The 57,671-nt window shown below is 72.3% G+C and carries 45 protein-coding genes (1 of these 45 running past the window's edge); 25 read left to right on the top strand and 20 right to left on the bottom strand.

Features of this window, described 5'->3' with window-relative positions; translation table 11 throughout:
- The 4 genes from ACFVYA_RS24805 to ACFVYA_RS24790 form a co-directional block, all read right to left on the bottom strand.
- Nucleotides 1-1,263: the 5' portion of a class I SAM-dependent methyltransferase gene (locus ACFVYA_RS24805; protein ID WP_387048273.1), read on the bottom strand. It extends 33 nt beyond the left edge of the window; 1,263 of the gene's 1,296 nt are visible here — the first part of the coding sequence; its start codon is at nucleotides 1,261-1,263; its stop codon lies off the left edge, out of view.
- The gene (locus tag ACFVYA_RS24800) at nucleotides 1,245-2,651 is read right to left on the bottom strand and encodes an FAD-binding oxidoreductase (RefSeq protein WP_387048271.1); all 1,407 of its coding nucleotides are present in this window, start codon (nucleotides 2,649-2,651) and stop codon (nucleotides 1,245-1,247) included. The genes ACFVYA_RS24805 and ACFVYA_RS24800 overlap by 19 nt, the downstream gene beginning before the upstream one ends.
- A 100-nt stretch (nucleotides 2,652-2,751) precedes the next feature.
- The gene (locus ACFVYA_RS24795; RefSeq protein WP_387048270.1) at nucleotides 2,752-3,291 is read right to left on the bottom strand and encodes a DivIVA domain-containing protein; all 540 of its coding nucleotides are present in this window, start codon (nucleotides 3,289-3,291) and stop codon (nucleotides 2,752-2,754) included.
- Nucleotides 3,288-3,725: a DUF6292 family protein gene (locus tag ACFVYA_RS24790; RefSeq protein WP_285991579.1), complete on the bottom strand. Its 438-nt coding sequence runs from the start codon at nucleotides 3,723-3,725 to the stop codon at nucleotides 3,288-3,290. Before ACFVYA_RS24790 ends, ACFVYA_RS24795 begins: the two co-directional genes overlap by 4 nt.
- A 187-nt stretch (nucleotides 3,726-3,912) precedes the next feature.
- Between ACFVYA_RS24790 and ACFVYA_RS24785 the strand changes: the two genes are divergently transcribed.
- A complete protein-coding gene (locus ACFVYA_RS24785; protein WP_387048267.1) occupies nucleotides 3,913-4,353 on the top strand; it encodes a DUF6292 family protein in 441 nt (146 codons plus the stop codon).
- A gap of 16 nt (nucleotides 4,354-4,369) precedes the next feature.
- Nucleotides 4,370-6,292 carry a S9 family peptidase gene (locus tag ACFVYA_RS24780; RefSeq protein WP_387048266.1) on the top strand — a complete coding sequence of 641 codons (1,923 nt, stop codon included), beginning with the start codon at nucleotides 4,370-4,372 and terminating at the stop codon, nucleotides 6,290-6,292.
- Here ACFVYA_RS24780 and hpaD read toward each other — a convergent pair.
- From hpaD to ACFVYA_RS24760, 4 genes are read right to left on the bottom strand one after another with little or no spacing between them, the layout of a single operon-like run.
- Nucleotides 6,275-7,318: a 3,4-dihydroxyphenylacetate 2,3-dioxygenase gene (gene hpaD, locus ACFVYA_RS24775; RefSeq protein ID WP_387048265.1), complete on the bottom strand. Its 1,044-nt coding sequence runs from the start codon at nucleotides 7,316-7,318 to the stop codon at nucleotides 6,275-6,277. The two genes, ACFVYA_RS24780 and hpaD, sit on opposite strands and share 18 nt — an antisense overlap.
- A complete protein-coding gene (hpaE, locus tag ACFVYA_RS24770) occupies nucleotides 7,315-8,823 on the bottom strand; it encodes a 5-carboxymethyl-2-hydroxymuconate semialdehyde dehydrogenase (RefSeq protein ID WP_387048263.1) in 1,509 nt (502 codons plus the stop codon). The genes hpaD and hpaE overlap by 4 nt, the downstream gene beginning before the upstream one ends.
- The gene (dapA, locus tag ACFVYA_RS24765; protein WP_387048262.1) at nucleotides 8,820-9,767 is read right to left on the bottom strand and encodes a 4-hydroxy-tetrahydrodipicolinate synthase; all 948 of its coding nucleotides are present in this window, start codon (nucleotides 9,765-9,767) and stop codon (nucleotides 8,820-8,822) included. The genes hpaE and dapA overlap by 4 nt, the downstream gene beginning before the upstream one ends.
- 17 nt (nucleotides 9,768-9,784) lie before the next feature.
- Nucleotides 9,785-11,206, bottom strand: a complete 1,422-nt coding sequence (locus ACFVYA_RS24760) for a fumarylacetoacetate hydrolase family protein (RefSeq protein ID WP_387048260.1) — start codon at nucleotides 11,204-11,206, stop codon at nucleotides 9,785-9,787.
- A 91-nt stretch (nucleotides 11,207-11,297) separates the two neighbouring features.
- On the opposite strand from ACFVYA_RS24760, the gene ACFVYA_RS24755 reads away from it, so the two are divergent.
- The 5 genes from ACFVYA_RS24755 (at nucleotide 11,298) to ACFVYA_RS24735 (ending at nucleotide 20,046) form a co-directional block, all read left to right on the top strand.
- Entirely contained in the window at nucleotides 11,298-12,269 is a 972-nt protein-coding gene (locus ACFVYA_RS24755) for a magnesium transporter CorA family protein (protein WP_387048258.1), read from the top strand.
- Between the two features lie 326 nt (nucleotides 12,270-12,595).
- Nucleotides 12,596-16,864, top strand: a complete 4,269-nt coding sequence (locus tag ACFVYA_RS24750; protein ID WP_387048293.1) for a HAMP domain-containing protein — start codon at nucleotides 12,596-12,598, stop codon at nucleotides 16,862-16,864.
- Nucleotides 16,861-19,275: a SpoIIE family protein phosphatase gene (locus ACFVYA_RS24745; RefSeq protein ID WP_387048257.1), complete on the top strand. Its 2,415-nt coding sequence runs from the start codon at nucleotides 16,861-16,863 to the stop codon at nucleotides 19,273-19,275. Before ACFVYA_RS24750 ends, ACFVYA_RS24745 begins: the two co-directional genes overlap by 4 nt.
- A 193-nt stretch (nucleotides 19,276-19,468) precedes the next feature.
- Nucleotides 19,469-19,657 carry a hypothetical protein gene (locus ACFVYA_RS24740; protein ID WP_387048256.1) on the top strand — a complete coding sequence of 63 codons (189 nt, stop codon included), beginning with the start codon at nucleotides 19,469-19,471 and terminating at the stop codon, nucleotides 19,655-19,657.
- The gene (locus tag ACFVYA_RS24735; RefSeq protein WP_387048254.1) at nucleotides 19,651-20,046 is read left to right on the top strand and encodes a phosphotransferase family protein; all 396 of its coding nucleotides are present in this window, start codon (nucleotides 19,651-19,653) and stop codon (nucleotides 20,044-20,046) included. Before ACFVYA_RS24740 ends, ACFVYA_RS24735 begins: the two co-directional genes overlap by 7 nt.
- Here the strand turns inward: ACFVYA_RS24735 and ACFVYA_RS24730 are convergent.
- Together ACFVYA_RS24730 and ACFVYA_RS24725 are read right to left on the bottom strand one after the other, a co-directional pair.
- Complete coding sequence (locus ACFVYA_RS24730; RefSeq protein WP_387048252.1) at nucleotides 20,036-21,133, bottom strand: calcium:proton antiporter; 1,098 nt, start codon at nucleotides 21,131-21,133, stop codon at nucleotides 20,036-20,038. The two genes, ACFVYA_RS24735 and ACFVYA_RS24730, sit on opposite strands and share 11 nt — an antisense overlap.
- Nucleotides 21,134-21,184: 51 nt before the next feature.
- Nucleotides 21,185-22,087, bottom strand: a complete 903-nt coding sequence (locus ACFVYA_RS24725; protein WP_387048250.1) for a LysR family transcriptional regulator — start codon at nucleotides 22,085-22,087, stop codon at nucleotides 21,185-21,187.
- Nucleotides 22,088-22,157: 70 nt separating this feature from the next.
- On the opposite strand from ACFVYA_RS24725, the gene ACFVYA_RS24720 reads away from it, so the two are divergent.
- From ACFVYA_RS24720 to ACFVYA_RS24710, 3 genes are all read left to right on the top strand, one after another.
- The gene (locus tag ACFVYA_RS24720) at nucleotides 22,158-23,891 is read left to right on the top strand and encodes a pyruvate dehydrogenase (RefSeq protein ID WP_285991591.1); all 1,734 of its coding nucleotides are present in this window, start codon (nucleotides 22,158-22,160) and stop codon (nucleotides 23,889-23,891) included.
- Between the two features lie 856 nt (nucleotides 23,892-24,747).
- Entirely contained in the window at nucleotides 24,748-25,332 is a 585-nt protein-coding gene (locus ACFVYA_RS24715; protein WP_387048248.1) for a hypothetical protein, read from the top strand.
- Between the two features lie 94 nt (nucleotides 25,333-25,426).
- Entirely contained in the window at nucleotides 25,427-26,095 is a 669-nt protein-coding gene (locus tag ACFVYA_RS24710; protein WP_387048246.1) for an HNH endonuclease family protein, read from the top strand.
- Here the strand turns inward: ACFVYA_RS24710 and ACFVYA_RS24705 are convergent.
- Nucleotides 26,092-26,844, bottom strand: coding sequence for a fructosamine kinase family protein (locus ACFVYA_RS24705; RefSeq protein WP_387048244.1), 753 nt, complete (start codon nucleotides 26,842-26,844; stop codon nucleotides 26,092-26,094). The two genes, ACFVYA_RS24710 and ACFVYA_RS24705, sit on opposite strands and share 4 nt — an antisense overlap.
- 54 nt (nucleotides 26,845-26,898) lie before the next feature.
- Here ACFVYA_RS24705 and ACFVYA_RS24700 point away from each other — a divergent pair, with 54 nt between their 5' ends.
- On the top strand, nucleotides 26,899-27,255 hold the full coding sequence (locus ACFVYA_RS24700; RefSeq protein WP_387048243.1) for an MmcQ/YjbR family DNA-binding protein: 357 nt from the start codon (nucleotides 26,899-26,901) through the stop codon (nucleotides 27,253-27,255).
- Here ACFVYA_RS24700 and ACFVYA_RS24695 read toward each other — a convergent pair.
- Nucleotides 27,180-28,043: a GNAT family N-acetyltransferase gene (locus ACFVYA_RS24695; RefSeq protein WP_387048241.1), complete on the bottom strand. Its 864-nt coding sequence runs from the start codon at nucleotides 28,041-28,043 to the stop codon at nucleotides 27,180-27,182. The two genes, ACFVYA_RS24700 and ACFVYA_RS24695, sit on opposite strands and share 76 nt — an antisense overlap.
- Before the next feature lie 43 nt (nucleotides 28,044-28,086).
- Nucleotides 28,087-30,159, bottom strand: coding sequence for a putative Ig domain-containing protein (locus ACFVYA_RS24690; RefSeq protein WP_387048292.1), 2,073 nt, complete (start codon nucleotides 30,157-30,159; stop codon nucleotides 28,087-28,089).
- Nucleotides 30,160-30,367: 208 nt separating this feature from the next.
- On the opposite strand from ACFVYA_RS24690, the gene ACFVYA_RS24685 reads away from it, so the two are divergent.
- Complete coding sequence (locus ACFVYA_RS24685) at nucleotides 30,368-31,573, top strand: phospholipase D-like domain-containing protein (protein WP_387048239.1); 1,206 nt, start codon at nucleotides 30,368-30,370, stop codon at nucleotides 31,571-31,573.
- Between the two features lie 3 nt (nucleotides 31,574-31,576).
- Here the strand turns inward: ACFVYA_RS24685 and ACFVYA_RS24680 are convergent, their stop codons facing one another.
- Entirely contained in the window at nucleotides 31,577-34,549 is a 2,973-nt protein-coding gene (locus tag ACFVYA_RS24680) for a BTAD domain-containing putative transcriptional regulator (protein WP_387048237.1), read from the bottom strand.
- Between the two features lie 426 nt (nucleotides 34,550-34,975).
- Between ACFVYA_RS24680 and ACFVYA_RS24675 the strand changes: the two genes are divergently transcribed.
- Complete coding sequence (locus tag ACFVYA_RS24675; protein WP_285991599.1) at nucleotides 34,976-35,338, top strand: DUF488 domain-containing protein; 363 nt, start codon at nucleotides 34,976-34,978, stop codon at nucleotides 35,336-35,338.
- Nucleotides 35,339-35,433: 95 nt separating this feature from the next.
- Here the strand turns inward: ACFVYA_RS24675 and ACFVYA_RS24670 are convergent, their stop codons facing one another.
- Nucleotides 35,434-37,770, bottom strand: a complete 2,337-nt coding sequence (locus ACFVYA_RS24670) for a glycoside hydrolase family 2 protein (RefSeq protein ID WP_387048235.1) — start codon at nucleotides 37,768-37,770, stop codon at nucleotides 35,434-35,436.
- 76 nt (nucleotides 37,771-37,846) lie between these two features.
- Nucleotides 37,847-38,893, bottom strand: coding sequence for a LacI family DNA-binding transcriptional regulator (locus ACFVYA_RS24665; protein ID WP_387048233.1), 1,047 nt, complete (start codon nucleotides 38,891-38,893; stop codon nucleotides 37,847-37,849).
- A gap of 162 nt (nucleotides 38,894-39,055) precedes the next feature.
- Between ACFVYA_RS24665 and ACFVYA_RS24660 the strand changes: the two genes are divergently transcribed.
- From ACFVYA_RS24660 to ACFVYA_RS24620, 9 genes are all read left to right on the top strand, one after another.
- A complete protein-coding gene (locus ACFVYA_RS24660; protein ID WP_387048231.1) occupies nucleotides 39,056-40,573 on the top strand; it encodes a sugar ABC transporter ATP-binding protein in 1,518 nt (505 codons plus the stop codon).
- Nucleotides 40,570-41,610 carry an ABC transporter permease gene (locus ACFVYA_RS24655; RefSeq protein ID WP_387048229.1) on the top strand — a complete coding sequence of 347 codons (1,041 nt, stop codon included), beginning with the start codon at nucleotides 40,570-40,572 and terminating at the stop codon, nucleotides 41,608-41,610. Before ACFVYA_RS24660 ends, ACFVYA_RS24655 begins: the two co-directional genes overlap by 4 nt.
- The gene (locus ACFVYA_RS24650; RefSeq protein WP_285991604.1) at nucleotides 41,603-42,610 is read left to right on the top strand and encodes an ABC transporter permease; all 1,008 of its coding nucleotides are present in this window, start codon (nucleotides 41,603-41,605) and stop codon (nucleotides 42,608-42,610) included. The genes ACFVYA_RS24655 and ACFVYA_RS24650 overlap by 8 nt, the downstream gene beginning before the upstream one ends.
- Before the next feature lie 5 nt (nucleotides 42,611-42,615).
- Entirely contained in the window at nucleotides 42,616-43,677 is a 1,062-nt protein-coding gene (rhaS, locus tag ACFVYA_RS24645) for a rhamnose ABC transporter substrate-binding protein (RefSeq protein WP_387048228.1), read from the top strand.
- A gap of 71 nt (nucleotides 43,678-43,748) precedes the next feature.
- Nucleotides 43,749-44,093 (top strand): L-rhamnose mutarotase, encoded by a 345-nt coding sequence (locus ACFVYA_RS24640; RefSeq protein ID WP_387048226.1) that lies wholly within the window; start codon nucleotides 43,749-43,751, stop codon nucleotides 44,091-44,093.
- Nucleotides 44,090-45,265 (top strand): L-rhamnose isomerase, encoded by a 1,176-nt coding sequence (gene rhaI / locus ACFVYA_RS24635; RefSeq protein WP_387048224.1) that lies wholly within the window; start codon nucleotides 44,090-44,092, stop codon nucleotides 45,263-45,265. Before ACFVYA_RS24640 ends, rhaI begins: the two co-directional genes overlap by 4 nt.
- A 2-nt stretch (nucleotides 45,266-45,267) precedes the next feature.
- On the top strand, nucleotides 45,268-47,286 hold the full coding sequence (locus ACFVYA_RS24630; protein WP_387048223.1) for a bifunctional aldolase/short-chain dehydrogenase: 2,019 nt from the start codon (nucleotides 45,268-45,270) through the stop codon (nucleotides 47,284-47,286).
- 10 nt (nucleotides 47,287-47,296) lie between these two features.
- Nucleotides 47,297-48,718, top strand: coding sequence for an arabinose isomerase (locus ACFVYA_RS24625; RefSeq protein WP_387048221.1), 1,422 nt, complete (start codon nucleotides 47,297-47,299; stop codon nucleotides 48,716-48,718).
- Nucleotides 48,719-48,723: 5 nt separating this feature from the next.
- The gene (locus ACFVYA_RS24620) at nucleotides 48,724-50,124 is read left to right on the top strand and encodes a rhamnulokinase family protein (RefSeq protein WP_387048290.1); all 1,401 of its coding nucleotides are present in this window, start codon (nucleotides 48,724-48,726) and stop codon (nucleotides 50,122-50,124) included.
- Nucleotides 50,125-50,187: 63 nt separating this feature from the next.
- Here ACFVYA_RS24620 and ACFVYA_RS24615 read toward each other — a convergent pair whose 3' ends face one another.
- Genes ACFVYA_RS24615 through ACFVYA_RS24600 form a run of 4 tightly spaced genes read right to left on the bottom strand, consistent with a single transcriptional unit; the run spans nucleotide 50,188 to nucleotide 52,623 of the window.
- Nucleotides 50,188-50,523, bottom strand: coding sequence for a hypothetical protein (locus ACFVYA_RS24615; RefSeq protein ID WP_285991610.1), 336 nt, complete (start codon nucleotides 50,521-50,523; stop codon nucleotides 50,188-50,190).
- Nucleotides 50,524-50,556: 33 nt separating this feature from the next.
- The gene (locus ACFVYA_RS24610; RefSeq protein ID WP_285991611.1) at nucleotides 50,557-51,165 is read right to left on the bottom strand and encodes a response regulator; all 609 of its coding nucleotides are present in this window, start codon (nucleotides 51,163-51,165) and stop codon (nucleotides 50,557-50,559) included.
- Nucleotides 51,162-52,229, bottom strand: a complete 1,068-nt coding sequence (locus tag ACFVYA_RS24605; protein WP_387048218.1) for a sensor histidine kinase — start codon at nucleotides 52,227-52,229, stop codon at nucleotides 51,162-51,164. Before ACFVYA_RS24605 ends, ACFVYA_RS24610 begins: the two co-directional genes overlap by 4 nt.
- Nucleotides 52,230-52,239: 10 nt before the next feature.
- Nucleotides 52,240-52,623, bottom strand: coding sequence for a hypothetical protein (locus tag ACFVYA_RS24600; RefSeq protein WP_387048217.1), 384 nt, complete (start codon nucleotides 52,621-52,623; stop codon nucleotides 52,240-52,242).
- Between the two features lie 129 nt (nucleotides 52,624-52,752).
- Here ACFVYA_RS24600 and ACFVYA_RS24595 point away from each other — a divergent pair, with 129 nt between their 5' ends.
- From ACFVYA_RS24595 to ACFVYA_RS24585, 3 genes are all read left to right on the top strand, one after another.
- Nucleotides 52,753-53,784 carry a LacI family DNA-binding transcriptional regulator gene (locus ACFVYA_RS24595; protein ID WP_387048215.1) on the top strand — a complete coding sequence of 344 codons (1,032 nt, stop codon included), beginning with the start codon at nucleotides 52,753-52,755 and terminating at the stop codon, nucleotides 53,782-53,784.
- A 17-nt stretch (nucleotides 53,785-53,801) separates the two neighbouring features.
- Nucleotides 53,802-54,290, top strand: coding sequence for a DinB family protein (locus ACFVYA_RS24590; protein WP_387048213.1), 489 nt, complete (start codon nucleotides 53,802-53,804; stop codon nucleotides 54,288-54,290).
- 111 nt (nucleotides 54,291-54,401) lie between these two features.
- Nucleotides 54,402-57,626, top strand: coding sequence for a TIM-barrel domain-containing protein (locus tag ACFVYA_RS24585; RefSeq protein ID WP_387048212.1), 3,225 nt, complete (start codon nucleotides 54,402-54,404; stop codon nucleotides 57,624-57,626).
- The last annotated feature ends 45 nt before the right edge of the window (nucleotides 57,627-57,671 follow it).

Genomic DNA, 57,671 nt, shown 5'->3' with positions numbered 1-57,671 from the left:
CATCCCGCCCTCGCTGTCGGTCCGGACGCCCAGGATGTGGTGCAGTTCGATCTCGCGCCGTTCGAAGGCCAACCGGCAGGCCGCGAGGTAGAGCGCCCACACCCGGGTTCGCCCGGCACCGGCCTCGGCGACGGCTTCGTCCCAGTGCTCGTCGAGGTTGGCGCACCACCCGGCCAGCGTCGTCGCGTAGTGCTCGCGGAAGTTCTCCGAGTGCCGCACCTCCAGCCCGGCGTCGTGCATGGCGGTCATGAGCTCGCCCGGCGCCTCCAGCTCGCCGTCCGGGAAGACGTAGCGGTCGATGAAGCCCCGCGACCGGTGGGCGACGCTGGTGTCCGGGTTGGTGATGCAGTGGTTGAGCAGGCGCCCGTGCGGCTTGAGCTTGCCGGCCAGGAAGCGGAAGTACCCCGGCACGTTGCGCGCGCCGATGTGCTCCGTCAGGCCGATCGACGAGATCGCGTCGAACCCGGTTTCGGTGACGTCCCGGTAGTCGAGGTGCCGGATCTCGGCGCGGTCGGCGATCCCGAGCGCGACGATGTTCTTCTGCCCCCACTGGGCCTGCTCGCGGGAGAGGGTGACGCCGATGGCCTCGACGCCGTAGTGGCGGACGGCGTGCGCGACCATGCCGCCCCAGCCGCAGCCGACGTCGAGCAGCCGCATCCCCGGCTTGAGGCCGAGCTTCCGGCAGACCAGGTCGAACTTGTTCGCCTGCGCCTCCTCCAGCGTGGCGCCCTCGTGCGGGAACACCGCGCACGTGTAGGCCATCGACGGGCCGAGGACCAGCTCGTAGAACCGGTTGGACACGTCGTAGTGGCTGGCGATGGCCTCGCTGTCGCGCACCTTCGAGTGCCGCAGCGCCGTCATCCCGCGCCGGAACCGGCTCGGGTGCTCCTCGGCGGGCGGCTTGACCACCCGCAGGTGACGGGGGCCGAGCTTGCGCAGCAGCCACAGCCGGTCGGCCGGGGTGAGCTGGTCGACCTGCGTGGCCAGCGCGCGCAGCGCCGTGTAGAGGTCGCCCTTGACGTCGAGCGCGCCGGCGACGTACGCGCGGGCGAGGCCGAGGTCACCGGGGGACGACATCAGGTAGTCCAGCGCCAGCGGTGAGCGCACTTCGATGCCCACCGGCGCGTCGGCCGGGCCGCTGCGGCTGCCGTCGTAGGCGGTGATCGACACCTCGGCGCGCGGCCCGAGCAGCCGCTCGAAGACGGCGCCGACGGTGATGTTTTCCTGGGTCACGTTCGTTCCTTTCACCGGCGGCGGACGCATTTTTCGTAGAGGCCGAGCAACCGCTCACGCGGGTCGTAGGCGCGCTTGAGCTCCCGGTAGGCGTCGCCGTTGTAGAGCCGCCAGAACTCATCTTCGGTGTAGAAGCTGTCCGAGTACAGCGACTTGTGGCCGCCGAGCCGGGTGACCTCGGCTTCGACCATCCGGTTGTGCACGCCGTCGCGCTCGCCGGGGTCGAGGGGCACCGACGACCAGAACCCGAAGTTGACGTACAGCTCTTCGGGGTCCAGTTCGTACAGCGGCCAGCGGACCCCGCCGGGCCGCTGGCGCAGCGGGCAGATCCAGACCGGGCTGATCGGGATCTCCCGCTCGAAGAACTCGAGGAACTCCGCGGCCCGGCCGAGCGGGACCTCGATGTCCTGCACGATCGTTTCCTCCGGCGGCAGCCGCCGGAGTTTCAGCAGCCGCTCGGCGATCCGGAACCGGCGGTCGAGCGCCACGGCCTTCCAGTACACCGAGGACCGCAGGAACCGGCGGCCGAGCAGCAGCCGCGGCAGCCGGTGCTGGACGCCGAACGCCCGCGAGCACCAGAACCAGTCGGTGTCCCAGCGCCAGAGGTAGTCCCGGATGGTGAGATGGTCGGTCTCCCGGCGCTGGATCGAGCGGTAGTAGATGTCCAGCCAGGTGTAGTCGCTCGTCGCGGGCGCGGTGTCGGTGAACGTCCCGAGCGTCAGGTACAGCTCGTCCGGGCCGAAGACCGTGCCGTCGACGAAATCGACGTGCTCGCCCTCGTGTTCGCTCTTCGCGCAGATCTCGCCCAGCGCCTCGAAGAACTTCCCGCGGTCGTGGTGGCGGACGTGCCGCAGCCGCACGAACGGCTTCACCGGCTCCAGGAGGATCCGCAGCCGCAGGGCGTAGCCGAGGGTGCCGTAGGAGTTGGGGAAGCCGTGGAAGAGGTCGCGGTGCTCGTTGTCCGGCGTGGCGACGACGATCCGGCCGTCCCCGGTGAGCACCTCGAGCTCCAGCACCGATTCGTGCGGCATGCCGTTGCGGAACGACGAAGACTCGATGCCGAGCCCGGTCACCGCGCCGCCGAGGGTGATCGTCTTCAGCTGCGGCACGACCAGCGGCATCAGGCCGTGCGGCAGCGTGGCGTCGACGAGCTGCTCGTAGGTGACCATGCCCTCGACGTCGGCGGTGCGGTTGTCCGGGTCGACGCGCAGGACGTGGCTGAACCCGGAGACGTCGAGCCCGGGGTGGTTCGCCGCGGTGCGGGAGCGGAAGAGGTTCGACGTCCGTTTGGCCAGGCGGATCGTGGTTTCGCCGCTGATCGCGCTGAGCTGCTGTCTCAGGGCGTCGACGCGGGCTTCGTGCTCGGGGAAAGCCGGGCCCGGACGGGCCTCGGGCACCCCGGCCTGATCGATGGTCACGCCCTTGATCCTGCCTCACCGCGGGCCCGGGTGGCTCATCGAGCGCCGGAATGCCGCAATCCCGTCTCGCGAATCGGGAAAACGAGTCGACCGCGGGGCGTCAGGCGACGGCGCGCAGCGGCGTTTGCTCGTCGAGGAGCGCTTCCGCGTCGGCGAGGAACGCGTCGATCTGCCGCAGCCGGTCGGCGGTGCGCCGCTCGATCGCGGCCAGCCGGCCGGCCCGGCGCCGGGCGTCGTCGACGATCCGGTAAGCCTGCGCGCGGGCGTCCGCGGTGCGCCGGTCCGCGGCCTCTTCCGCGTCGCGGACGATCGCGGCGGCGCGCTCCCGGGCCGTCGTGACGATCCCGTCGGCTTCGGCGTGCGCCAGGCCGAGCAGGTGCCGGACGCGGTCGCCGACCGCGGCCGGATCGGCGGGCGTACGGCACAGCCGGTCGGCGCGGGCGGTCAGCTCGGCGTGGTCGGCCCGGGCCCGTTCGAGCTGCCGCGCGAGGTGCCCGGCCTCGGCGACGGCCGCGTCGCGATCGACGGTGAGCAGGCGGATTTCGGCGAGGAGCTCGTCGATCCGCTCGTCGACCTGCTCGCGGTCGTAGCCGCGGAACGTCAGCGCGAAGCTCTCGGGCAGGGGCAGGGGCGCCGTCATCGGGCCACGGCCGGCCGGCGCAGCAGCGCGGCGAGCGCGGCGGCGTCGCCCGCGGTCCGGAGGTGCACCGGGTCGGGCCGTCCCACGGTGTGGTCGTCTTCGTGCAGGGCGGTGACGAACCGCGCGACCCGGCGCGGCGGCGGGGCGACGGTGGGGCCGCCCAGGTAGCGCAGGACGATCAGGTCCTCGCCGGAATGCGTCTCGATGGCCGCGGCCCAGCCGCGTTCCTCGTCCCACAGCAGGGCGACGTCACGGTCGGGGTAGTGCGGCAGCCGGGTGTCGAGGGCGACGTAGGCCGAAACCGGGCTGTCGTGGTCAAGGGTGCAGGACTCGAGGCCGATGCCGAGCTCGCTGGTGACGTCGCGGAGGTAGCCGAGCAGCGCGGGGACGGCGGGGTGCTGGTAACCGGTCGGGAGTTCGATCGATGCGGTCACGGGGGTGGATCGCCTTTCTCTTCGGGTACTCCGGTTCTAACATGTCATCGAAACGATGACAAGGGAATTGTCGCCGGATAGACGACGTCCGGCGTCCGGTTCGCCGGGATTGAGCAGCGTGAGGCCGGGGTACCCGATCGGGTGACCGCGGAGGATCCCGCGGCGGGACGGGGAAAGCGAGGCGGCGTTGAGCATTCTGATCGACTTCGGGCGCGACACGGAGTTCTCGTTCGAGCGGGGGTTGCGGGGCTACGTGGGGGCGGTGGCCCGGGCCGTGGGCGTGGGCTGGGAGTCCTGCACGCTCGACGCGGGAACGCCCGCGGCGGCCTACATCGCCCTCGACTGGCGGTTGTCCCGCTTCCCCGGCCACGACCTGGCCCTGGTCTGGGACGAGGTGCACGGCTGGGCGGCGGCCATCGAAGACGCCACCGGCGAGGCCGCGACCGTCCTGGCCTACCTGGGGGGCGAAGTCCTCCCGGACCCCCGAGCAGTGGTGCGCTTCCTGGCGGCGGTCCGCGCGGACGACCCGGACGCGGGCACGCTGGAGGCCCCGGTCCTGCGTGAGGCGGGTGACCACGAGCGGTTGCTGGCGATGGTGCCGGAGGGGAAACCCGCCGCCCGCGGGTGATGGCACACTGGGGATCATGGGGGAGTTGACGGCAGAGGCCGTGGTCGACCGGCTGGTACCGCGGACACCGCGCTTGTCACCGGACGGCCGGTGGGTGGCGTTCGTGAGCGCCCCGGTGGGCCGGCCGGGGAAGCATCCGGAGAGCGGGCTGTGGCTCGGCCCCGCGGACGGCAGTGAGCCGCCTCGGGAGCTTGTCACCGGCGCGGCGGAGGACGAGGAGCCGCGTTGGTCGCCGGATTCCGGGTCGGTGTACTTCCTCTCGGACCGCGCCGACCGCGGAACGGCGCAGCTGCACCGGGTCGGCAGGGAAGGCGGCGCGCCGGAGCAGCTGACGGACTGGCGTGCGGGAATCAGTGCCTTCGAGCTGATGCCGGACGGCGGCTCGGTGGTGTTCCTCGCGCCGGAGGAGAAGGCCACGGCGCCGGATCCACGGGTCCGGATCGTCCGTCCCGCGAGCAGCGGCTCAGTTCCGGCGAATACCGGCACCACCACCACCACCGCTACTGCGGCCCCGACCACCGCCCCACCTTCCCGGCCCACCTGGGACACCGTCGACCGGCCCGATCGGCTCTGGCTGCTCGACCCGTCGACCGGCGCCGTCCGCGCGCTCGGCGACTTCGGCTCGCGGCACGTCGTCGAAGCCGCCGCGCGGCCGGATGGCCGCGCCCTGGCCGTGCTCACCTGGTCCGCCGCCGATCGCGAGCCCGGCATGTACGAACCCGCTCTGCACCTGCTCGACCCGGCCACCGGTGCGCGGCAGGAGCTGGGCGTCCCGGCGCGGGAATCCTCGTCGCTCACCTGGTGGCGCGACGAAACCGGGTGGCACCTGGCCTACCTCGGCATCACCCCGCCCGGCCTGATCGGTGGCACCGCGGTCTTCGCTGCCGGCGACCACCGGAACCTCACCGCCGGGATGAGCGTCTGCCCGGTCGAACTGGGCGAATCCGGCGACGGCTCACTGCTGGCCCTGTTCGCCGAAGGTCTCGACACCACGATCCGGCGCCTCGACCCCGCCTCCGGCACCTTCACCGAGCTCTGCCGCGTGACCGGCGGCCTCCAGCACCTGAGTGCGGGCGGAGGCCGGATCGCCGTCGTCGGGAGCACCGCCACCGAGCCCGAGGCCGTCCACTGCGGACCGCCCGTCGGCCCGCTCACCCGTCTCGGTGAACCGCAGCTGCGCGGGATCGCTTGGGGCACCCAGGAACGCCTGTCCTACCGCGCCGACGACGGCTGGGAACTCGACGGCCTCTTGATCCTCCCGCCCGGCCGGACCCGCGCCGACGGACCGTTCCCGCTCGTGACCATCGTCCACGGCGGCCCGTACGACCGCTACGCCGACCAGTTCCAGGTCGGCTGGTTCCGGTGCGGCCAGTGGCTGGCCGCGGCCGGGTTCGCGGTGTTCCTCCCGAACCCGCGCGGCGGCCTCGGCCACGGTCACGCCTTCGCCGCGAGCGTCGCCGGGGACGTCGGCGGCGCGGAGTTCACCGACCTCCTCACCGGCATCGACCTCCTCGTCGAAGAAGGCGTCGCCGACGGAGACCGGCTCGGGATCAGCGGCGGGAGCCACGGCGGGTTCATGGCCGCCTGGGCCGTCGCGAACACGGATCGCTTCAAGGCGGCCGTCGTCGTCGCCGGCGTGATCGACTGGCCCCTGCTCGCCGCGACCGGTGAGTACGGCCGGTACGACCTCGCCCTCGGTGGCCGGGAAAACAGCCCGATCACCCACGCGGACCGGATCGCCACCCCGGTCCTGATCATCCACGGCGAAGACGACACGAACGTCCCGCTCTCGCAGGCCGAACTCCTGCACCACGCCCTGGGCGACCGCGAGCACGAATTCGTCGTGTACCCGCGGGAGGGCCATTCGTTCCGCGAACGCGGCCACCAGCTCGACCTCCTGCACCGCACCCGCGCGTGGTTCTCACACCTGCTCGCCTAGCTTGAGCTCCGCCTGCCCGGTACCGAAGGAGAACCCGTCGGCGCCGACGGTGACGCCGGCTTCGCGCGGCTCGGCTCGTTCGACGACCGGCTGGACCGCGCCGTCGAGGTCGAGCACCGGTGACGCGTCGGTGTACCAGCTCGGCACCACCGGGTTGCCCCACCAGTCGCGGCGCTGGGTGTCGTGGACGTCCCAGGTGAGCACCGGGTTGTCCGGGTCGCCGGTGTAGTAGTCGTGCGTGTAGACCTCGATGCGGTGCCCGTCGGGGTCGCGGACGTACAGGTAGAACGCGTTCGACACGCCGTGCCGGCCCGGTCCGCGCTCGATCACCTCCGGCTTGCGCAGCGCGCCGAGGTGGTCGCAGATGTGCAGGATCTGGTGCCGCTCGTGCGAGGCGAACGCGAGGTGGTGCAGCCGTGGGCCGTCGCCGCCGGTCAGGGCCACGTCGTGGACCGTCGGCTTGCGGAACATCCAGACCGCGTACACCGTCCCCGCCGCGTCCCGGATGTCCTCCGAGACGCGGAACCCCAGGCCTTCGTAGTACTCCCGGGCCGCCGGGACGTCCGGGGTGTCCAGGTTGAAGTGGTCCAACCGCGACAGCGCGCCGGCGCCGTGGACGTCGTAGCGCTGGGTGAACCGCTCGACGTGCTCGGCCTCGTGGAAGAACTCCACCGGGAAGCCCAGCGGGTCGAGCACCCGCACGGCCTCGCCGATCCCGCGTGTCGCGCCCGCCGGACGGCGTTCCACCCGCACGCCCAGCTCCCGGTGGTACGCCTCGGCCAGGTCGAGGTCGGCGGGACTCCGCACCCGGTAGGCCAGCACGCCGAGCGCCGGAGTCGATCCCTTCCGCAGCACCAGCGAGTGGTGCAGGTACTCCTCGAACGCCCGGAGGTACAACGCGCCGGCGTCTTCGTGGGTGACGACGAGCCCGAGCACGTCGACGTAGAACGCCCGCGACGCGGTCAGGTCGGTGACGACGAGCTCGGCGTAGGCGCACCGGAGGACGTCCGGCGGGGTGGCGGTCATGACTGTCCTTTCCGGACGGTGCCGAAGCGGGGCGGGTGCACCGGCCCGAGCGAGACGTGGACGGCCTGCTGGTGCGTGTAGAAGTCGAGCGACCGGTAGCCGCCTTCGTGACCGAGGCCGGACGCCTTGACCCCGCCGAAGGGGGTGCGCAGGTCGCGGACGTTGTGCGAGTTCAGCCAGACCATGCCGGCCTCGATCGACTGCGCGAAGGTGTGCGCCCGCCGCAGATCGGTCGTCCACAGGTAGGCGGCCAGCCCGTACTCGACGTCGTTCGCCAGGCTCAGCGCTTCGGCTTCGGTGTCGAACGGGGTGAGCGCGACGACCGGCCCGAAGATCTCCTCCTGGAAGATCCGGGCGGTGGGGGGAACATCGGCGAACACCGTCGGCGCCACGAAGTTCCCGCTGTCCGAACCGGACGGGCGGCCGCCGCCGGCGAGCAGGCGGCCTTCGGTCTTGCCCAGCTCGACGTACCGCATCACCTTGGCGTGGTGCTCGGGGTGCACGAGCGCACCGACCTCGGTGGCCGGGTCGTGCGGGTCGCCGACGACGATGTTCGCCGCGCGTGCCGCGTACCGCGCGCAGAACTCGTCGTAGACCGGCCGCTCGATCAGGATCCGGCTGCCGGCGGTGCACCGTTCGCCGTTGAGCGAGAACACGCCGAAGAGCGTCGAGTCGATGGCGGCGTCGAGGTCGGCGTCGGCGAAGACGATCGCCGGGGACTTGCCGCCCAGTTCCATCGACATGCCCTTGAGGTGCGCGGCGCAGTTGCGGTAAATCGCCCGGCCGGTCGTGGTCTCGCCGGTGAACGAGATCAGCGGGACGTGCGGGTGCTTGACCAGTGCGTCGCCCGCTTCCTCGCCGAAGCCGTTGACCAGGTTGAACACCCCCGGCGGGAGCCCGGCACCGGCGAAGATCCCGGCCCACAGGCTCGCCGACAGCGGGGTGAACTCGGCCGGCTTGAGCACCACCGTGCACCCCGAAGCCAACGCCGGCGCGAGCTTCCAGCTCTCCAGCATGAACGGCGTGTTCCACGGCGTGATCAGCCCGGCGACGCCGATCGGCTTGCGGTGGACGTAGTTCACCTGCCGGCCGGGCACCTGGTAGGTGTCGTCGACCTGCGCGACGACGAGGTCGGCGAAGAACCGGAAGTTCTCGGCCGCGCGCCGCGCCTGCCCGAGCGCCTGGGTGATCGGCAGGCCGGTGTCGAAGGTCTCCAGCTCGGCCAGCCGCGCGTCCTGGGCCTCGACGGCGTCGGCGATCTTGTTCAGTACCTGCGCCCGGGCCCGCGGCAGCATCCGCGGCCACGGTCCCTCGGTGAACGCCTGGCGAGCGGCCGCGACCGCGCGATCGACGTCCTCGGCCTGACCTGCCGCGGCGGTCGCATAGGGCGTGTTCGAAACCGGGTCGAGCACGTCGAACGTCCGGCCCGAAACGCTGCCGACGAGCTCGCCGCCGATGTAGTGCTTCAGCTCGCCCGGCAGCCCGGCCGGGACGTGGCGGGTCATCGCTTGCCCGCCACGGTGAAGCCATCGGCCGGCGAGAGGTACTTCGCGCCTTCGGCCATCAGCTCGGTGATGCGCGCGATCCCGCGCCCGGTCGGCGAGATCAGCGGCGGTCGCACGTGCCCGGACGCGATGAGCCCGCGCTGTTCGAGGAGCCACTTCGCGGGCGCCGGGTTGGTCTCGACGAACAGCAGGTCGACCAGGGGGTGCAGGCCGTAGTGGAGCTCCCGCGCCCGTTCGTGGTCGCCGGACTGCCAGGCCGTGTACATCTCGGCGCACGCGGCCGGCGCGATGTTCGCCGTCGCGCTGACGAACCCGGCGCCGCCCAGGGCCAGCAGCGGCAGGCCGAGCAGCTCGATCCCGGACCAGACCAGCAGTTCCCGGCCGCACAGGTGCAGCACCCGGGAGAAGTGCTCGAAGTCCTTCGTCGTCTCCTTGATCCCGACGAAGTTGTCGCACGAGCGGAACAGCCGCGCGACGGTCTCCGGCGCGAGGTCGACCGCGGTCCGGCTCGGCACGTTGTAGGCGACGATCGGCAGGTCCGGGTACTCCCGGCAGACCGTCCGGTACCAGACGAACAGCGCGTCCTGGGTCGGTCGCGCGTAGTACGGCGTGATGACGAGCGCGGCGTCGATCCCGGCGTCCCGCGCCAGCGCCGTCAGCTCCAGGGTCTCGTCGAGCTTCGCCGAGCCGGTGCCGGGGAGGAACGGGACGCGGTCGCCGACCTCCGCGGCCACCGTGCGGATGGCCTCCGCCCGCTCGGCGATCGTCTGCGAGCCGGGTTCGCCGGTGGAACCACCGATCGAGATGCCGTGCGTGCCCGAGGCGAGCTGCCAGCGCACGAGGTTCGCCAGACCGTCGTGGTCGACGGCGCCCTCGGCGGTGAACGGCGTCACCAGCGGCGCGATCGACCCGCGGACGGCCCGGGGGTCGGAGCGGAATCGCATGGGTCTTCCTTCCTGCGTCAGGGGCGGCGGCAGGCGAGCCAGGCGGCGTACCGCCCGCGCCAGTGCTCGTCCATCGGGTAGAGCCCTTCGACGCGCTCGCCCGCGGCGATCTGCTCGGCGATGAACGTCTCCTGCCGCTCCTGCTCGACCGCGGCGTCGACGACCTCTTCGACCAGGTGCGGCGGGATGACGAGCACGCCGTCGCCGTCACCGGCGATCACGTCACCGGGGCACACCGCCGCCCCGCCGCAGGCGATCGCGACGTCGACGTCCCACGGCACGTGCCGCCGGCCGAGCACCGCCGGGTGCGGCCCGGCGTGGTAGGTCGGAATGTCCAAACCGGACACCGCGGCCAGGTCGCGGACCCCGCCGTCGGTGACGATCCCGGCCGCGCCGCGCACCTGCGCCCGCAGCGCGAGGAGGTCGCCGACCGTGCCGGTGCCGCGTTCGCCGCGGGCCTCCACGACGAGGACGTCGCCGGGGCCGAGCGCGTCGATCGCGCGCTTCTGCGCGTTGTAGCCGCCACCACGGGACTCGAACAGGTCTTCGCGGTAGGGCAGGAACCGCAACGTCCGCGCGCGGCCGGTCAGCCGGGTGCCCGGCCGGGTCGAGGTCAGGCCGTCGATCGACACCGCGTCGTACCCGCGTTTGCGCAGCTGGGCCGACAGCGTCGCGGTGCCGACGGACTCGATCCGGTCCGTCAGGGACGCGGTCAGTTCGAACGCCGGTGCGGTTGTCCCGTAGGCGTCCGCGCGCTGCTTCTCGTCGACCCGGGGGAGCGCACCGTACGGTCCGAACGGGACGGTCCCACCGGCGATCGTGGTCACCAGCCGGCCGGTGGTGTGCCCGTCCGTGTCGACCTCGACCTCGACGACGTCGCCGGGCACGACGACCGACGCGCCCGCGGGCGTACCGGTCAGGACGACGTCGCCGGGTTCGAGGGTGATCAGCTGCGAGAGGTCGGCGACCAGCCGCCCGAAGCCGAAGAGCAGGCCGCTGGTGGAGTCTTCCTGGACCAGTTCGCCGTTGACCCAGGTGCGCAGGCGCAGGGCGGTCGGATCGAGGCCGGCGGCCGGCAGGACCGCCGGGCCGAGCGGGGTGAAGCCGTCGCCGCCCTTGGATCGCAGGTTACTGCCCTTGTCGGCGTAGCGGAGGTCGTGGACGCCGAAGTCGTTGGCCGCGGTGACGCCTCCGACGTGCGCCCAGCCGTCTTCGGGGGCGACGCGGCGGGCGGTGCGGCCGATGACCAGCGCGATCTCGCCTTCGAAGCCCAGCAGCTCGGTGCCCGCCGGCCGCTCGAGCACGGCGCCGCTCACCGCGACGGACGTCGGCGGCTTGAGGAAGTACGACGGCTGCTCCGGCACCCGGCCGCGCTGGGCGGCGCGGGAGCGGTAGTTGAGGTGGAGCGCGATGATCTTGCCGGGCCGCTCGAGAACCATATCGCAAATAATATATGATTCGTGCCGCAGGGGAAGGCCTTGCCGGTCGCGGCCTCGTGTGAGCCGTCACCGCGCCGGGTAACCGTGAAGGATGACCAGAACCCGGGTGTACCGCGACGGCGTGCTGCAGAAGGAAGACTTCCCCGTCGAGGACGTGTCGGAGTTCCTGGCCGAGCCGGGCACCGCGGTGTGGGTCGACCTCTGCGCGCCGACCGAAGCGGATCTGGCCCGGCTCGCCGAAGAACTCGGCCTGCACCGGCTCGCCGTCGAGGACGCGGTTTCCGAACACCAGCGGCCCAAGCTCGACCGCTACGACGGCCACGCCTTTTTGTCCGCTTACGCGGTGCGGTTCGACGCCGGCACCGGCCGGGTCGCCACCGCCGAGCTCGGCGCGTTCGTCACCCCGCGGGCGCTGGTGACCGTGCGCAAGGACGACGGCTTCGACATCGAGCCGGTCGTGCGGCGCTGGGACCAGGGAGCGGAACTGGCGAAGTCCGGCGTGTCCTTCCTGCTGCACGGGCTGCTCGACCACGTCGTCGACGGGCAGTACGAAGCCGTGCAGGCGCTCGACGACGAGGTCGAAGCCCTGGAGGACCTGGTCTTCGCCGACCGCCCGGACTCTTCGGAACTGCAGCGCCGCTCGTTCCGGCTGCGCAAGAGCCTCACCGCGCTCCGTCGCGTGGTGCTGCCGATGCGCGAGGTGATCAGCTCCCTGATGCGGCCGGACCTGCGGCTGGCCGACGAGCTGACCCGCCCGTACTTCGAGGACGTCCACGACCACGCCCGCCAGGCGGCCGAGCAGACCGAAGCGCTGCGGGAGCTGATCGCGACGGTCCGGGAGACCCAGCTGAACCTGCAGGGCAACCGGCTGAACCTGATCATGAAGAAGGTCACCGGCTGGGCCGCGGTGATCGCGGTGCCCACCGCGGTGACCGGGTTCTACGGCCAGAACGTGCCGTACCCGGGCAATGGCGAGCCGAGCGGGTTCTGGGCCTCGACGATCGTCTTGCTGGTGCTTTCGGTGGGGTTGTACGCGTTGTTCAAGAAGAAGGACTGGCTGTGAGGCGCGTGTCCGCGACTCCACAGTGGAGTGTCCATACCGGACGATGAATCCGGGCGCGGCGAAGCTCGGCAGCAGCGCCGGGACGCGTGCCGCCGAACTACGGAACGGCGTTCAGCCGAACGGGTCAATGCGGCCGGATGGCCTGGGAGAGAAGGAAAGGCTTCGAGCACCGCCTGGGAAGCGCGCGTGAACACGGGCGCGGCTGGTTGCTCAACCGTTGCCCATCAGCTTAGTGCAGCTGCACTATGCTGAGCCATCCGGTGTGCACAGCGGACGGCGCCGTGGGCGCCGGCGAACGAAGAAACGGGTGACGGATGAGCGGGGCAATGGTCGACGGTGTGCGCCCAGGGGCGGACGCCTCGGGCGTGGGCGAGGCCGGGGAGCAGGAGCTGCGCCGCCTCCTGGCCGGCCTGACCGCCGTCCGCGACGGCGACTTCGGCATCCGGCTGCCGGGCGGGGCCGACGGCCTGCTCGGCGAGATCGCCACGGTGTTCAACGGCATGGCCGACCAGCTCTCGCTGTTCACCTCCGAAGTCACCCGCGTCGCGCGGGAGGTCGGCAGCGAGGGGCAGCTGGGCGGGCAGGCGAAGGTCCCCGGCGTGTCCGGCACCTGGAAGGACCTCACCGACTCGGTGAACGCCATGGCCGGCAACCTGACCACCCAGGTCCGTGACATCGCCCAGGTGGCGACCGCGGTCGCGAAGGGCGACCTGTCGCAGAAGATCGACGTCGACGCCCGCGGTGAGATCCTCGAGCTGAAGGACACCGTCAACACGATGGTGGACCAGCTGTCGTCGTTCGCCGACGAGGTCACCCGCGTCGCCCGCGAGGTGGGCAGCGAAGGCCGCCTCGGCGGCCAGGCCCAGGTACCCGGCGTCGGCGGCGTCTGGCGGGACCTCACCGATTCGGTGAACTTCATGGCGGGCAACCTGACCGACCAGGTCCGCAACATCGCCCAGGTGACGACGGCGGTCGCGAAGGGCGATCTCTCGCAGAAGATCACCGTCGACGCCCGCGGCGAAATCCTCGAACTGAAGAACACGATCAACACAATGGTCGACCAGCTGTCGTCCTTCGCGGACGAGGTCACCCGCGTCGCGCGGGAGGTGGGCACCGAGGGCCGGCTGGGTGGCCAGGCCGACGTCAAGGGCGTCTCGGGCACCTGGCACGACCTCACCGAGTCGGTCAACGTCATGGCCGACAACCTCACCGCGCAGGTCCGCTCGATCGCCCAGGTCACCACCGCGGTCGCCCGCGGCGACCTGTCCCAGAAGATCCGCGTCGACGCCCGCGGCGAGATCCTCGAGCTGAAGGACACCATCAACACGATGGTGGATCAGCTGTCCGCGTTCGCGGACGAGGTCACCCGGGTGGCGCGTGAGGTGGGCACCGAGGGCAACCTCGGCGGCCAGGCCACCGTCCGCGGCGTGTCCGGGACCTGGAAGAACCTCACCGACAACGTCAACGTCATGGCGTCCAACCTCACCGGCCAGGTCCGCTCGATCGCGCAGGTCGCCACGGCCGTCGCCCGCGGCGACCTGTCGGGCAAGATCACCGTGGAGGCCAAGGGCGAGGTCGCGGCGCTGGCCGACGTCATCAACACAATGGTCGACACGCTGTCGGCGTTCGCGGACGAGGTCACCCGCGTGGCCCGCGAGGTGGGCACCGAGGGCATGCTGGGCGGCCAGGCCCGGGTCCCGAACGTCGCCGGCACGTGGAAGGACCTCACCGACAACGTCAACTCGATGGCGAACAACCTCACCGGCCAGGTCCGCAACATCGCCCAGGTGACCACCGCCGTCGCGCAGGGCGACCTGACCCGCAAGATCGACGTCGACGCCCGCGGCGAGATCCTCGAGCTCAAGACCACGATCAACACGATGGTCGACCAGCTCTCGGCGTTCGCCGCGGAGGTCACCCGGGTCGCGCGCGAGGTCGGCAGCGAGGGCCGCCTCGGCGGCCAGGCCGAGGTCGAAGGCGTGTCGGGCACGTGGAAGCGGCTGACGGAGAACGTCAACGAGCTGGCCGGGAACCTCACCCGCCAGGTCCGCGCGATCGCCGAGGTCACCAGCGCGGTCGCCGAGGGCGACCTGACCCGCTCGATCACCGTCGACGCCTCCGGTGAGGTCGCCGAGCTGAAGGACAACATCAACTCGATGGTGGAGTCGCTGCGCGAGACCACGCGGGCGAACCAGGAGCAGGACTGGCTCAAGTCCAACCTGGCCACGATCACCGGGCTGATGCAGGGCCGCCGCGACCTCGCCGTCGTCGCGGCCGCGGTGATGGACGAGCTCGTCCCGCTGGTCAACGCCCAGTACGGGGCCTTCTACCTGGCCGACGACACCGCCGAGGTCCCGGAACTGCGGTTGGTGGGCGCGTACGGCCACCCGGATGACGGGGATGGCCCGGCGGCCCGGTTCCGCGTCGGTCAGTCGCTGGTCGGCCAGGCCGCCCGCAGCCGCCGCGCGATCGCCGTCGACGACGTGCCGCCCGGCTACGCCACCATCTCCTCCGGCCTCGGCAGCACCACGCCGGCCAGCCTGATCGTGCTGCCGATCGTGGTCGAGGACCAGGTGCTCGGCGTGATCGAGCTGGCGTCGGTGCACGGCTTCACGCCGGTGCACCGGGCGTTCCTCGAGCTCCTGATGGAGCAGATCGGCGTCAACGTCAACAACATCGTCGCCAACGCCCGCACCGACGAGCTGCTCGGCGAGTCGCAGCGGCTGACCGCGGAACTGCAGGCCCGCTCGGAGGAACTGCAGGCGCGGCAGGAGGAACTCCAGTCCTCCAACGCCGAGCTGGAGGAGAAGGCGGCGCTGCTGGTCACGCAGAACCGCGACATCGAGACGAAAAACCTGGAGATCGAGCAGGCCCGCCAGGAGCTGGAGGCCCGCGCCCAGCAGCTGACGCTGGCGTCGAAGTACAAGTCCGAGTTCCTGGCCAACATGAGCCACGAGCTGCGCACCCCGCTCAACAGCCTGCTCATCCTCGCGCAGCTGCTCGCGCAGAACCCGACCCGCAACCTCACCGCCAAGCAGGTCGAGTACGCGGGCATCATCCACTCCGCGGGTTCGGACCTGCTGCAGCTGATCAACGACATCCTCGACCTGTCGAAGGTCGAGGCCGGGAAGATGGACGTCACCCCGGAGCAGGTGTCGCTGCGCCAGCTCATCGACTACGTCGAGGCGACCTTCCGGCCGATGACCTCGCAGCGCAACCTGGACTTCCGGATCACCGTCGCCCCCGGCTCGCCCACCGAGCTGCTCACCGACGACTCCCGGCTGCGGCAGGTGCTGCGCAACCTGCTGTCCAACGCGGTCAAGTTCACCGAGATCGGCGGGATCGAGCTGCACATCGAGCCGGTGGACTCCGACCGGCTGCCCCGGCCGCTGCGGGTGCACGGGCCCGCGGTCGCCTTCCGGGTCACCGACACCGGCATCGGGATCGCCGAGCACCAGCTCGAATCGATCTTCGGCGCGTTCCAGCAGGCCGACGGCACGACCAGCCGCAAGTACGGCGGCACCGGGCTCGGCCTGTCGATCAGCCGCGAGATCGCGCAGCTGCTCGGCGGCGTCATCACCGCCGAAAGCACACTGGGCGAGGGCAGCACGTTCGTCTTCGCGCTGCCGGTGGCCCGGCCGGACTTCGCGCAGCTGCCCGCGGGGGAGCACCCCGGCACCGAGGTCGCGACGACCGATTCCGGCGCCTTCGTCCCGGCGTCCGGGCCGCGGGCCCACCGGCGGCTTCTGGTCGTCGAGGAACGTCAGCACGGGCTGCTGACGCTCGTCGCCGAAAGCGCGGCGTCGGACCTGGCCGACAGCCGGGACATCGGCCTCTCGCCCGCGGACGTGGAAGTCGTGACGGCGGTCGGCACGCAGGAGGCGGCCGCCGCGCTCGCCACCGACGCCTACCACTGCGTGGTGCTCGACCTGGACCTGCCGGACCGGACCGCGTTCACCTTCCTCGACGCGATGCAGGGCGACAGCGCGCTGCGGCTGGTGCCGGTGCTCGCGCACAACAGCCGCCGGCTCGACGGCGAACTCGAACAGCTCGTGCAGTCCCGCGCGGACGTGCCGTCGCTGGAGGTGCTGTCCGGGCTGGACGAGCTGCGCGAGCGGATCGCGCTGCACCTGTCGGCCGAGGAGCCCGGTGCGGTGCTGCCGCTGGTCCGCCCGGACGAACCGGCCGCGCCGGTGCGCCCGGCCGACGTCGACACCACGCTGGCCGGCCGGACGGTGCTGATCGTCGACGACGACCCGCGCAACGTCTACGCGCTGACCGGGATCCTGGAACTGCACGGCATGCACGTGCTGCACGCCGAGGACGGCCGCAAGGGCGTCGAGACGGTCGCGTCGCACCCCGGCATCGACGTGATCCTGATGGACGTGATGATGCCGGAGATGGACGGCTACACCGCGACGGCGAAGATCCGGGCGATGCCCGAGCACGCCGGGATCCCGATCGTCGCGGTGACGGCCAAGGCGATGCCGGGCGACCGGGAGAAGAGCCTCGCCTCGGGCGCGACCGACTACGTCACCAAACCGGTCGATGCGGACGACCTGGTCGCCCGCATCAAGCGGCACGTGACGGCGTGATCGGGGACGAGCGGTTGCCCGCCGAAGACCAGGGCGTGCCCGTGCTGCCCTCGCCGGCGGAGGTGTCGGCCAACCTCGCCCGGCTCGCCGACACCGTCGCCCGCCTGCGCGGCGAGGTCGACCACGCGCACGCCGTCGCGGACGGCCGCGGGCTGATCGAGCTGGCCAAGGGCGTGCTGATGGAGCGCCTGCACTGCACGCCGTCGGACGCGGCGAAGCAACTCGAGTCGCTGGCCGAGCGCTCCGGGATGACGCCGCTGGAGTTCGCCGCGGACGTCGTCGGCGAGGCGGCCGAGGACCGCATCACCGAGGTGACGCAGGAGTTCCTGGCCCGGGCCGAGGGCGAAGAGTCCGTCGCGGTGCGGCTGCGGACCGCCGAGAGCGGCGTGCTCGCGGCGGGGGACACCCAGCGCGTCGCGGAGTCCATTCTGGAGCACGCGCTGCGGCCGCTCGGCGCGACCGCCGTCGCGGTGTGGCTCGCCGGGCCGGACGGGTCGCTGACGCTGGCCGGTTCGGCCGGGTTCTCCGCCGAGGAAGCGGCGCGCTGGTGTTACGTCCCGCCCGGCGTGGCGACCCCCGCCCGCAGCGCGCTGCTCGAGCGCGACACCGTCTGGTTCCCCACGCTCGCGGGTGGTGGGCTGCCCTCGATCGGGCAGCACACGCTGTCCGGCGGCGGCCGGGTCACGGTGCCCACCGGCACCGGCGGGCGGATCATCGGCGTCGTCGAAATGTGCTGGCCGGAGCCGCTGCCCCCGGAGCCCGGACGCCAGCGACGGCAGCTGGAGGCCTTGGCCGAGCTGTGCGCGCACACCCTCGACACCTGGGACGGCGTGGTCGCGCCGGTGGCCGCCGGCGGCTCCGGCGACTTCCTCGGCGAACTGGTCGACTTCATCGACGGCCTGCACGATCCGGCGGTGCTGCTGTCGCCGTGCGTCGACGGCGGCAACCGGCTCAGCGACTTCCGCATCCACCACGCGAACGTCCGGTTCGCCGACCCGGGCGGCCGCCCGCGCAGCCGGATCGTCGGCACGCGGCTGCTGGAGGCGTACCCGCTGGCGGCCGAGGAAAGCGGGCTGCTCGACAAGATCCAGCGCGTCTACGCCACCGGCGAGCCGTTCCGGGCCGACAGCATGGCGATCACCACCCTGGTCGACCAGGTGCCGCTGACCGTGCTCACCGACGTCAGCGTGACGCGCTTCGCCGGGAACGTGCTGCTGATCCTGCGCATCCAGGACGACGCGGCGAAGCTCGCGGTGCTGCTGCAGCACGCGCAGCGGCTCGGGCGCATCGGCGGCTTCGAGGAGAACGTCGTCACCGGCGTGATCACCTGGAACACCGAGCTGTTCTCGCTGTACGGCCTGCCGCCGAACGCGACGCCGCTGTCGCTGCACGAGCTGGCCACGCACGCGCACCCGGACGACGCGCAGGCGATCGGCCGGTTCCTGCGTGCGGTGCTGCACCACAAGCGGCCGTCGTCGACGGCGTTCCGGCTGCAGCGCTCCGACGGCGTCGCCCGGCACATCCGGGTGGTCGCCGAGCCGGTCGTCGACGCCCGCGGTGAGCTGGTCGCGGTCCGCGGCGCCTACCAGGACGTCTCGTCGCAGCACTGGACCGAGGTGGCGCTGGCCGCGACGCGGGACAGGCTGGCCGAGACCGAGCAGGAGGCGATCGAGCGCAACCGGCTCGCGTTGCAGCTGCAGCACGCGATCATGCCGCCGGCCAAGGGCCCGATCGACATGCCGGGCCTGCGCGCGGCGGTCCGCTACCGGCCGGCGGAGAAGGAGCACCTGGTCGGCGGCGACTGGTACGACGCGGTCGCGTTGCCGACCGGCGAGGTGCTGCTGTGCGTCGGCGACGTCGCCGGGCACGGCATCGACGCGGCGACCGGGATGGTGAGCCTGCGCAACGCCCTGCGTGGCCTCGCGGCGACCGGCGCCGGGCCCGCCCAGCTGCTGACGTGGCTGAACCTGGTGGCCTACCACCTGACCGACCACGTCACGGCCACGGCGGTCGCGGCGGTCTACGACCCGGCGCACCGGAAGCTGCGCTGGGCGCGGGCCGGGCACCTGCCCCCGATCGTCCGCCACCGCGACGGCACGGCGACGACGTTGCCCCTGATCCGCGGCTCCCTCCTCGGCGCGGTCCGCGACGTGACGTACGAGGAGGACGAGCTGCAGCTCGCCGAGGGCGACATCCTGCTGATCTACACCGACGGCCTGATCGAGCGCCGCGACCGCCCGGTCCAGGATTCGGTGTCCCGCCTGGTGACCCTGGTCGACGGCCACGACGGCGGCCTCGAGCACCAGCTGGACACCTTGCTGACCTACAGCACGGCGGACACGGACGACGACACCTGCGTGGTCGGCATCGAGGTCCTCACGGTGTCCGAGCCGGCCCGAACGCGTGAATGAGTCATTCACTGCGCGCGGCGGCGCGGGTCAGGGGTTGAGCCGAGATGCCCCGACGTCCGCCGCGCCGCCCGCGGCACTGGCCACGGCGACCAGGCTGGCCGGACCTTCGGCAACCCTCGACGCCGTTCGGCCACTCGCCGGCGGTTCTCACGCGACAACCTGCTTGATCCGGACCGCCGCTCCCCGGCGCGAAATGATCCTTCGCGTGTTCCCCGCCGGCGACCCGGCGGCCGCCGACGAGGAACGGGCCCTCACCGCGATCGACACCTTGGGCGGTCTCGCCCCACGCCTTCTCGCCCGTGGTGACGAGGACGGCAAGACTCCGTCGTGGGTGTTGATCAGCCGGCTGCCCGGCACCGCCGAGCCGCACCTCTGGTGCTGACGCACGGCGACTACCAATCGGGCAACGTGATCTGGCGCAACGGCACGCTCATCGGCGTCATCGACTGGGAAGGAGCGGCCCGCGGACCGGCCGGTTACGACCTCGGCTGGTGTCGCTTCGACCTCTACCTGCTCTACGGCCGAAACCTGGCCGACGTGTTCCTCCACGCTTACGAAGAAGCCGGCGGGACCACGGTCCGCGACCCGCACCTGTGGGACCTGTGGACACTCGCCCGGTCGCACGAAACCGTCGAAGACTGGGTCCCCAACTACCGCGACCTCGGCCGCCCGGACCTCACCGCGTCCGAACTACGCCGGCGCCACACGACATGGACCCACGAACTCCTGCAGCGACGCCAGCTCCATGAGCGCGGCGGGGTCAGGGATTGATCGCCAAGACCAGGAAGCCCGCCAGCAGCACCAGGTGCACGCCGCCCTGGAGGCGGGTCGCCCGGCCGGGGACCACCGTCAGGACGCTCACCACCACCGTCAGCGCGAGCAGGACGATCTGCGTCGAGCCCAGGCCGAGCAGCAGCTGGCCCGGCAGCCACACCGACGCCAGCGCGATCGCCGGGATCGTCAGGCCGATGCTGGCGATCGCCGAGCCGTACGCGAGGTTGAGGCTGATCTGCATCCGGTCGCGCTGGGCCGCGCGCGTGGCCGCGAGCGTCTCCGGCAGCAAAACGAGCAGCGCGATCACCACGCCGACGAACGACTGGGGGAACCCGGCGGCGCGCACCCCGGCTTCGATCGCCGGCGACTCCACCTTCGCCAGCCCGACCACCGCGACCAGCGCCACCAGCAGCAGCGCCAGGCTGCCCAGCGCCGCCCGGTTCGACGGCGGGTCGGCGTGGTCGTCCTCCTTGACCGCGCCGTCGGCCGCCACCGGGAGGAAGAAGTCGCGGTGGCGCACCGTCTGCGTCAGCACGAACGTCCCGTACAGCACCAGGGACGCCAAAGCCGCGAACGTCAGCTGCGTGGGGGAGAACGCCGGCCCGGGTGTGCTGGCGGTGAACGCCGGGAGCACCAGGCTCAGCGTGGCCAGCGTCGCGACCGTCGCCAGCGCGGCGCCGCTGCCTTCGGAGTTGAACAGCGTCGAGCCGTAGCGGCGGGCGCCGACCAGCAGCGAGATGCCGACGATGCCGTTGGTCGTGATCATGACGGCGGCGAAGACCGTGTCCCGCGCGAGCGAACCGGCCTCCGGACCGCCGGACACCATCATCGTGACGATCAGCGCGACCTCGATGACGGTGACCGCCACCGCGAGCACCAGCGAGCCGAACGGTTCCCCGACGCGGTGGGCGACGACCTCCGCGTGGTGCACCGCGGCCAGCACGGTCGCCCCCAGCGCGATGGCGACGACGGCCACGAAGACCGGGCCGAGGTCGCGGCCCCAGGCGAGGGCCAGCACGAGCACGCCGAGCACCGGGGTGACGGAGGTCCAGGACAGCAGGAAGGATCTCAGCGCGGCGACCATGCCTCCACCCTCGCACACCGGCGGCGATTTCGCGGGCCCGTACGGCACTTCTCACAGCGTCCCTTGTGGACTGTCGAATTGCGCGGGCACGGTGGCGAGGACGTGCCGGCGGAAGGTTTCGCTGGGCGGCGGGAGGTTCCGCCCGGCGGCCCAGGCGAGCCCGATGTCGCGCGCAGCGTCCACATCGGTCAGTTCCAGGTGCGGTGCCGGGAACGCCGCCGTGTGCGGCAACGGAAGCACGGACACGCCGAGCCCGGCGGTGACGAGCCCGCGCAGTGTCTCGACTTCGTCGCCTTCGAACCCGATGCGCGGGGCGAATCCGGCTTCGGCGCACAGCTGCTCGGTCGTCTCCCGCAGGGCGTAACCGGTCCGCAGCAGGATGAACGTCTCGTCCGCGACGTCGGCGAGGCGGACCCGCCGGCGCCCGGCGAGCCGGTGGTGCGGCGGCACGGCCAGCCGCAGCGGCTCGACGAGCAGCCGGGACCAGTGCAGCTGGAGGTGCCCGGGGTCGCCGCTGGTGATGACGAGGTCCGCGGTGCCGTCGAGCAGCTCCGCCTCGAGCCCGGCCTCGCCGTGCTGCCGCAGTTCGAACCGGGTGCCGGGGTGCTCGCGCAGGAAGCCGCTCAGCACCGCGGGGACGAGCCAGGTGCCGAACGTGTGCAGGAACGCCAGCGGGACGACCCCGGTGTCCGGCGCGACGATCTCGCCGACCTCGCGCAGGCCCTGGTCGAGCTGATCGAGCACGAGGTCGACGTGCCGCTTGAAGGCGTGCCCGGCCGGCGTCAGCCGCAGCACTCGCCCCGACCGGCGGAAGAGGTCCGCCCCGGCTTCGTGCTCGAGCCGCCGGAGGGCCCGGGACAGCGCGGGCTGGGTGAGGTGCGCCCGCGCGGCGGTCTCCGTGACGGTGGCGCCGGCCGCGACCTCCCGGAAGAGCCGCAGCGTCTGGACGTCCATGTCCCCAGTGTATGGAAGTTCAGCCAATCAGGCATTGGACGCATCGATCATCCGGGGCCACGCTGGAGGTATGGCTACCGTGGCGGAACAACTGGTCAGGACCCTGCGCGACGCGGGGGTCGAGCGCATCTACGGCATTGTCGGGGACAGCCTGAACCCGATCGTCGACGCGGTCCGCCGCACCGACGGCATCGAGTGGGTCCACGTCCGCCACGAGGAAACCGCCGCCTTCGCCGCGGCGGCCGAGGCGCAGGTGACCGGCAAGCTCGCCGTCTGCGCGGGCAGCTGCGGGCCGGGCAACCTGCACCTGATCAACGGCCTGTTCGACGCCCACCGTTCGGGCGCACCGGTGCTGGCGATCGCGTCGCACATCCCGTCGAACCAGATCGGCACCGGGTTCTTCCAGGAGACCCACCCGGACCGGCTCTTCGCCGAGTGCAGCCACTTCAGCGAGGTGGTGGCGGACCCGGCCCAGTTGCCGCGGCTGCTCCGGATCGCCACGCAGGCCGCCGTCGGCAAGGGCGGCGTCGCGGTGCTGACCATCCCGGGCGACCTGGCCGACCGCAAGGCCACCGGCCCGCTCACCGAGCGCCTCCCGCTGGTGACGCCGTCGCCCGCGGTGCCTTCTCCGGAGACCGTCCGGGAACTGGCCGACCTGCTGAACTCCGGTGAGAAGGTGATGCTGTTCGCCGGCGCGGGCGTGCGCGGCGCGCACGACGAGGTCATGGCGCTGGCGGAGCAGCTCGCCGCACCGGTCGGGCACTCCCTCGGCGGCAAGGAGTGGATCCAGTACGACAACCCGTTCGACGTCGGCATGAGCGGGCTGCTCGGCTACGGCGCCTGCTACGACGCGATGCACGAGGCCGACCGGATCGTGCTGCTGGGCACGGACTTCCCGTACGACAACTTCCTCCCGCAGGCCCGGACGATCCAGCTCGACCACGACGCCTCGCGCCTCGGCCGGCGCACGCCGCTGGACCTGGCCGTGCACGGCGACGTCAAGGAGACGCTGCGCGCGCTGCTCCCGCTGCTGCGGCCCCGCACCGACCGCGCGTTCCTCGACCGGATGCTGCGTGAGCACGTGCGGAAGCTGGAGAAGGTCGTCGGTGCGTACACGACGAAGATCGAGCACCGCCGGCCGATCCACCCGGAGTACGTGGCTTCGGTGCTCGACGAGGTCGCCGCCGACGACGCGGTGTTCACCGTCGACACGGGCATGGGCAACGTCTGGGCCGCGCGGTACCTGACGCCGAACGGCCGCCGCCGCGTGCTGGGTTCGTTCCGCCACGGCAGCATGGCGAACGCGCTGCCGCACGCGATCGGCGCCCAGCTGTCCCAGCCGGGCCGGCAGGTCGTGTCGCTGTCGGGCGACGGCGGGCTCGCGATGCTGATGGGCGACCTGCTGACGCTGCCGGCGTACGACGTCCCGGTGAAGGTGGTGGTGTTCAACAACGCCACGCTGGGCATGGTGAAGCTGGAGATGCTGGTCGACGGCCTCCCGGACTTCGGCACCGACCACGCCCCGGTGAACTTCGCGGCGATCGCGGCGGCCTGCGGCGTGTTTTCCGAGCGCGTCGAGGACCCGGACGACGTGCGCGGCGCACTGGAGAAGGCGTTCGCCCACCCCGGCCCGGCGGTGGTGGAGGTGGTGACCGACCCGAACGCGCTGTCGATCCCGCCGCGGATCACCGGCGAGATGGTGCGCGGGTTCGCGTTGGGGGCGACGAAGACGGTGCTGAACGGCGGCGTCGGCAAGATGGTCGACCTGGCGCGGGCCAACCTGCGCAACACCCCGCGGCCGTAGCCCGGCGCCACTACGCACGGTGGTGATCGACCACTCGTTCGGCTGCTGGGGTGGTGGCCGGTTTTTCTCCTACCGTCGAGGGACTGCTCGCGGTTCCGGCGTGGGAGGTGTGACCGGCGTGCTCGTGGCCCTCCAGCGAACCGGTGAAGACCGGCCGCTCCCGCCGGCGGCGGAGCATTTGGTGGCGTTGCTGCGATCGTGGGGGCCGGGCCCGGAGCACCTGACGGGACTGGCGCTGGCGGGCATCACACTGCCGACCCGCCTCGGTCCTCGTTTCGTGGACGCGCTGGTGTTCACGAGGTGCGGAGTGGTGGTGATCGCGGCCCACGAGCCGGGCCCGGCGGAGTGGCCGGGCCCCGGAGACCGAACGGGCGCAGCAGTGGCGGCGGCGAGGGGTGCGCTCGCCGGCCACGAAGGCGGGCGGCACGTGACGGGCCTGATCGCGGTGGTCCCGCCGGCGGAACCACGAAACGGGACGGCGCAGAGTAGTCCGGTGTCGGTGGCGGTTCCGCAGGCGAGCGGGCGGGCGGTGGCCGGGCGGGCGGCTGGCTCGGAGAGGGCTGGGGTGGTTCCGGTCCCGCGGCCGACTGGGCCGGAAGTGGCCGGGTCGGCGGCTGAGGCGGAGAGGGCTGGGTCGGTTCCGGTTCCGCTCGTGAGCGCGCCGGCGGTGGCCGGCTCGGAGGGTGGGGCGGAGAGGGCTGGGTCGGTTCCGGTTCCGCTCGTGAGCGCGCCGGCGGTGGCCGGCTCGGCGGATGGCTCCCTGAGGCCTGGGTCAGTTCCACCCGCAAGCGACCCGGAGCCGGTCCCGCGTACGCACGAACCCGGGCCGGCGGAGGGCTCGTCCGGGAGCCGGCCCGTGGCGGTCGCGCAGCCGAGCGAGCCCGACGTGGCCCGGCGTGCGCCCGCACCCCAGCCAAGCCCGCGGCCGGGTGAACCAGGGGACGGGCGGGCCACGGCCGAAGCGAGCCGTCCCGACCACCCACCGGCGCTGCACTGGCCCGACCCGCAGCCGGTGCCCGGAGTCGCCGTTGTGCTCGCCGATCGCCGTGGCCTGCGGCGGATCATCGCCCAGCACAACCGGTGGCGGACCGTCTGGTCGGCCGATGACGTCCTCGACGCCTGCTACGCCCTTTCCCTCGCGCACCTCGCCCCGCCCCGGGCGGCCCTCCTCGCCGACGGGTTCCCGGCGCGGCTTCCGCTGCTCGACCGGCTGCCGGAACTGCCTGCCGTCATCCCGGTGCTCCCGGAACCGCCACCGCTGCCTGCGGTGGCGGTCGAGGACGATCCCGTGCCGTGGAGTCCGCCGGGGCGGGGGCACGTTTTCCCGCGGCAGCGGCCGATCCGGCAGGTCCCCTGGGCCCTGCTCTTCGTGCTCACCCTGCTCGTCGCCGCCGGGGTGGTGGCCGCCGTCTTCGTCAACCAGGTCTTTCACGGCTCCTGAGCTGCCACGATCTTTTCGCGTCAGCTACGCCATCTGCACCGTTTCCCCGATGCGTCCGCTGGGCACCTCCCGGTAGATGTGAAAGGGGTTCACGATGCCGCGCACCCGAGCGCTTGTCCTTCTCGCCGTCCTCGCCGGTTCCTCACTCTCCGGGTGCAAGCTCGCCGACGAGCTGGCGTCCGGGGCCGGGCCCGTGACGCAGGCGCCCGGCACGGTCGCCGCCCCGCGGATCGCGCCCACCGAGGCGCGCAACGAGCTCGCGGCGCTGCAGATCGCCGTGCGCGGCACCATGGACGGTTACAGCCGCGACGAGTTCCCGCACTGGGACAAGGTCGACGCGAACTGCGACGTCCGCGAGCAGGTGCTCAAGCGCGACGGCCAGGACGTCCAGACCGACGCGCAGTGCGCGGCGAAGTCGGGCACCTGGGTCAGCCCGTACGACGGCGAGACCTGGCACAAGGCGTCCGATTTGGACATCGACCACATGGTGCCGCTCGGGCAGGCCTGGGTCAGCGGCGCCAAGAGCTGGACGCGGGAGCGGCGCGAGCAGTTCGCGAACGACCTCGTCCGCCCACAGCTGAAGGCGGTCACCGACAACCTCAACGAACAGAAGAGCGACAAGGCGCCGGACGCGTGGAAGCCGCCGCTGGTGTCGTACTGGTGCGTCTACGCCACGGACTGGATCGTCGTGAAGCACGACTACGGCCTGACGATCACCGTGCCGGAGAAGAACGCCCTCGCCGGCATGCTCGACCACTGCTAGAACGAGCGGGCCGCCGCCAGCGCACGGCCGGCGTAGGACTGTCCGAACAGGACGGTGTGCACCAGCAGCGGGAACAGCTGGTGCAGCCCGATCCGGTCGCGCCAGCCGTCCGCGAGCGGCGTCGCCTCGTCGTAGGCGGCGATGACGCGCTCGAGGTGCGGGCAGCCGAACAGGTGCAGCATGGCCAGGTCCGTCTCGCGGTGCCCGCCGTGGGCGGCCGGGTCGATCAGCCACACCTCGTGCCCGTCCCACAGGACGTTGCCGTTCCAGAGGTCGCCGTGCAGTCGCGCCGGCGGCTCGGCTGAAGCCGGGATCCGGGTACAGGCCCGCTCGAACAACGCCGCTTCGGACGGGCCGAACGTTCCCGCGTCCACCGCCAGCCGGACGTAGGGCAGCACGCGGTCGGCCGCGTACCAGGACGCCCAGTCGTCCGCCGGCACGTTGGCCATCGGCGCCCGCCCGATCCACGCCGCCGCCGGTCCGTCCGGCGGCGGTGCACCGAACGCCGGGGCGCCCGCGGTGTGCAGTCCGGCCAGCCCGCGGCCGAAGCGTTCCGCCGCGGCGGCCGACGGGCGACCGGCGGGGACGCGGTCGATCACCAGCCGGTCCCGGTCGTGGCTGTGCACGGCGGGGATCGGGACTGTGCCCGCCGCCGCCAGCCAGCGCAGGCCCGCCGCTTCGGCCGCCGTCGCGCCGGGCGCGTGACCCCGCTTGACCACCACCTCGCGGCGGTCTCCGGACTCGGTCATGTTCCGCACCGTACCGGCGCGCTACGGTGGGCGCCGGAGAACAGGGGGACGACGGTGACGGTCCAGGTCCGGGAACTCGAACAGCTGCTCGGCCGGCTGGCGGAGGTCCAGCGCTCGGAGGCGCGCGACTACGCGTCCTTCAGCGTGCGCGGCAAGCGGTTCGGCTACTTCTGGCCGCGGACGCGGACCGTCGGCCTCAAGCAAACCGTGTCCGAGCAGCTGGCACTGGTTTCGGAACGGCCGGACGTGTTCGAGGTGCAGTTCACCGCCGGCGGCTTCGGCTGGGTGGTCGTGTACCTCGACGGCATCGACGCCGACGAACTCGCCGAGCTCCTCTACGAATCCTGGCGGCTGTCGGCGCCGGAAGAGCTCGTCGCCGAGGTGCCCTTCACCAGGATCGCCCGGGCGTAGAGCAGGTCGAAGCCCTGCCGCTGGGCGTTCTGCTGCGACTTCGACCCCGGCAGCGTCGTGACGATGGCGACGTCGCACCCCGCCGCGGTGGCCGCGGCGAGCCGGGTGCGCAGCAGGGCCGTCTGGACACCGCGGCGGCGATGGGCGGGCACGGTCGCGGCGCCGGCGAACTGCGCGATCCCGTCGGTGACCCGGAAGCTCGCGCCGCCGGCGAACTCGCCGTTCCGCTCCGCGGTGTACCGCCGGACCCCGGCCATGTCCCGCAGCGCGTTCACGATGATCCCGGGGGTGAAGTCTTCGTGCGAAGGCAGGCCTTCGGTGTCGGTGACCATGGAGGCGCCGGCGATGGCGGCCAGCCAGGTTTCCAGCTCGTCCTCCCGGCACGGCCGGACCTCGCCGTCGGCGGCTTCCACCGGGCCGCCGAGGCGCCGGCCGAGCACGTTCTCGTACGACTCCAGCCGGTAGCCGCGCGCGGTCAAGAACGTCCCGACGGAGGGATCGGCCAGGTGGCACAGCTCGACCTGCACCGGCGCGCCCAGCTCGGCGAAAGCCGCTTCCACCTGGTCGAGGTCTTCGGGCAGGCCGGCGAAACCGAGGCCCGCGACCTTGTTGAACGGCGAGTCCGCCTCGGCGAAGCTGGCGACGCCCCCGGCGAGCGGGCGCGCGAACCCGCCGGTGCCGCCCGTCCGGGCTCGCGCCGCGTCACTGCACGCCGCGACGAACCGCGCCTCCGCGCGTTCGATGCGCTCGGCCAAGCCGACGTCACAGAAAAGCCGTTCCCCGTCCACGTCCCCACAGTGGCGGACGCGGACGGGGAACTCCAACCGGTTTTCAGCTCTCGACGCGGTGCGAAGCCCAGAACGACGTCAGGTCGGTCGATCCGGCCGCCGCCTGCGCCGCGGCCTTGAACTCCGCCGTGGTCGACACGCCGTACCAGTGCGACTGGGCGTAGGACTTCAGCAGGTTCGCCATCGCCGTGTCGCCGATCAGCCGCCGCAGGTCGTGCAGGGTGCACTTCCCGTAGTTGTAGACCACCGTGGAGTACCGGGACGAATGCGCGTCCCAGTAGGCCATCGAGTCGGTCAGCTTCTCCGCGCTCGACTGCCACGTGATGCCGCAGCCGCTGCCGGTGATCCCGCGGTAGAGGTCGGTGGCGTAGTCGGTGAAGCTCTCGTCGAGCCACGGCGAGTTGTACTCGTCGTCACCGACGATCCCGTAGAACCACTGGTGCGCCAGCTCGTGGGGGAGCGCCGTGGTGGAGACGAGGTCCAGCACGAAGCCCGGGTACTCCATACCGCCGAACCAGAAGTTGTTGTCCAGCACCACGTCCACTTCACCGTACGGGTAGTCGCCGAAGCGTCCCGAGTGGACGTCGATGGAGTCGGCGGCCAGGCTCAGCATCTGGCCGGCGCTGCTGGTGGAGATCCCGCTGACCGAGTAGACGTTGACGCGCACGCCCTTGCCGGACGTGGTCGTGATCTTCGCGAACGGCCCGGCGGCCCACGCGAAGTCCCGCACCTTGGCCGCCACGGCGTGCGTGGTGGTCGTGGTGCCGCTGGTCGTCTCGGTCGAGGTGCCGGTGGCCGGGGTCAGCAGCGACGCCGGGTGCACGAGCGTGACGTCGAAGTCGCTGATCACCGTGTAGAACGACTCGCCGTTGTTCGTGTACGGGTCGAGGTGCCAGCCCGCGCCGTCGCGGACGGCGAGCACCGGCAGCGCGTTGCCGATCATGTTGTACGCGCCGTCGTGGCCGAACCGGTCGGCTCCGCTGGGCACGACGATCTTCAGGTCGAACCCGATCGTCGCGGACTGGCCCTGCGCCAGGGGCGTGGGCAGGGTGATCTTCATGGCCGTGCAGTTCACGCTCAGCGCGGACGCCGTGCCGCCGGTGACGTTCGTGACGGTGATCGGCGTGCTCGGGCAGCTGCCGTGGTAGTTGTCCCAGAGCCGCAGGTACACCTCGGGCAGCGCGGTCGCCGAGCCGTTGGTGAAGCCGACGCTCTGGTGCCCGGTCCAGGTGTCGCCCGCGGTGTTCGACGTGAGGTTCACCGTGTAGGCGGGGTTGACCGGCGTGCGCGTCGAGTCGGCGGGGGCGGCCGAGATCGTCCACGTGAACGTGGTGCTGCCGCTGTTGCCGGCCGGGTCCGCCGCCGTCACGGTCACCGATGAAGTCCCGGCGGTCGTCGCGGTGCCGGTGATCTTGCCCGTGCTCGCGCCGATCGTCAGGCCCGCGGGCAGGCCGGCCGCGCTGTAGGTGAGCGCGTCGCCCTGCGGGTCGCTCGCCTGGATCTGCAGGGACGCGGCCTGGCCGACGGCGCCGCTCTGGTTGCCCGGCGAAGTGACGACCGGCGACTGCGGGTTGCTCGTCCCGGTCGTGGTCAGCGTGAAGTCGTCGAGGACGAAGTTGGTGGCCAGGCTGGAATCCTCGGTGCCGGTGATCTTCAGCGTCACGGTCTGGCCGAGGTAGCGGGAGACGTCCACGGTGCGCTGGACGTAGCCGGTGTTCTTGTCGAGGTTCGAGTAGCTCGCCAGGGTGTCGGTGCCCGCCTGGACCACCAGCTTGTCGTACTTCGTGCTGGTCGTCGTCTCCTTGGTGTCGATGTGCGACCACCACGAAAGGGTCGCCGACGCGCAGCCGGCGGGCAACGTCAGCGACTGGGACAGGGTGTCGGTGTGCGTGCTGCCGGTGCCGTCCAGCCAGGCGACCATCGTCCCGCCGTGCGCGGGTTCCGCCGTGGTGGCGGCGGAGATGACGCCGGTGGTCTGGGTCCACGGCGTGGTGCCGCTCTCGAACCCGCCGTTGCCGACGAGCTGGTCACCGCAGACCGCGGCGGCCTCGGCCGGCGTGGCGACGGCGACGGTGCCCAGCAGGCCGATGGCCACGCCGAGCGCAGCAGGAAGCACCCTCGATCTCATGGAGGTCGTCCTTTCCCGGCTCCGCCCGTGGGAGCCAGGAGAAGCGTCCTCTGCGGTCCGGATGGGCGGAACCCGCCAAGAGTCGGGTTCCTCCCCGTCCGGACGCCCCTTTCGTCGTGTATGCGCGGCAACGTCCGGGTGTACGGATCTTGTACACCGCCTTGCGAGCTTGGGTCCTTCCGACAGGGAGGACGACATGGCCCCCAAGTTCAAGGCGTTCACCGTGGCCGTCGGCGCGCTGCTCGCGCTGGCCGGCAGCGGCGTCGCGCACGCCGCTTCGGCGCCGGTGGCCGCCGACGCCACCGGCATGGAAGCGATCTTCAACAACCCGCCCGAGAACGGCGACCGCGACCACTCGATCGAAACGCGGCTGGTCCAGCTGACGAACGGCACCCCGGCCGGGGCGGAGATCCACATCTCGCTCTTCAGCTGGACCCGGCCCGCGCTCGCCGAGGCGATCAAGGCGGCGCAGGCCCGTGGCGTCAAGGTGCGGATCGCGCTCGACGGCGCCGCGGACGACGACCCCGCCAACACCGCGATGCCGATCCTCAAGTCCGCCGGGCTGACCCAGCTGGTCTTCTGCGGCACCGGCGGCGACAACACCGGGTGCATCGCCCACGACGGCAGCCCGCACTCGATCAACCACGACAAGCTGTGGATGTTCTCCGAGACCGAGGGCAAGAAGGACGTCGTCGTCATCGGCTCGTACAACCTGACCACGGTGCAGGGCAACATGTTCAACAACGCCCTGCTCACCCACGGCGACCCCGACCTGTACGGCTTCTACCTCGGGCACATGCAGAAGATGCTGGCGCAGAAGAAGAACAACGACTACTTCGACGACGCCGGCTACCACAAGACGCTGACCACCATGGTCACCAGCTACCTCTCGCCGCGCGCCGACTCCCAGGGCGGCGCCTCGGAGGAGTTCGCCACCGACACGTGGGCGCAGCTGCTGAAGTACATCACCAAGTACGAAGCGGGCTGCTCGCTCAACGTCGTGCAGGCCAACATCGCCGACTCGCGCACCCCGGTCGTCACGGAGCTGGTCCGCATCGCGAAGCTGGGCTGCAAGGTCCGGATCGTCTACGACGACATGGGCACCGCGGCGCTGGCCGCCCTCAAGGGCAAGGCGAACGTGACGCTCAAGCGGTTCACCACGACCGCGAACGACCGTGAGATCACCGTGCACTCGAAGTACATGCTCTACACGGGCAACTACAGCGAGAAGGCCGGCCGCGCGCTCGTCTTCACCGGGTCACACAACATCTCCGGCGCGGCCCTGCGCGACAACGACGAAATCCTGATCAAGGTCGAGAACGCCGCGATCAGCGCGGCCTACCAGGACAACTTCAGCACCATCCTGGCCCGCGCCAAGTGCTCGGCGCCGGCCACCTGCTGACGCTCAGCTCGCCAGGGTGCGGGCCGCCCGGACTTCGAGGGGCCGGTAGCCCGCCTGGGTGGCGAGCTTGACCGCCGCTTCGCCGTGGGTGCGCGCTACTTCGGCGTCGCCCACGGCGAGCGCGGCTTCGGCGAGACCGGTCAGCGCCGCGGCTTCGCACCACGTGAAGCTGGTCTCGCGGGCGATGTCCAGTGCCGTTGTCAGCGGGGCGACGGAATCGGCCGCGCGGTCCAGCCGGAGGCAGACTTCGCCGAGCGCGGCCAGCGCCGACGCCTCGGTGCCGCGGTCACCGATGCGGCGGGTCAGTTCCACCGCGTCGGCCGCGTCGGTGAGGGCCCGGGTGGCGTCGCCCGCCCGGGCCTCCATGACCGCGCGGCCGGACAGCGCCGCCGCTTCGCCGTACTGGTAGCCGAGTTCCCGGTTGGCGGTCAGGGCCCGTTCGTAGAACTCGGCCGCGACGGGGTTCCCGAGGTCGCGGTGGACGTGCCCGAGGTCGACCAGCAGCACGGCCACGCTGAACCGCGCGCCGTCGCGTTCGGCGATCTCCAGCGCGCGGCCGAAGTGGCCGAGCGCGGCGTCGAAGTCGCCAACCTGGCCGCAGGCGAACCCGAGGTTGGCCAGCGCCATCGTGATGGCCGCCATGCCGGTCTCTTCGCACAGCCGCAGCGCCTCGAGGCCGCACGCGATCGCCTCGTGCGCGTCGCCGAGGCGCTGGTGCACGGCGCTCAGGTTGTTGAGTGCCGCGGCGCGCCCGGTGGGCCACTCCGCCGCCAGCCCGTCGTTCAGGACCGTCGTCAGGTGGGCGCGGGCTTCGGTGTAGCGGCCGCTGTTGACCCCGGCGAGCGCGATGGACAGCCGCATCGCCGCCTGCGCCTGCCGATCGCCGTCGGACTGGGCGGCGGCGAGCGCCGTCGTGGCCGTGTCGATCCACTCCGTGTGGTGGCCGCGGTGGTGGAAGAACGCCCGCAGGGCGTCGGCCAGGTGCCACGCGTACTCGTGCGGGCCGTGCGCCGCCGCGTACTCGACGGCGGCCGCGAGGTTCGGCCACTCCGTGTCCAGCCAGGCCAGCGCGTCGTCGGTGCCGTCGAAGACCTGTTCCGGTTCGGGCCGGGGCAGCCGGAGGAAGTGCGGGATCAGCAGCCGGCCCGCCGCGTCGGCCGTCGCGAGGTAGTGGTCGAACAGCCGGCGTCGGGCCGCGGCCCCGTCGTCGGTGGTGTCGTCCGCCGCGACCCGGCCGCCGGCGTAGCTGCGCAGCAGGTCGTGGAAGCGGTAGCGGCCGGGCAGGTGCCGTTCGACGAGGTTGGCCGCGGCGAGGGCCTTGAGCTGCTGGCCCGCGCGGCCGTCGGCGACCGCGGCGAGCCGCGCGGCCACCGGCGCGGTGAACGTCTGGCCCGGCACCAGCGCGAGCCGCCGGAACAGCAGGCGGTGCTCGGCGGGCAGGGCCCGGTACGACACGGAGAACGCCGTCGTGACGGCGCTTTCTTCGGCGCCGTCGACGCTCAGCCCGGCGAGGGGATCGCCGCCGGCGAGTTCCCGCGTCAGCTCCGCGATGCCGGACACCTCGCCCGCGCCGAGGTTCGCCGCGGCCAGCCGCAGCGCCAGCGGCAGGTGCCCGCACAGCCGGGCCAGCTCCGCCGCCGCGGCCGGCTCGGCGGCGACCGCGGGCGGCCCGAGCACGGTTTCCAGCAGCTGCCGGGAATCCTCGGCGGGCAACACGGACAGCGGCACCGCCCGCGCGCCGGTGCGGGCGATGAGGTCGCCCAGCCGCTGGCGGCTGGTGACCAGCACCGTGCCCGACGGCGGCAGCAGCGGCGTCACCTGGGCGCTGTCGCGGGCGTTGTCGAGCAGGACGAGCACCTGCCGGTCGGCCAGCAGGGAGCGCCACAGCGCGGTGCGGCCGTCCGGGTCCGGCGGGATCGCGCGCGGGTCGGTGCCCAGCGCCCGCAGCAGCTGCGCGGCCGCGACGGCCGGGGTGAGCGGCTCGTGGTCCGGGTCGAACCCGCGCAGGTCGAGGTAGAGCTGGCCGTCACCGAACCGGTCGCGGACGCGGTGCGCCCAGCGGACGGCGAGCGCGGTCTTGCCGACGCCGGCGATGCCGGTGACCACGCGGATGTCCGCCCCGGGACCGGGGCCCGCCGGCTCGTCGAGCCGGGCCAGCTCGGCGGCACGGCCGGTGAAGCCGCGCACGTCGTGGGGCAGCTGGGCCGGGCGGACCGGCTCGGGTGGCGGCTCCGGCGCGGGGTCGAGAGCCGGGTCGGCGGCGAGGATCGCGGCTTCCAGGCGGGTCAGTTCCGGCGAGGGGTCGAGCCCGAGCTCGGTGGCGAGCCGGGCGCGCAGGCCGCGGAAGGCGGCGAGGGCGGCGTCGGTGCGGCCCTCGCGGTGCAGGGCGAGCATGAACTGGCCGACGAACCGCTGCCGGAACGGGTGCGCGGCGACCAGCGTCGTCAGCTCGGCGAGCACGTCGCGGCCCCGGCCGAGCCGCAGCTGCGCGTCGATGCGGTCTTCCAGTGCGCTCCAGCGGGCTTCGTTCAGCCCGGCGAGGAGCCGCTCGGCGACTTCGCCGGACGCGGCCCCGGCGAGGGCGTCGCCCCGCCAGAGCGCGAGGGCCTCGTCGAACAGTTCGACGGCGGCCTCGTCGCCGGCCGCACGGGCCCGGCGGGCCAGCGCGGTGAAGCGGTGGGCGTCGACGGTGTCCGGGTCGGCGCGCAGGACGTACCCGTGCCCCTCCGTGACGAGTTCCGGCCCGCCGGCGGCGCGGAACACCGCGCGCAGGCGGGAGACCAGCGCCTGGACGGTGTTGCGCGCGCTGGCCGGGGGATCGTCGGGCCAGAGCAGGTCCACGAGGTTTTCGAGGGAGACCGGACGCGGCGTCTCGAGGAGCAGGACGGCGAGGACCAGGCGCTGCTTGCGGGAGCCGAGATCGACCGGGGCGCCGTCCGCCGTCGCCTCGACGGCGCCGAGGACGCGGAACTCCACCCGGTCACCTCCGTTCACCCGATCGGGTGTGCAAGCGTACTGCAAGCGTGGTGCAGGCCCGGTCCGCCATCCTGGCGGGGCTGCCGGGCACGCTCCCGACGATGTCCGCAGCCGGCTCGGCCGCCGGGAAACCGGCGGATTCGGCTGTCGTTGTTTCACGCGCGGCACGAGCTGGGGGTAGGACCACCACGGCGATCCCTCCACGGTCGCCGTGGTGGCCCTTGTGCCGGCGTTCGGGCCGGTTGCTGCCCGGCGCAGCTGCCGCCGGGTGCGGTAGCTGCGGGGACGGCCGGCCCGTGCGCCACGTCCGTCGCAGCCTCCGCAAACTCATTCTGAACTGACCTCTTGTCGCGCATGGCGATTACGGACAGCGACCGACGCTGTGCTCCGGTGGCGGCCCGACCCGGCTCGACGCAGAATGCGCGCATGCAGCCGACGGTCGTCCGGGTGGCGCGCCTGTCCGACCCGGCCGGGCCCGCCGACGGCGTCCGCGTGCTCGTCGAACGGCTCTGGCCCCGCGGCACCGCCCGAACATCGGTGGTCCTCGACGGCTGGTACCGCGGCCTGGCCCCCTCCGACGAGCTGCGCACCTGGTACGGCCACGACCCCGAGCGGTTCGCGGAGTTCGCCGAGCGCTATCGCGCGGAGCTGCGCGAGCCTGATCGCGTGGCGGCCCTGACCCGCCTGCGCGAGCTGGCCGGAGACGGCCCGGTGACCCTGCTGACGGCGAGCGGATCTCCCTCGATCAGCCAGGCGGCCGTGCTGGCGGCGGTGCTCACCGGCGAGTGACCGGGGAGGCATCTCGTGTGCTCGGAGGGCGACACGCGTGATTGGAGGGGCATCTCGCGTGATTGGAGGGCCGACACGCGCGTTAAGGCAAGGGCTCAGGAGCGTGCCGCGTTCGCCGTCACCCGGACCGTGGCGGTGGCCGAGCCGAGCGTCCCGTGCCGGGCCGTCAGCGTCAGGGTGGCCGGCGACCCCGCGAACGGCCGCAGCCACACCGCGGCCGCGCCGCCGGTCGCCCCGAAGTCCAGTGCCGGATCCCCGATCAGCTCGCCCGGCCCGGTCAGCGTCAGCCGCACCTCGCCCGCCGTCCCCGCGCGGAGCGTCCCGAAGCGGTCCACCGCCGCCACCACCACCCGGGTCGCGTCGCTGCCGTCCGCGAGCAGCTCCGGGTCGTCGGGCACGCAGCTGAGCACGTCCGAAGCCCGGTCGCCGCTGAAGCGCCGGCTGACGACCAGCCGCCCGCCCGCGTAGCCGTCGATGCGCAGCTGCGGCCGCCGCCCCTTCGGCACGACCAGGTCGGCCGCGAACGGCGGGTAGCGCAGGTGCGGGAAGTCCGCGCGCCGGCTGCGGGCCTCGCCCGCCGGACGGTCGTCGAGGAACAGCAGCAGGCGGTCGCAGTTGGACCAGATCGTCGCCCCCGGCCCGGGCCCGGCCGGCTGGGCCGTGAAGTCCCAGGCGAAGCCGGGCTCCACGACCGCCCGGACCGCCGGGTCGGCCTGCGAGGCGTAGAAGGCCGCGGCGGGCTTCGGGATCCGGAAGATGTCCGACACCCCGGCGTACTTGGACCCGCCGACCGCCCGCTGCCAGCCCGACGGGTAGTCGAAGGCGCACCAGGCGAGCAGCCCGCAGTAGCGGTCGTCGGCGGCGGCCAGGTCGTGGGCCTCGGCGTGCAGTTCCGCCTGCTGCTGCCGGACGCCAGGGGCGTCGGTCCGGCGGTAGGCCCGGGCCCCGGCGATCGTGCCGATCGTCTCGGTCACCAGGTACGGCACCCCCGGCCGCGGCGGGCGCAGCCGGAAAGGTGCCCCGCGCCGGGCGGTGTAGTCGTTGTAGGCCAGGATTTCGACGTCGCTGCCGGCGAACCGCCCGAGCGTGGTGCTGGCCAGCGCGCCGCTGGTCGGCCGGGACGGGTCGAGCTGCCGGGCCAGCCGCCCGGTCCGCTGGTACATCGCCGTCGTGCCGTTGGCCTCGTTCACCCGCGTGCCCCAGACGACGATGCTCGGGTGGTTGCGGTCGCGCACCACCATCCCCTCGACGTCCGCCAGGTTCCGCCGCTGCCAGGCGTCGTCCCCGACGTGGCCCCAGCCCGGGATCTCCTCCCAGACCAGCAGGCCCAGCTCGTCGCAGGCGTCGAGGAACGCGCTCGACTGCGGGTAGTGCGAGCAGCGGACCATGGTGCAGTTCAGCTCGCGGCGCAGGATTTCCGCGTCACGCCGCTGCACGCGGTCCGGCAGCGCGCCGCCGGCGAACGGGTACCACTGGTGGCGGTTGAGCCCGAACAGCTTGAGCCGCCGTCCGTTGAGGAAGAAGCCGTCGGTGGTGAACCGCGCGTCGCGGAACCCGGTCCGCACCACCCGCTGGTCGAGGGCGTGCTTCCCGGACTGGACCGTCACCACGACTTCGCAGAGCGCGGGATCTTCGACGTCCCAGAGCCGTACCCCGCCGAGCCCGCCGACGTCGAATTCGACCGTCGTGCCGCGCACCGGCGCGCCGCCGCGGGCGAGTTCGCGACCCGCTTGGAGCACCGACGCGGTCACCTCGCCCACGACGGGCACGTCGAGCGTGCAGGTCAGGTGCAGCGACCGGCCGGGGGAGAGGACGTCGACGGGCCGCGCGAAGACGTCGGCCAGCCGGATCCGGGGCACCGCGCCGACCGCGGCGGCGCGGTAGATCCCGGCCGGCTGGTAAAAGTCGATCAGCGACGGCCCCCCGCCGCGCGGCAGATTGGGCGGCACGTCCAGCGCCCACCGCCCGTCGACGACCACGGCCAGCACGTTGTCGCCCGCCACGACGTCCGGCAGCGCCACCTCGAAGGGCAGGTAGCCGCCTTCGTGGGTGGCGACGAGCCGGCCGTTGAGGTGCACCTCGGCGTTCGTCATGACGCCGTCGAAGCGGGCGGTGTGGCGTTCGGTCGTCGTCGCGGTGAAGTGCTTGCGGTAGATCCAGCGGTCCTGCCAGGACGCCGGGTCCCACCCGGTCCACGAAAGCGGGGTGACGCAGTGGGGCAGCTGCACCGGCGAGAGGTCGATCTCGTCGAAGCCGAGCTCGGTGCAGCCGTCGTCGTACCGCCCGAACAGCCAGAAATCGCCCAGCCGCGGCGTTTCCGGCCCGGGGGTCGCGTGCCCGGCCGACCCGGCGACGACGCCGAGCAGCGCGGCTCCGCCGGCGGCCAGGAACCCGCGCCGGGACACACCCGGGCTGCTGTGCGAGTCGGCCATCCACGACCTCCGTGCTCGGGCTCCCCCGGCTTATCGCCGGTGACCGGTAAGACGTCACAAACGATCAGCGGGTTGCTCAGCGCAGGGTCGAGGCGCGGACCACCAGCTCCGGGGTGAACACGACCTTCCGGTGTTCGTGGCCGGTTTCGGTCGTTTCCGCCAGCAGCAGCTCGACGGCCGTGCGGCCCAGGCGCCGCCGCGGCTGGCGGACCGACGTCAGCGGGACCGCGGCCGCCGCGGCGAACTCGATGTCGTCGTAGCCCACGATCGCCAGGTCGTCCGGGACGCTCATGCGCAGGTTCGCGCACGTCTGCAGCAGGCCGAGGGCGACCAGGTCGTTGGCGCAGAACGCGGCGGTCGGGCGGACCGACGCCGGCAGTCCGGCCAGCCGCTGGCCCGCGCCGCGGCCGTCGGCCACCGTGAGCGCCGTCGTCGTCAGGTCGACCAGGTGGTCCGGGCCGAGCCCGGCCGCTTCCAGGGCGCGCAACGCGCCGAGCCGCCGGTCGCGGACCTGGCCGACCGTCGTGTGGTTGCCGATGAAGGCGATCCGCTCGTGGCCCTGTTCGACCAGGTGCCGCACGGCGATCTCGCCGCCGTAGACGTCGTCGACGGCGACCGAGCAGTGCGTGGTGCCTTCCGGCGTCCGGTCGACGACGACCACCGGCGTGCCGCGGCGGGCGATCTCGCCCAGCAGCGGGGCGTCCGGGTCGACCGGCGTGATGAGGACACCCTGGACGCGCTGCTGTTCGAGACGCCCGAGGTAGGCCGCCTCCCGCGACGGCTGGTGCGCGCTGTTGCAGAGGAAGAGGGAAAGGCCGCCGTCACCGGCAGCGTCCGCGGCGTCTTCCATGCCGGCCGCGACATCGGTGAAGAACGGGTTGCTGCCGTCGAGCATGACGTAGGCCAGCACCCGGCTGCGCCCGGCCCGCAGCTGCCGGGCGGATTCGTTGCGCACGAAGCGGAGTTCGGCCATCGCGGCTTCGACCTTGGCCCGGGTCACCGGGCTGACCCGGTCGGGCCGGTTGAGCACGTTGGACACCGTGCCGAGGGAGACTCCGGCGGCCGCCGCGACCTCCTTCATGCCCGCCGCGCGCGGCTCGGCACCCGGCTCCCTGACCACCATCCGGACCCCCTCTCGCCCCGGGCGTTGAAACGTAACATCACCACGAACTACCCGCTGGAGATGCCGTTTGGCCACGGCTGCGCCGATGCATTGACTTCTTCTTCTGCCGCATAGTAGCTTCACCGCACCAGATTTGTGAAACCTTTCAATCCGGAGGTCGCGATGACGCGCCCACGCCCGGGCCGGGCCCCTCTGCTGGAGGTGCGCGGCGTGACGAAGTCGTTCGGCGCGGTCGCGGCCGTCGCCGGTGTGAGCTTCGGGCTGCACGCCGGGGAGGCCCACGCGCTGGTCGGGGAGAACGGCGCCGGCAAGTCCACGATCGTCAAGATGCTGGCCGGCGTGCACAAACCCGACGACGGCACGCTGCTGCTGGACGGCGAGGCGAGAGAATTCGGCTCGCCCGCCGACGCCAAGGCCGCCGGCATCGCGGTCATCTACCAGGAGCCCACGCTGTTCCCGGACCTGAGCGTCGCGGAGAACATCGTGATGGGCCGCCACCCGCGCAAGAGCCTCGGCCGGATCGACCGGGCGGCGATCCGCGCCGAGGCCGAGCGGCTCTTCGCCCGCCTCGGCGTCCGGATCGACCCCGCCCGCCCGGCCCGTGGGCTGTCCATCGCCGACCAGCAGATCGTCGAGATCGCCAAGGCGCTCAGCGCCGACGCCCGCGTGCTGGTGATGGACGAGCCGACCGCCGCGCTGACCCAGATCGAAGTCGAGCGACTGTTCTCCGTCGCCAGGACGCTGCGCCAGGAAGGCGCGGCGATCATGTTCATCTCCCACCGCTTCGAGGAGATCACCGAGCTCTGCCAGCGTGTGACGATCATGCGCGACGGGAAGCACGTCTCCACCGACGCCATCGAGGACGTCACCGTCGAGGAGATGGTGAAGCGCATGGTCGGCCGCGACCTGGACGCGCTGTTCCCGAAGCAGGACGTCGAGCCCGGCGCGGTGGTGCTGGAGGTCGAGGGCCTCGCCCGCGAGGGCGTGTTCCGCGACATCTCCTTCTCCGTGCGCGCCGGGGAGATCGTCGCGTTCGCCGGGCTGGTCGGCTCCGGCCGCTCGGAAGTCGTCCAGGCCGTGTTCGGCGTCGACGAGCGGGACGCCGGGGTGGTGAAGGTGAGCGGCAAGAAGCTCAAGCCGCACTCGTCACGGGCCGCGATGGCCGCCGGGATGGCCCTCGTGCCCGAGGACCGGCGCCAGCAGGGCCTGATCATGGACCTCTCGATCGAGCGGAACGTGACGCTGCCGCGCTCGCGCGCCCTCTCGAAGCTCGGCTTCCTCACCGGGGCGAGCGAACGCCGGGAAGCCCGGCACTGGACCGAGCGGCTGCGCACCAAGTACCGCCGCCTCGGCGACCCCGTCGGCACGCTTTCGGGCGGGAACCAGCAGAAGGTCGTACTGGCGAAGTGGCTGGCGATGGCACCGAAGGTGCTGATCGTCGACGAGCCGACGCGCGGCATCGACGTCGGCACGAAGGCCGAGGTGCACCGGCTGATGTCCTCGCTGGCCGCCGAAGGCGTCGCGATCGTGATGGTGTCCTCGGAACTGCCGGAGGTGCTGGGCATGGCCGACCGCGTGCTGGTGATGCGGGAGGGCCGGATCGTGGCCGAGCTCCCGCGCGCCGAGGCGACCGAGGACTCGGTGATGTTCGCCGCGATGGGGCAGGGAGCCGCCGCATGACTGTCACCGAGGAGGCCCGCGTGACGGAGGAACCGGCCGTCCCTTCGCGACGGTCGTGGCCCGCGAACGTGCTGAAGGCCCGCGAATCCGGCATCGTGCTCGCCCTGATCGTCCTGGTCGCCTTCACCGCGACGCAGAACTCCCGGTTCCTTTCGGGGCAGAGCATCCGCGACATCCTGCTGGGGACGGCGATCCTGGCGGTGCTCGCCGTCGGGCAGGCCATCGTGATGATCACCCGCAACATCGACCTCTCGGTCGGCTCGGTGCTCGGCCTGTCGGCGTTCGCCGTGGGCTCGCTGATGAAGGACAACCCGGGCCTGCCGGTGATCGTCGCGATCCTGGTGGGGCTCGGCGTGGGCGCGGTGTGCGGGCTGCTCAACGGCGCCCTCGTGCGCTTCGGCCAGGTGCCCGCGCTGGTCGTCACGCTCGGCACGCTGTACGCCTACCGCGGGGTCAGCTACTTCTGGGCCGGCGGTCAGCAGATCAACGCCGACAAGCTGCCGGCGTCCTTCCTGGACTTCGGCACCGCGTCGCTGCTCGGCGTGCCGTGGCTGGTCCTCATCGCGGTGCTGGTCCTGGTCGCCGCCGGGATCGTGCTGCGCAGCTACCGCGCCGGCCGTGAGCTGTACGCGATGGGGTCGAGCCCGCAGGCGGCGCAGCTGGCCGGCATCCGGGTCGGCCGCAACACGAGCGCGGCGTTCCTGATCAGCGGCGCCCTCGCCGGCCTGGCCGGCGTCCTGTTCGCCGCCCGGTTCGGCACCGTGGACGCCGCCGCCGGGACGGGCTACGAGCTCAACGTCGTCGCCGCGGCTGTCGTCGGCGGGGTGGCGGTGTTCGGCGGCAGCGGCTCGGTCTGGGGCGCGGGCCTCGGCGCGCTCCTGCTGACCGTCATCGGCAGCGCCTTGGCCGTGCTCGACATCAACCAGTTCTGGCAGCAGGCGATCGTCGGCGCGCTGATCCTGCTCGCCATCGGCGCCGACCGGCTCGTCGCCGTCCGGGTCGCCAAGGCTTTGAAGAAGAGGGATTCCCATGTCTGACCAGGGGAACCGGCTCGGCCGGCTGCTCAGCTGGGACGCCGCCGTCGTGCTCGTGACGGTCATCGTCCTGATCGTCGCCTCGGGTGCGGTGGACAACTTCGGCACCAGCCGCAACTTCACCTTCCTGCTGCTCGACCTGCTCCCGATCGCGCTGGTCGCGCTGCCGATGACGTTCATCATCGTCACCGGCGAGATCGACCTGTCGGTGGCGAGCACGCTCGGCCTGACGTCGGCGGTGATGGGCTCGCTGTGGGACGCCGGCTTGACGATCGAGGCGATCATCCCGCTCTGCATCGTGCTCGGTGCGGTCCTCGGCGCGCTGAACGGCTTCTTCGTCACCGTGCTGAAGCTGCCGTCGCTGGCCGTCACCATCGGCACACTGGCCCTTTACCGCGGCCTGGCCTTCGTGGTGCTGGGCGACGGCGCGGTCGCCGACTTCCCGCGCGACTACACGAGCTGGGTGACCGGGACGATCGGCGACGGCCCGATCCCGAACGTCCTGATCCCGCTGATCGTCGTCGCGCTGATCTTCGGTGTCGTGCTGCACGCGACCCCGATCGGCCGCGGCGTGTTCGCCGCCGGCGCGGGCGAGCAGGCGGCCCGGTTCGCCGGCATCCGCACCGGGCGGCTCAAGTTCTGGCTGTACGTCGTGAGCGGCGCGGTCGCGGGTCTCGCGGGGGTGCTGTGGACGCTGCGGTACTCCAGCGCCCGTGCCGACAACGGGTTCGGTCTCGAACTGGCCGTCGTGGCCGCCGTGCTGCTCGGCGGCGTGTCCATCTTCGGCGGCAAGGGCACGCTGCCCGGCGTGCTCGCCGGGGTGGTCCTGCTCGCCTCGCTGCAGAACGCGCTGCGTCTGCAGGACGTCTCGAACGAGGCGCTCAACATCGTGACCGGCGTGCTCCTCATCGTGTCGGTCCTGCTCCCCAACATCGTGTCCTCGGCCCGAACGGCGCTCCGGCGCCGCCATCGAGCTGCCAGCGCGGTTTCCCCAGAAAGGTGACAAAGATGTCCCGACGGTTGCTCACCGGTGTGGTCTCGGCCGGGCTGGTGCTGGTCCTGGCCGCCTGCAGCGGCACGACCAAGAACGACAACGCCGGCTCCGGCGCCCAGCAGTCCACCGCCGCGGCGAACCCGAACGCCGCGGCGAAGGAGGGCGTCAAGATGGCGTTCCTGCCCAAGCAGCTCAACAACCCCTACAGCGACATCGAGGTCAGCGGCGGCAAGGCGGCCCTCGGCGAGCTGAAGGGCGAGTACAAGCTGGTCGGGCCGAACGACGCCAGCGCGTCGTCGCAGGTCAGCTACATCAACACGCTGATCCAGCAGCAGCAGGACGTCATCGGCATCGCCGCGAACGACCCGAACGCGGTGTGCCCGTCGCTCAACCAGGCCCGCGGCGCCGGCATCAAGGTCGTCGCGTTCGACTCCGACGCCGCCAAGGACTGCCGCGACGTCTTCATCAACCAGGCCACCACCCAGGGCATCGGCGAGGCGCTGGCCAAGCAGGCCAAGGACCTCTCGGGCGGCTCGGGCGAGATCGCGGTCCTGTCCGCGACGCCGAACGCCACCAACCAGAACGCCTGGATCGAGGTCCTCAAAAAGGAACTGGCGAAGCCGGAGTACGCGAGCCTGAAGCTGGACAAGGTCGCCTACGGCAACGACGACGACCAGAAGTCGTTCCAGGAGGCCCAGGGCCTGCTGCAGTCGTTCCCCAACCTCAAGGTGATCGTCGCGCCGACCACGGTCGGCATCGCGGCCGCCGCGCGGTACGTCAGCTCGTCGAGCTACAAGGGCAAGGTGGCGGTCACCGGGCTGGGCACGCCGAACCAGATGCGTGCCTTCGTCAAGGACGGCACCGTGAAGCAGTTCGCGCTGTGGAACCCGGCCGACATCGGCTACCTCGCCGCCTACGCCGGCGTCGCCCTCAAGTGGGGCCAGATCACCGGCAAGCAGGGTGAGAAGTTCAAGGCGGGCAAGCTCGGCGACTACACGATCGGCGAGAACGGCGAGATCGTGCTCGGCCCGCCGACGACGTTCGACGCGAACAACATCGACAAGTTCAACTTCTGAGACTGTTCGGCTTCCAGACTCCCGGCCGGGTCGCGACGGGCGGCCCGGCCGGGTCCCACCAAGGACGGACTGTGCCCCGATACTGCTTCTGCCTGCAGGTCAAGCCCGACCGGCTGGCCGAGTACGCCGAGCGTCACCGCGCCGTCTGGCCGGAGATGCGGCAGGCCCTGCACGACACCGGCTGGCGCAACTACTCGCTCTTCCTGCGCCGGGACGGCCTCCTGATCGGCTACGTCGAGGCGGACGACCTCGCCGCGGCGCAGGCCGCCATGGCGAAGACCGAGGTCAACACGCGCTGGCAGGCGGAGATGGCGGAGTTCTTCACCGGCCTCGACGGCGGTCCGCCGGACGAGGGCTTCCAGCTCCTCGAAGAGGTCTTCCACCTCGAACCCCCAACCGTCGCGGAAGGACAGTGATCGCCGTGGGCGACTTGACGGCCGTGAAGCAGGCCTTGCGGGCCCAGCGCATCGAGACGCCGTCGTGGGCGTACGCGAACTCGGGCACCCGGTTCAAGGTGTTCCCGCAGCCCGGTGTCCCGCGGACACCGGAGGAGAAGATCGCCGACGCCGCGATGGTGCACAAGCTCACCGGGGTCGCGCCGAGCGTGGCCCTGCACATCCCGTGGGACAAGGTCGGCGACTACGGCGCCCTGACCGCGTACGCGCGGGACCTCGGTGTCGAGATCGGCGCGATCAACACCAACGTCTTCCAGGACGAGGACTACAAGCTCGGCTCGGTGACCAACCCCGATCCCGGCATCCGCCGCAAGGCGACCGACCACCTCCTGGAAGCCATCGACATCATGGACGCGACGGGCTCGCGCGACCTGAAGCTGTGGTTCTCCGACGGCATCAACTACCCCGGCCAGGACGACATCCGCGACCGGCAGGACCGGCTCGCGGCGGCGCTTCGCGAGACCTACGAGCGGCTCGGGGACCACCAGCGGATGCTGCTGGAGTACAAGCTGTTCGAGCCGGCGTTCTACGCCACCGACGTCCCGGACTGGGGCACGTCCTACGCCCACTGCATCGAGCTGGGGGAGCGGGCCACGGTGTGCATCGACACCGGCCACCACGCCCCCGGGACGAACATCGAATTCATCGTGGCGTTCCTGCTGCGGGCCGGGAAGCTCGGCGCGTTCGACTTCAACTCGCGGTTCTACGCCGACGACGACCTGATGGTCGGGGCGGCCGACCCGTTCCAGCTGTTCCGGATCATGTACGAGATCGTGCGGGCGGACGCGTTGGACCCGGCGTACGGGATCGCGTTCATGCTCGACCAGTGCCACAACATCGAGGCGAAGATCCCGGCGATCATCCGGTCGGTGATGAACGTCCAGGAAGCGACCGCGAAGGCGCTGCTGGTCGACCGTGACGCCCTGCGCGCCGCCCAGCAGTCGGGTGAGGTGCTCGCCGCGAACGCCGTGCTGATGGACGCCTACAACACCGACGTCCGGCCGCTGCTGGCCGAGCTGCGCACCGAAGCCGGGCTCGACCCGGACCCGATCGCGGCCTACCACCGCAGCGGGTACCAGGAGAAGATCGTGGCCGAGCGCGCCGGCGGCACGCAGGCCGGATGGGGAGCATGAGGATGACCGTGCCGGAGCAGCTCATCGCGCGCAGCAACGCGCTCGGGGCCGACCCGCGCAACACCAACTACGCCGGCGGCAACACCTCGGCCAAGGGTTCGGTGACCGACCCGGTCACCGGTTCGCCCACCGACGTGCTGTGGGTCAAGGGTTCCGGCGGCGACCTCGGCACGCTGACCGAGGCGGGACTGGCGGTGCTGCGGCTGGACCGGCTGAGGTCGCTGGTCGACGTCTACCCGGGCGTCGAGCGCGAGGACGAGATGGTCGCCGCGTTCGACTACTGCCTGCACGGCCGCGGCGGCGCGGCGCCGTCGATCGACACGGCGATGCACGGCCTGGTCGAAGCCCCGCACGTCGACCACCTGCACCCCGACTCGGGCATCGCGCTGGCGACCGCAGCCGACGGACCGGCGTTGACCAAGGAGTGCTTCGGCGACCGCGTCGCGTGGGTCGACTGGCGGCGGCCCGGGTTCCAGCTGGGCCTGGACATCGCCGCGGTGAAGGCGGCCAACCCGCAGGCCATCGGGGTGATCCTCGGCGGCCACGGCATCACCGCGTGGGGCGCGACCTCGGAAGAGTGCGAGCGGAACTCCCTGGAGATCATCCGGACCGCCGAGGAGTTCCTGGCGTCCCGGGGTGCTCCGGAGCCGTTCGGGCCGGTCGTGCCCGGGTTCGAGGCGCTGCCCGACGCCGAGCGGCGGGCGCGGGCGGCGGAGCTGGCGCCGGTGATCCGCGGGCTGGCTTCGACCGACCAGCGCGTTGTCGGCCACTACACCGACAGCGACGTCGTGCTCGAGTTCCTCTCCCGCGAGAAGCTCCAGCCGCTCGCCGCGCTGGGCACGTCGTGCCCGGACCACTTCCTGCGCACCAAGGTCCGGCCCCTGGTGGTGGACCTTCCGGCGACCGCGCCCGTGGAGGACGTCGTCGCGCGGCTGAAGGAACTGCACGCGGAGTACCGCGACGCCTACCGCGGCTACTACGAACGGCACGCCGATGCCGACTCGCCCGCGATGCGCGGCGCCGACCCGGCGATCGTGCTCGTCCCCGGTGTCGGGATGTTCTCCTTCGGCAAGGACAAGCAGACCGCGCGGGTGGCGGGGGAGTTCTACGTCAACGCGATCAACGTCATGCGCGGCGCCGAGGCCGTCTCGACCTACGCCCCGATCCCGGAAAGCGAAAAGTTCCGGATCGAGTACTGGGCGCTGGAAGAGGCGAAGCTGCAGCGGCTGCCGAAGCCCAAGCCGCTCGCCGGGCGGATCGCCCTGGTCACCGGCGCCGGTTCGGGGATCGGCAAGGCCATCGCGCAGCGGCTCGCGGCCGAAGGCGCCTGCGTGGCGATCGCCGACCTGAACGGGGACGCGGCCGCGGAGGTCGCCGCGGAGATCGGCGGGACGGCGGTCACCGCCGACGTCACCGACGCCGCGGCGGTCCAGGCCGCGGTGAACGCCACCGTGCTGGCGTTCGGGGGGATCGACCTGGTGGTCAACAACGCCGGGCTGTCCATCTCGAAGCCGCTGCTGGAGACCACCGAACGCGACTGGGACCTGCAGCACGACGTGATGGCGAAGGGCTCATTCCTCGTCGCTCAGGCCGCGGCGAAGGCCATGGTCGCGCAGGGCATCGGCGGGGACATCGTCTACATCTCCTCCAAGAACTCGGTGTTCGCGGGCCCGAACAACGTCGCTTACGGTGCCGCGAAGGCCGATCAGGCCCACCAGGTGCGGCTGCTGGCGGCCGAGCTCGGCGCCCACGGCATCCGGGTCAACGGCGTCAACCCCGACGGCGTCGTCCAGGGCTCGGGCATCTTCGCCGGGGGCTGGGGTGCCCAGCGTGCCGCCGTCTACGGCGTGCCGGAGGAGAAGCTGGGCGAGTTCTACGCCCAGCGGACCATCCTCAAGCGCGAGGTGCTGCCCGAGCACGTCGCGGCGGCGGTGTTCGCCCTCACCGGCGGCGACCTCACCCACACCACCGGCCTGCACGTGCCGGTGGACGCCGGGGTGGCCGCCGCGTTCCTGCGCTGACGGAGGACCGATGACCATGGATCGCATCACCCCGCGCCGCACCCGCGTCGGCCTCGTGTCCGGCGGGCTCGGCGCCTACTGGCCGCAGTTCCCCGCGCTGCTGCCCCAGCTGCAGGCCTCGGCCCGGCGTGTCACCGAGCGGCTGTCCACCATGGACTGCGAGGTGATCGACGCCGGGTTCGTCTCGGACGCTCAGGAAGGCGCGGCCGCGGCGGAGAAGCTGCGGGTGGCCGGCTGCGACCTGATCGTCGGCTTTCTCACGACGTACCTGACGTCCAGCATGCTGGCGCCGGTCGCGCAGCGCTCGGGTGCGCCGGTCCTGCTGCTGAACCTGCAGCCCACCGAGGCGATGGACCACGAGTCCTTCGACACCGGCGCGTGGCTGGCCTACTGCGGCGCCTGCCCGCTGCCGGAGATGGCCAACAGTTTCCGGCGCCTGGGCGTGGAGTTCCGCTCGGTGTCCGGGTACTTGGAGGATCCGCGCGCGTGGACGCGGATCGAGCGGTGGATCAAGGCGGCCGGGGTCCGGGCGGCCCTGCGGCACGGCCGGCACGGCCTGCTCGGGCACCTCTACCCGGGCATGATGGACGTCTCCACCGACCCGACCCTGGTGTCGGCCCAGCTCGGCGGGCACGTCGAGATCCTGGAGGTCGACGACCTGCGGGTGCGCGTGGAGAAGGTCAGCGACGACGAGACCGCCGCGCGCGTCGCACTGGCCCGTGAAGTGTTCACTGTGGACGAGTCCGTCGTGGACGAGGACTTCGCTTGGGGCGCCCGGGTTTCGGTGGCGCTCGACCGGCTCGTCGACGACTTCTCGCTGGACTCCCTGGCTTATTACCACCGCGGCCTCGACGGGGAGACCCACGAACGCGTCGGCGCCGGGTTCATCCTCGGCGCGTCCCTGCTCACCGCGCGCGGCATCCCGGCCGTCGGCGAGTACGAGCTGCGGACGTCCCTGGCCATGCTCGTCATGGACCGCCTCGGTGCCGGCGGCTCGTTCACCGAGCTGCAGGCGCTGAACTTCCGCGACGGCGTGGTCGAGATGGGCCACGACGGCCCGGCGCACCTCGGGATCAGCGCCCGCAAGCCGCTCCTGCGCGGCCTCGGCGTCTACCACGGCAAGCGCGGGTGGGGCGTGTCGGTGGAGTTCGACGTCAAGCACGGGCCGGTGACGTTGTGCGGGCTCGGCCAGCGCCGCGACGGGACGTTCACGCTCATCGCGTCGGAAGGCACCGTGGTGCCCGGTCCGCTGCTGCGGATCGGCAACACCACCTCCCGCGTCGACTTCGGCTGCGACCCGGGGGAGTGGACCGACGCGTGGTCCGCCAGCGGCATCGCGCACCACTGGGCGCTCGGCACCGGCCACCGCGTCGCCGAGCTGACGGCCGTCGCGGACCTGCTCGGCTTGGAGCTGACGGTGGTCCGCCCGTGAAGCGAGTGGCGGCCGTCGACCTCGGCGCGTCCAGCGGACGGGTGATGGCCGGCACGGCCGGGCCGTCGCTGCTGACGGTCGAGGAGGTGCGGCGCTTCCCGAACGGCGGCGTCCGCGCGGGGCCGGCGCTGTACTGGGACATCCTGGGCCTCTACCGCGAAACCCTGGCCGGCATCCGCGAAGCCGGGCGCCTGGACGGCGTCGGCATCGACTCCTGGGCGGTCGACTACGGGCTCCTGGACGACCGCGGCGCGCTGCTCGGCAACCCCGTCCACTACCGCGACTCGCGCACCGAAGGCGTGCTTCCCCAGGTCTTGGCGAAGGTGTCCGCGCGCGAGCTCTACGACGTGACGGGACTGCAGCAGCTGCCGTTCAACACGCTCTACCAGCTGGTTTCGGAGGGCGACCGGCTCGAGGCGGCGTCGACGATGCTGCTCATCCCCGACCTGCTGAACCACTGGCTCACGGGCTCGATCGGCGCCGAGCGCACGAACGCGTCGACGACGCAGCTCTACGACGTCCGTGCGCGGACGTGGGCGGCTTCGCTCGCTTCGCGGGTCGGCATCCCACCGCGGCTGCTGCCGCCGCTGCGCGACCCGGGGACGGTGGTGGGCACGGCGGACGAGCTGTCCGGCCTGCCGGTGGTGGCGGTCGGCTCGCACGACACGGCGTCGGCGGTCGTCGCGGTCCCGGCGGCCCCCGGGACGAACTTCGCGTACATCTCGTCGGGCACGTGGTCGCTGGCCGGTCTGGAGCTGCCGGCACCGGAGCTGAGCGACGCGGCGCTGGCGGCGAACTTCACGAACGAGGGTGGCGTCGACGGGACCATCCGGTTCCTGCGCAACGTGATGGGCCTGTGGGTGCTGTCGGAGACGTTGCGCACCTGGTCGTGCCCGGAGGACCTCCCGGCGCTGCTGGCCGCCGCGGCTTCGTCGCCCGCGTTGGCGGCGGTGGTGGACATCGACGCGCCGGCGTTCATGAGGCCCGGGGACATGCCGTCCCGGCTCGAGGCGGCTTGCCGCGCGACGGGCCAGCGCCCGCCGGCCGGCCGGGCGGCGGTGGTCCGCTGCATCGTGGACAGCCTGGCCCTGGCCCACCGCCGGGCGATCCACGCCGCGGCCCGCCTTGCCGGCCGTCAGGTCGACGTGGTCCACCTGGTGGGCGGCGGAGCCCGCAACGAGCTGCTGTGCCAGTCGACGGCGGACGCGTGCGGGGTCCCGGTGCTGGCGGGCCCGGTCGAGGCGGCGGCGCTGGGGAACGTGCTGGTCCAGGCCCGGGCGCTGGGGGAGGACCTGCCGGATCTGGCGGCCATGCGGGCTTTGGTGCGCGAGACCCAGGAGATCCGGCGTTACGAGCCATCGGGAACGGCGGACTGGGCGGCGGCGGAGGCCCGGCTGTTCGGCTGACGGCCCAGGGCAACCGCGGGCCGCGTGGCCGACGAATGCGGTGGTCCCGGTCGCTCCCGCGGCTCAGAGGTTGATGTCGCCGTGCACGTCCCGGAGCTGCACGACCTTGCCGGTGACGTTCCCGGTCACGGAGTTGTGCACGTCCCCGTGCGAGCCCGGCAGCTTCTCCCACTCCGTCCGCAACGCCTCCGCGAACTCCCCGTCCTCCGCCTCCGCCTCGTACAGCCGCTCGGCCAGCGCCGTGATCGGCCGGTCGTCATCCGGGGCGGCCGACGCCGCCTCCAGCACCGCGACGGCCGTGGGGTCCTTGGCGAACTTGCGTCTGACCAGGTCGTACAGGCCGGTCGCACCCTTCGCCGCCAGTGCGGCGGCGATGGAGACCAGGATCGGTTCGGGCATGGGTCCAACCTAGCCGCGCACCTGCGCCGCGAGCTACAGCCAGCCCCGCTCGTCCGCCATCCGCACGGCTTCCACCCGGTTGCGCGCCCCGGTCTTGGCAATCGCCGCCGACACGTAGTTGCGCACGGTCCCCTCGGACAGGTACAGCCGCGAAGCGATCTCCGCGATCGTCGCCCCGCTTCGCGCCGTGATGAGGACATCGCGCTCGCGGGCCGTCAGGGGCGATTCGCCCGCCGCCAGTGTCGCCACCGCCAGCGCCGGGTCCACCACCCGCTCCCCGCCGCGGACCCGGCGGATCGCGTCGGCGAGCACGTCGGCCGGGGCGTCCTTCACCACGAACCCGGCCGCGCCCGCCTCCATCGCGCGCCTGAGGTACCCGGCCCGCCCGAACGTCGTCAGCATGACGATCCGGCAGTCCGGCACCTGCGCGGCCAGCACCGCCGCGGCCGCCAGGCCGTCCAGGCCGGGCATTTCGATGTCGAGCAGGGCGACGTCGGGGCGGTGCTCGCGCGCCGCCGCGACGACCTCGTCCCCGCGGCCCACCGAGGCGACCACCTCGAAGTCGTCCTCGAGCGCGAGCAGCGCGCACAACGCCTCCCGGACCAGCGCCTGGTCGTCGGCCAGCAGCAACCGGATGGTCACACCGTCACCCGCAGCCGCCACCCGTGCGGGTCCAGGGGACCCGCCGAAAAGCACCCGCCGGCCGCGAGGACGCGCTCGCGCAGCCCGTCGAGCCCGGAACCCCCGCTCGCGACCCCGCCCACGCCGTCGTCGACGACCTCCACTGTGGACGCCGAGAGCGTCACCGAGCACCGCGTCGCCCGCGCGTGCCGGGCCACGTTGGTCAGGCCCTCCCGCACCACCCACCCGAAGAGCTCCTGGTGCGCCGGGCCGACCACGTCGGCGGCCGTCGGCAGGTCCGCGGCGACCCCGCACGCGCGCAGCAGTTCGCGGCCGCGGGCGAGCTCGCCGGCCAGGGTGACTTCGCGATACCCCGACACGGCCGCGCGGACGTCGGCCAGCGCCTGCCGCGCCAGCGTTTCGACGGCCGCCATCTCCTCGCCCGCGCGGGTGGCCTCCGCCGTGACCAGCCGCCGGGCCAGGGTGCTCTTCACCGTGATCGCGGTCAGCGAGTGGCCGAGCAGGTCGTGCAGGTCCCGCGCGATCCGGGTCCGTTCGGCCTCGGACGCCAGCCGCGCGACCTCGGCGCGGGCCTCGACGAGCGCGGTGTTCGCCCGGATCGCCTCGGCGAACGCGGACACCACGAGCACGGTGAACACGAGCGCGACCGCCTGCGTCCAGCCCGGCCCGCCCGGCCAGGGCCCGGCGACGGCGGCGAGCGCGGCCGCCGCCACCAGCCCGATCGCGAGGCGCCGGGGGAGCCGCGGCACGGCGAGGGAAAGGACGACGGCGGCGAGGAAGAAGGCGTCGGCGTGGGCGAACGGGATCGCGACGGCGAACAGCACGGCGCAGCCACCGGTCAGCAGCCAGAACGGCCGCGTGGCCCGGCGGGCCGCCGCGGTCGCGGCGAGCAGGTAGCCGACGGCGAACGCGGCCACGACCAGACAGCCCGCGAAAGCGGCACGGCCCGCGGAATGCTGCAGCACTCCGGCCACGGTCACGGCCGGGTAGACGAGCATGCCGGCGTCGAGCAGCCGCAGCCGCCAGCCGCGCACCCAGCGCTGCACGTCCCTCGTCCCGTCCACCACCGGCACGCTACCGTCCTCGCGGTCGCCGGCCGTTGACCAGCACGGTCACCCCGAGCAGCAGCAGCCCGCAGGCGGCCTGCTCGATCCGCAGCCACAGCGGGAACAACCCGGGCCACGCGACGATGACGGCGATCGCCACCAGCATCACCGCCGAGACGATCCGCAGCCGCAGGAGCCCCTTGCGCGAACCCCGGGCGGCGCTGCGGGCGAAGGCGAACGTCAGCAGCGAACTGGCGACGACGATGGTGGCGCGCACCCAGACCGCGTCGGTCACCATCGCGGGGTGGTCCCGGAACAGGACGATCACGACGAAGGTGAGGACGGAGAGCGCGGTGTACGCGCCGGTCAGCAGCAGCACCGGCCGGTAGCCGGCGGTTTCGGTTCTGGTCATGCGGAAATGCTCACCGCGCGGGCCGGCGGCGGGCAGTGCCGTCCCGCACCGGCCACCCGTGACGTTTGTCAGCGGCCCAGTTGCCGGCAGCACGGGGAGAGCGCTCTCACAGCGTGCTAGAAAGGACGGGTGACGACGCAGCCGCCCACCCTGGAGGACGTCGCGCGGGTCGCCGGGGTCTCGCGCGCCACGGTGTCCCGCGTGGTGAACAGCGTGCGCAACGTCGATCCGAAGCTGCGCGAGACGGTCGAGCGCGCCATCGCCGACACCGGGTACGTCCCGAATCGCGCGGCCCGCTCGCTGGTCACCCGGCGCACCGGCGGGATCGCGCTGGTCGTGTCCGAACCGGAGCGGCACGTCGAAGCGTTCACCGGCGGCGTGTTCGGCGACCCGTTCTTCGGCCGGGTCGTCGAAGGCGTGCTCGCGCAGCTGCGCCCGGAGGGGCTGCACCCGCTGCTGATGCTCGTCGACAGCGACGAAGAGCGCGAGAAGCTGGTGCCGAAGCTGCGCCAGGAGCAGGTGAGCGGCGTGCTGCTGATCTCGCTGCACCCGGCGGAAGACCCGCTCCCGCGCATGCTGACCGGCGCCGGCGTCCCCACGGCGTTGTTCGCGCGGCCGGCCCGCCCCGCGCCGGTCTGCTACGTCGACGTCGCCCACCAGGACGGCGCCCGGCTCGCGGCCGGCAGGCTCGTCTCGCGCGGCTGCCGCCGTGTCGCCACGATCGCGGGCCCGGCGGGCACCCCGGCTGGGCAGGACAGGCTGGCCGGGTTCCGCGACGCGATGGCCCGCCACGGTCACGCGTACGTCGCGGTCGCCGAGGGCGACTTCACCGAACAGGGCGGCGAACGGGCCATGGAGCGCCTGCTCGCCGAGGACCCCGAGCTGGACGGGCTCTTCGTGGCCAACGACCTGATGGCGTACGGCGCGCTGACGGTGTTGCGCGAGGCCGGCAAGCGGGTCCCGGACGACGTGGCGGTGGTCGGCTTCGACGACAGCCGGGTCGCGCTCAGCTGCCGCCCCCGGCTCACGACGGTCCGCCAGCCGGTCGAGGAGATGGGCGCAATGATGGCCCGGATGGTGCTCGACCGCATCGCCGACCCCGCCCTGCGCGCGGAGTCGGTGATCTTCGACCCGGAACTGGTGGTCCGGGACTCGGCCTGAGCGCTAGGTTCGGAGGCATGCTCGAGACCCAGCGGAAACCGGTGCCGCGCAACGACGGCGGTGAGCTCGACACCGCGACGGCGTTCCTGTCGTTCGCCCGCGAGTGCGTGCTCAAGAAGACCGACGGCCTGTCCGAAGAGCAGCTGCGCCGGGTCCTGGTCGGCTCGGGCACCACGCTGCTCGGACTCGTCCACCACCTGACCTTCGCCGAGCGGGTCTGGTTCGGCCACCACGTCGCCGGTGGCCCGAATCCCGGCGATGGGGGAATGGACGTCCCGGAGGGGCTCACCGCCCCCGAAGTCCTGGCCGGCTACCGCGCGGCGATCGAGGCGAGCGACGCGGCGATCCGGGCCGCCGGTGACCCGGACACGCCCTTGGCGGTGCCGATCGACGGCAAGACCCACACCCTGCGGTGGGTGCTCGCGCACATGACGAGCGAGACCGCTCGCCACGCGGGACACGCCGACATCCTGCGGGAGCAGATCGACGGCGTGACCGGCCGCTGATCTGTCCGGGACAAGTTCCGCGCAATGGTCTGGACATCGGCCGATTTCCTGTGCTCAGATTTCCAACGTTGTAACGCCGCCGAGTCCCCTTCACCGGAACGGAGTTCCGCCGTGCGGACCAGAACAGCGAGAACCATCCGGCGGGCCTGCGCGCTCGCCGTCGCCGGGAGCGCCGTCGCGGCGGTGGCCGTCGCGACGCCCGCCGTGGCCGGGCCCGCGCGCCAGACCGTCACCGCCGGGAACGCCCGCTTCCAGGTGCTGTCCCCGACCTTGATCCGCACCGAGTACGCGGGCGACGGCCGCTTCACCGACGCCGCCACCTTCAACGCCGTCGGCCGTGGTGCCTTCACGCCGACGCCGTACACCAGCACCGTCGCCGGCGGCGTCCTCACGATCAAGACGAGCGCGACGACGCTGACCTACCGGCTGAACTCCGGCCCGTTCGACGGCGGCAACCTCGAGGTCCGCACGACCGCGGGCGCGACCCCGGTGCTCGCGGCCCCCTGGCACCACCTGACCTGCGCGGCCGGCGCACGGTGCGAGGCCGAAGACCTCACCACCGACGGGCTCGGCGTCGCGACCGACCACTCCGGTTACACCGGCGAAGGCTTCCTCGCCGGCTTCGAAAGCACCGGGAACTCGGTGACGGCGGACGTCCTCGCGCCCACCGCGGGGACCTATTCGGTGACCGCGCGCTACGCCAACGGCCAGGGCGGCGACGGCCAGCACGTCTCGCGCACCCTGAGCGTCTCGGTCGACGGCGGCGCGGCGCAGAAGCTCACGCTGCCCGCGACGGCCGACTGGAACGCCTGGGCACTGGCCTCGGTCCCGGTCACCCTGGCCGCCGGTCACCACAGCGTCCGCCTCGAGCGGACCGCGGGCGATTCCGGCAACGTCAACCTCGACGGCCTGGCCGTGCTGACCGCCGGTGCGCCCTTCCCACCGGCCTCGGCGCGCGCGTTCGGCGGCTGCCCCGCCGGGACGAGCTGCGAGGCCGAAGCCGGGTTGCGCTCGGGATCGGCCGTCGTGGCGGCCGACCACACCGGGTACGCCGGGCGCGGGTTCGTCGCCGAGCTCAACCGCGGCTCGACGCTGACCCACCGCGTCGCGGACGTCCCGGCCGACGGCACGTACCTGCTGCACGTCCGCTACGCCAACGGCACCGGCGGCGACGGCCGCCACGAAATGCGGACGGCGCCGGTCACCGCGAACGGCGTCACCCGCACGCTGACGCTGCCGATCACCGACGGCTGGGACGCCTGGAAGAGCGCGTCCGTGCCGGTGGACCTGAAGGCGGGCACGAACGACGTCGTCCTCGGCTGTCCCGAGGACACCAGCTGCCACGTCAACGTCGACACCGTCGCCGTCACCCCGGCCGGGGGCACCGCGCCGCCGCCGCACCTCGCGCTCGGCGGCTACCGGCGCGGTCTCGACGGCGTCAACGGCGACAACGGCGCGCCGTCGACCACCGAAGGCCTGCTGCACCAGGACGGCTGGTACCTGCTCGACGACACGATCTCCGCGCTGTACGACACGCGGACCCGCGCCGTGACGCCGCGGCCGTCGCACGGCGGGAACCCCTACCAGGACGGCTACTTCTTCGCGTTCGGCCACGACTACAAGGCCGGGCTGCGTGACCTCGCGACGCTGACCGGGCCGCCGCAGCTGCTGCCGCGCTGGGCCTACGGCGTCTGGTACTCCGAGTACATCGACCGCACCGCGGCCGACTACCGCGACACGATCCTGCCCCGGTTCCGCAGCGAAGGCGTCCCGCTGGACGTCCTGGTGACCGACACCGACTTCAAGGCGCCGGACACCTGGAACGGCTGGCAGTTCGACACCGCGAAGTTCCCCGACCCGGCCGGCTTCTTCGCCTGGTCGAAGGCCCAGGGCCTGCACAACAACCTCAACATCCACCCCAGCATCATGGGCTCGGACCCGCAGTTCGCCCGCGCCCAGGCGACGGCGAAGGGCAAGCTGGCCAAGTCGAACTGCGGCACCGACTGCTACGTCTTCGACTGGGGCGACCCGGACCAGCTCAAGGCCTACCTCGACCTGCACGCCGGCATGATGAAGCAGGGCAACGACTTCTGGTGGCTCGACTGGTGCTGTGACGCCTCGCGCTCGAGCCTGCCCGGCGTGACCCCGGACGCGTGGATCAACCAGCAGTACGCCGACCTCGCGGCGCCCGCGACCGGCCGTGGGTTCGTCATCTCGCGGGCGTACGGCTCGCTGCAGGCCGGCGGCTACGGCGGCCCGACGGGGCTGGCGACGGGGCCGTGGGCGGACAAGCGCAGCACGCTGCACTTCACCGGCGACACGTCCTCGACGTGGGGAACGCTGCGGATGGAGGTCGGCATCACCCCGGCGGAGTCGGCCGCGACGGGCATGTCGGCGATCAGCCACGACATCGGCGGCCACAACGACACGACGGGCCTGCGCGGCAGCGAAACCTACACCTCCGGCGGGCAGCAGCGCCAGACGGCCAAGCTGCCGGACGACCTGTACGCGCGCTGGGTGCAGCTCGGGACGTTCCAGCCGATCGACCGCCTGCACAGCAACCACAGCGACCGGCTGCCCTGGCAGTACGGCGACGCGGCGAAGGCGTCGGCGACGAAGTTCCTGAACCTGCGGGAAAACCTGGTGCCCACCACCTACACGCTGGCGCAGGAAGCAGCCACGACAGGCGTCCCGGTGGTGCGCCCGACGTACCTGGAGTACCCGGACGAGCCAGCCGCGTACGCGGCGGCCCAGAGCGAGTACTTCTACGGCCCGGACATGCTGGTGGCACCGGTGACCTCCCCGGGCACGTCGGCGACGACGTCGGTGTGGTTCCCGCCGGGCCAGTGGACGGACTACTTCACCGGCAAGACCTACGCGGGCGGCACGACCCAGCAGGTGACGTCCGACCTGGGCACGATGCCGGTGTTCCTCCGCGCGGGCGGCATCACGGCCACGCGGACGGCCGACGTCGCCAACGACGTCCAGAACCCGCTGAACCGGGTCACGGTGACGGTGGCGCCGGGTGGATCCGGGACGTTCTCGCTGTATGAAGACAACGGTGTGTCGTCGTCGCGTTCGTCGTCGACGAAGATCACCTACAGCGAGCGCTCCGGGGCGCACACGGTGACGGTGTCACCCGCGCAGGGCTCGTTCCGGGCGGCACCGTGCGAGTGGACGGTGAAGTTCCTCGGCGTGGCGGCGGCCCCGAGCCGGGTGAAGGTCGGGAACGGCTGGGCGCCGTCGACGGCGTGGAAGTGGGACGCGGCGACGAAGACGCTGACCGTGACCGCTCCGGCCCACCCGGGCCGAGGGCCGGTGACGGTCACGTACTGAGCCTCCGGCGGGCGAAGCCGGAAACGGCCGTCGAGGCCACGGATC

This window comes from Amycolatopsis sp. NPDC058278, from assembly GCF_042881395.1.
GTDB lineage: Bacteria > Actinomycetota > Actinomycetes > Mycobacteriales > Pseudonocardiaceae > Amycolatopsis.
The sequence above is the reverse complement of the archived record's forward strand: the minus strand, read 5'-3'. Positions and strand labels throughout refer to the sequence as shown.

What these genes read in the sequence shown, in the direction of transcription:
- ACFVYA_RS24760 (WP_387048260.1), bottom strand. Translation starts at nt 11,206, where the DNA reads ATGGTTCTCGAGCGGCCCGGCAAGATCATCGCGCTCCACCTCAACTAC.
- ACFVYA_RS24600 (WP_387048217.1), bottom strand. Translation starts at nt 52,623, where the DNA reads ATGACCAGAACCGAAACCGCCGGCTACCGGCCGGTGCTGCTGCTGACC.
- ACFVYA_RS24615 (WP_285991610.1), bottom strand. Translation starts at nt 50,523, where the DNA reads ATGCCCGAACCGATCCTGGTCTCCATCGCCGCCGCACTGGCGGCGAAG.
- ACFVYA_RS24755 (WP_387048258.1), top strand. Translation starts at nt 11,298, where the DNA reads ATGACCAGAACCCGGGTGTACCGCGACGGCGTGCTGCAGAAGGAAGAC.
- ACFVYA_RS24720 (WP_285991591.1), top strand. Translation starts at nt 22,158, where the DNA reads ATGGCTACCGTGGCGGAACAACTGGTCAGGACCCTGCGCGACGCGGGG.
- ACFVYA_RS24625 (WP_387048221.1), top strand. Translation starts at nt 47,297, where the DNA reads ATGACCATGGATCGCATCACCCCGCGCCGCACCCGCGTCGGCCTCGTG.
- ACFVYA_RS24780 (WP_387048266.1), top strand. Translation starts at nt 4,370, where the DNA reads ATGGGGGAGTTGACGGCAGAGGCCGTGGTCGACCGGCTGGTACCGCGG.
- ACFVYA_RS24710 (WP_387048246.1), top strand. Translation starts at nt 25,427, where the DNA reads ATGCCGCGCACCCGAGCGCTTGTCCTTCTCGCCGTCCTCGCCGGTTCC.
- ACFVYA_RS24750 (WP_387048293.1), top strand. Translation starts at nt 12,596, where the DNA reads ATGGTCGACGGTGTGCGCCCAGGGGCGGACGCCTCGGGCGTGGGCGAG.
- ACFVYA_RS24590 (WP_387048213.1), top strand. Translation starts at nt 53,802, where the DNA reads ATGCTCGAGACCCAGCGGAAACCGGTGCCGCGCAACGACGGCGGTGAG.
- rhaS (WP_387048228.1), top strand. Translation starts at nt 42,616, where the DNA reads ATGTCCCGACGGTTGCTCACCGGTGTGGTCTCGGCCGGGCTGGTGCTG.
- ACFVYA_RS24795 (WP_387048270.1), bottom strand. Translation starts at nt 3,291, where the DNA reads ATGACGGCGCCCCTGCCCCTGCCCGAGAGCTTCGCGCTGACGTTCCGC.
- ACFVYA_RS24725 (WP_387048250.1), bottom strand. Translation starts at nt 22,087, where the DNA reads ATGGACGTCCAGACGCTGCGGCTCTTCCGGGAGGTCGCGGCCGGCGCC.
- ACFVYA_RS24705 (WP_387048244.1), bottom strand. Translation starts at nt 26,844, where the DNA reads ATGACCGAGTCCGGAGACCGCCGCGAGGTGGTGGTCAAGCGGGGTCAC.
- hpaE (WP_387048263.1), bottom strand. Translation starts at nt 8,823, where the DNA reads ATGACCCGCCACGTCCCGGCCGGGCTGCCGGGCGAGCTGAAGCACTAC.
- ACFVYA_RS24660 (WP_387048231.1), top strand. Translation starts at nt 39,056, where the DNA reads ATGACGCGCCCACGCCCGGGCCGGGCCCCTCTGCTGGAGGTGCGCGGC.
- ACFVYA_RS24675 (WP_285991599.1), top strand. Translation starts at nt 34,976, where the DNA reads ATGCAGCCGACGGTCGTCCGGGTGGCGCGCCTGTCCGACCCGGCCGGG.
- ACFVYA_RS24685 (WP_387048239.1), top strand. Translation starts at nt 30,368, where the DNA reads ATGGCCCCCAAGTTCAAGGCGTTCACCGTGGCCGTCGGCGCGCTGCTC.
- ACFVYA_RS24650 (WP_285991604.1), top strand. Translation starts at nt 41,603, where the DNA reads ATGTCTGACCAGGGGAACCGGCTCGGCCGGCTGCTCAGCTGGGACGCC.
- hpaD (WP_387048265.1), bottom strand. Translation starts at nt 7,318, where the DNA reads ATGACCGCCACCCCGCCGGACGTCCTCCGGTGCGCCTACGCCGAGCTC.
- ACFVYA_RS24740 (WP_387048256.1), top strand. Translation starts at nt 19,469, where the DNA reads ATGATCCTTCGCGTGTTCCCCGCCGGCGACCCGGCGGCCGCCGACGAG.
- ACFVYA_RS24670 (WP_387048235.1), bottom strand. Translation starts at nt 37,770, where the DNA reads ATGGCCGACTCGCACAGCAGCCCGGGTGTGTCCCGGCGCGGGTTCCTG.
- ACFVYA_RS24655 (WP_387048229.1), top strand. Translation starts at nt 40,570, where the DNA reads ATGACTGTCACCGAGGAGGCCCGCGTGACGGAGGAACCGGCCGTCCCT.
- ACFVYA_RS24630 (WP_387048223.1), top strand. Translation starts at nt 45,268, where the DNA reads ATGACCGTGCCGGAGCAGCTCATCGCGCGCAGCAACGCGCTCGGGGCC.
- dapA (WP_387048262.1), bottom strand. Translation starts at nt 9,767, where the DNA reads ATGCGATTCCGCTCCGACCCCCGGGCCGTCCGCGGGTCGATCGCGCCG.
- ACFVYA_RS24665 (WP_387048233.1), bottom strand. Translation starts at nt 38,893, where the DNA reads ATGGTGGTCAGGGAGCCGGGTGCCGAGCCGCGCGCGGCGGGCATGAAG.
- ACFVYA_RS24730 (WP_387048252.1), bottom strand. Translation starts at nt 21,133, where the DNA reads ATGGTCGCCGCGCTGAGATCCTTCCTGCTGTCCTGGACCTCCGTCACC.